At 47.6% G+C, this 57,671-nt stretch carries 30 protein-coding genes and 7 pseudogenes (2 of these 37 only partly in view); 18 read left to right on the top strand and 19 right to left on the bottom strand.

Annotated features, from left to right (window positions below):
* Both MHB62_RS02065 and MHB62_RS02060 read left to right on the top strand, forming a co-directional pair.
* On the top strand, positions 1-413 hold the 3' portion of the coding sequence (locus tag MHB62_RS02065; RefSeq protein WP_014475783.1) for a YitT family protein. The gene continues 235 nt to the left of window position 1, outside the view; the window shows 413 of its 648 coding nt (coding positions 236-648); its start codon lies off the left edge, out of view; its stop codon occupies positions 411-413.
* Between the two features lie 104 nt (positions 414-517).
* Complete coding sequence (locus tag MHB62_RS02060) at positions 518-1,192, top strand: 4'-phosphopantetheinyl transferase (protein ID WP_015715234.1); 675 nt, start codon at positions 518-520, stop codon at positions 1,190-1,192.
* Here the strand turns inward: MHB62_RS02060 and MHB62_RS02055 are convergent.
* Positions 1,187-2,520: pseudogene (locus MHB62_RS02055) on the bottom strand (PLP-dependent aminotransferase family protein). The gene MHB62_RS02060 and the pseudogene MHB62_RS02055 overlap by 6 nt on opposite strands.
* A 91-nt stretch (positions 2,521-2,611) precedes the next feature.
* On the opposite strand from MHB62_RS02055, the gene MHB62_RS02050 reads away from it, so the two are divergent.
* Both MHB62_RS02050 and MHB62_RS02045 read left to right on the top strand, forming a co-directional pair.
* Positions 2,612-3,550, top strand: coding sequence for a DMT family transporter (locus MHB62_RS02050; RefSeq protein WP_032722906.1), 939 nt, complete (start codon positions 2,612-2,614; stop codon positions 3,548-3,550).
* A gap of 53 nt (positions 3,551-3,603) precedes the next feature.
* The gene (locus MHB62_RS02045; protein ID WP_029726576.1) at positions 3,604-4,161 is read left to right on the top strand and encodes a YcxB family protein; all 558 of its coding nucleotides are present in this window, start codon (positions 3,604-3,606) and stop codon (positions 4,159-4,161) included.
* Between the two features lie 14 nt (positions 4,162-4,175).
* Here the strand turns inward: MHB62_RS02045 and MHB62_RS02040 are convergent, their stop codons facing one another.
* The 8 genes and pseudogenes from MHB62_RS02040 to hxlR all read right to left on the bottom strand — a co-directional run bounded on the left by MHB62_RS02040 (position 4,176) and on the right by hxlR (position 32,584).
* Positions 4,176-5,402, bottom strand: a complete 1,227-nt coding sequence (locus MHB62_RS02040) for an MFS transporter (protein WP_029726577.1) — start codon at positions 5,400-5,402, stop codon at positions 4,176-4,178.
* A 100-nt stretch (positions 5,403-5,502) separates the two neighbouring features.
* Entirely contained in the window at positions 5,503-6,231 is a 729-nt protein-coding gene (srfAD, locus tag MHB62_RS02035; RefSeq protein WP_029726578.1) for a surfactin biosynthesis thioesterase SrfAD, read from the bottom strand.
* A 28-nt stretch (positions 6,232-6,259) separates the two neighbouring features.
* Complete coding sequence (gene srfAC / locus MHB62_RS02030) at positions 6,260-10,087, bottom strand: surfactin non-ribosomal peptide synthetase SrfAC (RefSeq protein WP_032722905.1); 3,828 nt, start codon at positions 10,085-10,087, stop codon at positions 6,260-6,262.
* 36 nt (positions 10,088-10,123) lie between these two features.
* Positions 10,124-17,653 (bottom strand): annotated as a pseudogene (srfAB, locus tag MHB62_RS02025) (surfactin non-ribosomal peptide synthetase SrfAB); the annotation flags it as partial.
* A complete protein-coding gene (comS, locus tag MHB62_RS02020) occupies positions 17,599-17,739 on the bottom strand; it encodes a competence protein ComS (RefSeq protein WP_010886404.1) in 141 nt (46 codons plus the stop codon). The pseudogene srfAB (MHB62_RS02025) and the gene comS, both read right to left, overlap by 55 nt.
* A 43-nt stretch (positions 17,740-17,782) precedes the next feature.
* Positions 17,783-20,872 (bottom strand): annotated as a pseudogene (gene srfAB, locus MHB62_RS02015) (surfactin non-ribosomal peptide synthetase SrfAB); the annotation flags it as partial.
* Positions 20,873-20,884: 12 nt separating this feature from the next.
* Positions 20,885-31,648 carry a surfactin non-ribosomal peptide synthetase SrfAA gene (gene srfAA / locus MHB62_RS02010; RefSeq protein ID WP_160215003.1) on the bottom strand — a complete coding sequence of 3,588 codons (10,764 nt, stop codon included), beginning with the start codon at positions 31,646-31,648 and terminating at the stop codon, positions 20,885-20,887.
* Between the two features lie 573 nt (positions 31,649-32,221).
* Positions 32,222-32,584, bottom strand: coding sequence for a transcriptional activator HxlR (gene hxlR / locus MHB62_RS02005; protein ID WP_003246265.1), 363 nt, complete (start codon positions 32,582-32,584; stop codon positions 32,222-32,224).
* A gap of 232 nt (positions 32,585-32,816) precedes the next feature.
* Between hxlR and hxlA the strand changes: the two genes are divergently transcribed.
* The 5 genes from hxlA to nin all read left to right on the top strand — a co-directional run bounded on the left by hxlA (position 32,817) and on the right by nin (position 36,886).
* Positions 32,817-33,449, top strand: coding sequence for a 3-hexulose-6-phosphate synthase (gene hxlA, locus MHB62_RS02000; RefSeq protein WP_032722903.1), 633 nt, complete (start codon positions 32,817-32,819; stop codon positions 33,447-33,449).
* A gap of 5 nt (positions 33,450-33,454) precedes the next feature.
* On the top strand, positions 33,455-34,012 hold the full coding sequence (gene hxlB / locus MHB62_RS01995) for a 6-phospho-3-hexuloisomerase (protein ID WP_003234605.1): 558 nt from the start codon (positions 33,455-33,457) through the stop codon (positions 34,010-34,012).
* Between the two features lie 110 nt (positions 34,013-34,122).
* Positions 34,123-35,844 (top strand): methyl-accepting chemotaxis protein TlpC, encoded by a 1,722-nt coding sequence (gene tlpC, locus MHB62_RS01990; RefSeq protein ID WP_029727077.1) that lies wholly within the window; start codon positions 34,123-34,125, stop codon positions 35,842-35,844.
* Positions 35,845-36,011: 167 nt separating this feature from the next.
* Positions 36,012-36,461 carry a DNA-entry nuclease gene (nucA, locus tag MHB62_RS01985; protein ID WP_003234608.1) on the top strand — a complete coding sequence of 150 codons (450 nt, stop codon included), beginning with the start codon at positions 36,012-36,014 and terminating at the stop codon, positions 36,459-36,461.
* 26 nt (positions 36,462-36,487) lie between these two features.
* Positions 36,488-36,886, top strand: coding sequence for a DNA-entry nuclease inhibitor (gene nin / locus MHB62_RS01980; protein ID WP_032722902.1), 399 nt, complete (start codon positions 36,488-36,490; stop codon positions 36,884-36,886).
* A gap of 36 nt (positions 36,887-36,922) precedes the next feature.
* Here nin and bglC read toward each other — a convergent pair whose 3' ends face one another.
* The 4 genes and pseudogenes from bglC to MHB62_RS01960 all read right to left on the bottom strand — a co-directional run bounded on the left by bglC (position 36,923) and on the right by MHB62_RS01960 (position 39,471).
* Positions 36,923-38,356, bottom strand: coding sequence for a 6-phospho-beta-glucosidase (bglC, locus tag MHB62_RS01975; protein ID WP_032722901.1), 1,434 nt, complete (start codon positions 38,354-38,356; stop codon positions 36,923-36,925).
* Positions 38,357-38,508: 152 nt separating this feature from the next.
* Entirely contained in the window at positions 38,509-38,841 is a 333-nt protein-coding gene (locus MHB62_RS01970; protein ID WP_015252849.1) for a YckD family protein, read from the bottom strand.
* An 81-nt stretch (positions 38,842-38,922) separates the two neighbouring features.
* Positions 38,923-39,243 (bottom strand): annotated as a pseudogene (locus MHB62_RS01965) (RDD family protein); the annotation flags it as partial.
* Positions 39,244-39,278: 35 nt separating this feature from the next.
* A pseudogene (locus MHB62_RS01960) lies at positions 39,279-39,471 on the bottom strand (hypothetical protein).
* 161 nt (positions 39,472-39,632) lie between these two features.
* On the opposite strand from MHB62_RS01960, the gene MHB62_RS01955 reads away from it, so the two are divergent.
* Both MHB62_RS01955 and MHB62_RS01950 read left to right on the top strand, forming a co-directional pair.
* Positions 39,633-40,496, top strand: a complete 864-nt coding sequence (locus MHB62_RS01955) for a transporter substrate-binding domain-containing protein (RefSeq protein WP_029727074.1) — start codon at positions 39,633-39,635, stop codon at positions 40,494-40,496.
* A gap of 9 nt (positions 40,497-40,505) precedes the next feature.
* Positions 40,506-41,186: an amino acid ABC transporter permease gene (locus tag MHB62_RS01950; RefSeq protein WP_003234624.1), complete on the top strand. Its 681-nt coding sequence runs from the start codon at positions 40,506-40,508 to the stop codon at positions 41,184-41,186.
* Positions 41,187-41,234: 48 nt separating this feature from the next.
* Here the strand turns inward: MHB62_RS01950 and zinU are convergent, their stop codons facing one another.
* The 5 genes and pseudogenes from zinU to MHB62_RS01925 form a co-directional block, all read right to left on the bottom strand.
* Positions 41,235-42,428, bottom strand: a complete 1,194-nt coding sequence (gene zinU / locus MHB62_RS01945) for a zinc metallochaperone ZinU (protein ID WP_003234625.1) — start codon at positions 42,426-42,428, stop codon at positions 41,235-41,237.
* Positions 42,429-42,455: 27 nt separating this feature from the next.
* A pseudogene (locus MHB62_RS01940) lies at positions 42,456-42,629 on the bottom strand (hypothetical protein).
* A 237-nt stretch (positions 42,630-42,866) separates the two neighbouring features.
* Positions 42,867-43,440: pseudogene (locus tag MHB62_RS01935) on the bottom strand (L,D-transpeptidase).
* A complete protein-coding gene (gene folE2 / locus MHB62_RS01930) occupies positions 43,437-44,351 on the bottom strand; it encodes a GTP cyclohydrolase FolE2 (protein WP_032722899.1) in 915 nt (304 codons plus the stop codon). Before folE2 ends, MHB62_RS01935 begins: the two are co-directional and overlap by 4 nt.
* Positions 44,352-44,467: 116 nt before the next feature.
* Entirely contained in the window at positions 44,468-45,673 is a 1,206-nt protein-coding gene (locus tag MHB62_RS01925; RefSeq protein ID WP_032722897.1) for an MFS transporter, read from the bottom strand.
* 179 nt (positions 45,674-45,852) lie between these two features.
* Between MHB62_RS01925 and nasB the strand changes: the two genes are divergently transcribed.
* From nasB to cobA, 5 genes are all read left to right on the top strand, one after another.
* Positions 45,853-48,168: an assimilatory nitrate reductase electron transfer subunit NasB gene (nasB, locus tag MHB62_RS01920; RefSeq protein WP_032722896.1), complete on the top strand. Its 2,316-nt coding sequence runs from the start codon at positions 45,853-45,855 to the stop codon at positions 48,166-48,168.
* Positions 48,169-48,174: 6 nt separating this feature from the next.
* Positions 48,175-50,307, top strand: coding sequence for an assimilatory nitrate reductase catalytic subunit (nasC, locus tag MHB62_RS01915; RefSeq protein WP_019712387.1), 2,133 nt, complete (start codon positions 48,175-48,177; stop codon positions 50,305-50,307).
* 120 nt (positions 50,308-50,427) lie between these two features.
* A complete protein-coding gene (nasD, locus tag MHB62_RS01910; RefSeq protein ID WP_019712386.1) occupies positions 50,428-52,845 on the top strand; it encodes an NADPH-nitrite reductase in 2,418 nt (805 codons plus the stop codon).
* 31 nt (positions 52,846-52,876) lie between these two features.
* Positions 52,877-53,197: a nitrite reductase small subunit NirD gene (gene nirD, locus MHB62_RS01905; protein ID WP_003246252.1), complete on the top strand. Its 321-nt coding sequence runs from the start codon at positions 52,877-52,879 to the stop codon at positions 53,195-53,197.
* A gap of 60 nt (positions 53,198-53,257) precedes the next feature.
* Positions 53,258-54,709, top strand: a complete 1,452-nt coding sequence (cobA, locus tag MHB62_RS01900) for a uroporphyrinogen-III C-methyltransferase (protein WP_080015511.1) — start codon at positions 53,258-53,260, stop codon at positions 54,707-54,709.
* A gap of 31 nt (positions 54,710-54,740) precedes the next feature.
* Here the strand turns inward: cobA and ffoR are convergent, their stop codons facing one another.
* On the bottom strand, positions 54,741-55,751 hold the full coding sequence (gene ffoR / locus MHB62_RS01895; protein WP_019712384.1) for a ferredoxin--NADP(+) reductase: 1,011 nt from the start codon (positions 55,749-55,751) through the stop codon (positions 54,741-54,743).
* Positions 55,752-55,907: 156 nt separating this feature from the next.
* On the opposite strand from ffoR, the gene MHB62_RS01890 reads away from it, so the two are divergent.
* Positions 55,908-56,762, top strand: a complete 855-nt coding sequence (locus MHB62_RS01890; RefSeq protein WP_019712511.1) for an alpha/beta fold hydrolase — start codon at positions 55,908-55,910, stop codon at positions 56,760-56,762.
* 99 nt (positions 56,763-56,861) lie between these two features.
* On the top strand, positions 56,862-57,671 hold the 5' portion of the coding sequence (locus MHB62_RS01885; protein ID WP_080015519.1) for a permease. 75 nt of this gene lie beyond the right edge of the window; 810 of the gene's 885 nt are visible here — the first part of the coding sequence; it begins with the start codon at positions 56,862-56,864; its stop codon lies beyond the right edge, outside the window.

The raw sequence follows: 57,671 nt of genomic DNA, 5'->3' as shown, positions 1-57,671 counted from the left end.
CCCTCCTGAATATGGTGCTCATTGGTGTATTTATAGATTTTTTCAATTTCATTCTGCCTGCCCCCTCGACCTACACAGGCTCGATCATCGTCTTCTCTCTAGGCGTGGTGCTGATCGGTTACGGCGTCGGTGTTTATGTATCAGCAGGCCTTGGCGCGGGGCCGCGTGATTCACTGATGATGCTGATTACCGAAAAAACCGGCTGGAATGTGCAATGGGTGCGGAACGGCATGGAAATAACCATTTTGTTTGCGGCATGGGGCATGGGTGGGCCGATCGGTTTTGGCACCATTTTGACCGCCATCCTCACCGGACTTATTTTGCGCTTTTCATTGCCCCAGTCAATCCAGCTGCTGAATTATGCTGTGGCAAGGCGGACAGCCGCTGTGAAAGCATCTCCGCCTGTACACTAAAACAAAGCCGCCTTGGCTTTGTTTTTTTATTTTCTCCTCTATATGAGTCTTGTGGAAGTATGATAGGATGGTTTTGACAATCTTTTGCAGACGGAGGATCTAGAATGAAGATTTACGGAATTTATATGGACCGCCCGCTTTCACAGGAAGAAAATGAACGGTTCATGACTTTCATATCACCTGAAAAACGGGAGAAATGCCGGAGATTTTATCATAAAGAAGATGCTCACCGCACCCTGCTGGGAGATGTGCTCGTTCGCTCAGTCATAAGCAGGCAGTATCAGTTGGACAAATCCGATATCCGCTTTAGCACGCAGGAATACGGGAAGCCGTGCATCCCTGATCTTCCCGACGCTCATTTCAACATTTCTCACTCCGGCCGCTGGGTCATTGGTGCGTTTGATTCACAGCCGATCGGCATAGATATCGAAAAAACGAAACCGATCAGCCTTGAGATCGCCAAGCGCTTCTTTTCAAAAACAGAGTACAGCGACCTTTTAGCAAAAGACAAGGACGAGCAGACAGACTATTTTTATCATCTATGGTCAATGAAAGAAAGCTTTATCAAACAGGAAGGCAAAGGCTTATCGCTTCCGCTTGATTCCTTTTCAGTGCGCCTGCATCAGGACGGACAAGTATCCATTGAGCTTCCGGACAGCCATTCCCCATGCTATATCAAAACGTATGAGGTCGATCCCGGCTACAAAATGGCTGTATGCGCCGCACACCCTGATTTCCCCGAGGATATCACAATGGTCTCGTACGAAGAGCTTTTATAAATGGCTCATCAACAACTTGACACCTCGCTCAATATCTTCCGTTTTCACATTGGAAATATTGATTTTTAATAGATTTTCTTTCTGATAATCTGATAAATAATGACGGTCTATCGCCTCAAGGATCACCCCTTGTTTTTTCAGTCTATGAATCACTCTTGAGGCGGGCAGATCCTGAGGAAGCACCAGATGGGTGTGCATACAGGGTGCCTGCCAGCTGGAGAACGTAAAGCGGCCGCTTCCCAGCTGCCTGTGTGTTTGAATGGCTTGATGTAGCCTCAGCGACCGCTCTTTATAAGAATCTCTGATTTTCTCCTTATGCCTGCCGTACATACCGCTTTTCAGGTAAATCTCCAATGCCGCTTGAGAAATCATCGAACAGTCGATGTCGTTCAGTTTTTTGTACACATAGAACTTGTCAGTCAGCGCTTCGGGCAAAACAGCCGCCCCCACGCGAAGGCCGGGGAACATCATTTCGAGAAGCTTTTCAAATAGATGACATGTGAGGACAGATCATATGCGTACAGCGGATCTGCCTTTTTATTTTCCTCCAGATCACCGAGGTAATCATCCTCAACGAGGTAGACATCATACGCTTCTGCCAGTCTCACAAGCTCCTGTTTATCACGCTCTGACAAAGAGCAGCCAAGCGGGTTATGGAAGCGGGGCATCGTATAAAAAAATTTAATCGATTCTGTTTGAAATAACCGCTCAACCTCGGCTATATCAAGCCCTTCTTCCGTTCGTTTCACCCCGATAGCGGGAATCCCAAGCGTCTCAAGCTGTTCGACCATCAAATGGTAGCCCGGCTGTTCAATGGCAATCTTCTCTTTCCCATTTGGGAACGGCATGGCACAAAGCAAGGATAACGCCTGCTGGACACCTGATGTAATGAAAATATGCCGTTCATCCGCAAATACCTGTTGAGTGGCCAAGAGCTTTCGGAGTACGCGGATGAGTGATGGAAGCCCCTTTGGCGTCCCATAAATAAACAAATCGTTTTTGTATGTATCAATCGCTTTGTTGATACAGTGCTGAAAATCAAGATACGGAAACACATCTGGATCCGGCGCAGATGTGGCAAAGTCGATGGGGCCAGGCTGCCCGCTTTTTGATTTCCCTGTCTTTTTCACAATATAATAGCCGCTTTTCGGAACAGAATAGATAAGGTGGCGCTTTTCCAGCTCCTGCAGCGCGCGGATCACTGTGCTTTTGCTGACTTGGTAGCGGGCGGACAGCTGACGGATAGATGGAAGCCTGTCTCCTTCTTGATAGGCGGTGCTTTGCATCATCTCCTCTATCCTCATTAATAGACTCATATATTTCTCCATGCCTTCTCCCCCTGTTTTGTACCGGTACAGTTCATTGTTTTTCTCATTGTACCGTTCTGACCGCGGCCATACAATAAAGGGACTTCCCATTATGGTTAAACATCAGCAAGCCCCCGCTTATATAGCGGCTATTTTATATTCGTTCATTATCGGTTTATCCTTTCTATTCGTAAAAATCGCACTGCAAACAGCAGAGCCGTTTGATATTTTGGCGCATCGGTTCACCATTGCGTTTGCTGCGGCCACTATATCGATCTTATTCGGCTGGGTAAAGCTATCAATCCGCATAAAGGACGTCATTGCCATTTTGCCGCTCGCCCTGCTGTATCCCGCGTTATTTTTCAGCTTTCAGGCATTCGGCCTTGTGTACTCGTCCTCCTCTGAAGCGGGAATTATTCAGGCAGCCATTCCGATTTTCACGATGGTCTTTGCCGCTTATGTTTTAAAGGAACGCCCAACGTGGACGCAAAAGGGATTCACAGTTTTATCCGTTGCCGGCGTCATGTTTATTTTTGTGATGAAAGGCGTTGACGTGGAATCAGCCAGCTTAAAAGGGTCTTTGCTGATCCTATTGTCCGCTTTGTCTTCAGCGATGTACAATACTGCTGCCAGAAAAATGACGCAGCGGTTCAAGCTGACCGAGCTCACCTACATCATGTCAGCCATCGGCTTTGTCGTCTTCAACGCCATCGCCCTTGTGCGTCACGGAGCGGCGGGAACAGTCGGCACTTATTTTCTGCCGTTCTGGGAGCCCGGCTTCGTTCTCGCCATTGTGTATTTGGGCGTGCTGTCTTCACTTGTCACTTCATTTCTGTCTAACTATACGCTGTCGCGAATTGAGGCGTTTAAAATGAGTGCTTTTAATCATGTATCTACCATTGTGACGATGATTGCAGGAGTTGTGATTCTCAACGAAAGCCTGGCCTGGTATCATCTTGCCGGGGCTGTTTGTATTATGATTGGCGTGGTGGGGAGCAATATCAATCTGGAGAAAAAAACAAAGCGCCCTGGTATGCCTGCAAAAAAATGAGAAATTATGCTAGACTGAAAGGAAAAACATGGTTAGAGGTGTAGGTTTACCGTATGATTCAATATGCTAATGAAAGTATCAATCTTCCAGGAGAAATCGCTTTTAAGGATGTAAGAGAAATCTTTTTTTATCAAATCGCAAAAATATCATGCTTTTACTTTCTGTTGTTTTGCGCCATATTTGCTGCAGTTAACTTCATTAACGGATGGCCCCGTATCGTTTATGGCAGTGACGCGCTTAACTTGTTTATGAACAGTATGTTGATTATCGTGATGTCAGTTCTGTTTACACTGCTGCTCCTCCTTCTTCTATATGTGAAGTTTTCCAGAGCATACAAGAAGAACGAACGGATGAAATCTAAAAGAACATATACTCTGAACCAAGAAGGAATTCGTATATGTTCTAAAAAATATGACCTCATTTACAATTGGGATGAAATCACAGCTGTTTTCGAATATAAAAATATCTTCAGGGTCAATACATCAAGTGGCCAATATATTGCGATCCCAAAACGTTTTTTTCATTCCAAAGAGGAAATGAACAGATTCAAGGAGATTATCCTTAAAAATACCGAAACAAAAAAACTCAAATTTAAAAAGGATCAGCATTGACAGTGCTGATCCTTTTATATTGAATGGTGGGTTTCTTTTGCCTTCTGTTTATCTAAAAACGGCACCAGCTCTATTACAGCCGATAAACCCACAAACACGATGCACACAGCGACAATCAGCAAATAACCATGAGTCATGTCAAAAAACAAACCGCCCGCATACACGCTAAGAGCTCCGGCAACCTGATGGATAAAGAAATTGATGCCTAACAGCGATCCGATCAATCCTGTTTGATAGCTTTCCGAAATTGACGCTGCGGTCAGCGGGATCACGCCTGTGTAACTGAGCCCGAATAACAGGATAAACCCGAAGTACCAAAGGTCGCTGTGATGAATTCCGAGAATGGGAATGAGCAGGCAAATGAGGCTGAGCAGCCGAATGAAAAATAAGATGGATAGCATGACGCTTCTGCTGCCGAGGAGATCGGACAGCCAGCCTGCCAATAATCCGCCAATGATGATAAACGCCCCAAACGCGGCCATCATTCCGTTGATATGAGAGACATGCGCATCCTTCAGTATCGGGACGAGGTGAGCATCAATAATTCCCATTGTAAATCCGCAAGTAAACACGCCGAAGTACAGGATATGAATGAGGCGGGATTGCTTCATCACGTTCCAAAACCCCCGCCAATCATAAGATTTTTTCACAGACTCCGCTTGCGCATGTGGCGGGTGCTTCATCCCAAAGACGAGGAGCGGCAGCAGAACAGCCGCCATGACGATTCCCAAAATGGTATAGGTGCTCTGCCAGCCGGCATGATACGGAGCCGCAGCCCAAATGGGTGAGAGAAGCAGCAGGCCCGCAGAGTTGGCATTGGTCAAAATAGCAAGCGCCAGACCTTTGTGTATGTCAAACCAACGGCTGATGAAGTACTGGGTCGTCACGCCGACCGCGCAGGAATACCCGATTCCGCCAAGCACACCGTAAATGGCGGAAAACACATGAACATTCGGTGAATAAGGAAGCACCAAAAAGCTTGCGCTGATGCAGACAGCTCCAAGCGCCATAATTTTTCTGACACTGAAACGGTCGATAAAAAAACCGACAAAAAACTGGACGATGCCGGTTGTGATCATAAAAATGCTGACAGAAACCGAAATCAGCGACCTGTCGGCATGGAAGGCATCTGCCATTGGCAGCATAAAAAATTGAAAGGAATTTCTGAATGAGTTCATTCCGATGGCGAAAACAAACGTAAACAGCAATACAAACCATTTCATCCTGGGAGACGTGCGCATGTTTCGACCTGCCTTTATTTGAGTATTTCGACTATTATACCATACAAAAATTGGCATTCAACACAAAAAAAGCGGAACAGCCGAAGCTGTCCGCTTTTGATCACGGTTGAATGATCGGATGCTGATTCAAGATCGCAAAAATCCGTTCTGCGACTTCTTCCGTTTGTGACAGCAGGAACATGTGCCCGCCGTCAAATTGATGGAATGTGATGTCGTTTGCCCACTTCTTCCACCCTTCCGCATCTCGTATGCATTTTTTATCATCAAGCCCGTTAAAGACATGAACAGGCGACTGGATCTGGGCCAGATCGTAAAGCTCAAATTGTTCAAGAGCCCGGTAATCTGATCGGAAAGAAGGCAGGAAAAAGGACATGACCTCCTTATTTTCAACAAGCTCTGCGGGCATTCCGCCTAATTGGATAATATGATCGAGAAACTGATCATCAGGCAGATGGGACACTTTCTTCCGCTGAATATGAGGCGGCTGGATTGCAGAAATGATAACCGCCTGCGGAAAGATGCCTTCACGCTCAAGCTTTTGCGCCAGCCTGAAGGTGATCATTCCGCCCATACTGTGTCCGAACAGCACAAACGGCCGATCAGGGCGAAGGTTCAGTTCTTGCTTGTACAAATCCGTCAGCTCTTCGAGATCCTCAATGGCTGACGTTTGATTCGTGCCGTGTCCCGGCGGCTCGGCAGCGAGCATCTCGCACTCCCCCTGCAAAAAAGCATGGAGAGGGCGAAACGACGCCGAATAGCCGCCGGCAAACGGAAAACAGATGAGCTGTGTTTTTTCTGACGCATCAAATGATTTGAAGAGTTGGCTCATTGGCTGTCTCCTCCTTTCATCACTTCATTTATGAAACCGTTACGGTTTGTGTATTAAGAAATTCGAGCAAAATCCCGGCATTCCTATCTAGCGTTTCGCCCTGCAGCATTTCTGCGTGTGTTCCGAAGCCTCTTTTCACACGGTAAGCACCTGTTGTAGCTTCTTCCCATGATGCAAGCCATTCCGGCATGTCAAAATCAGCGCCGGAAGTCAACAGATCAATATCTGCTTTCACCTGGCCTGTGCTGATCAGGTTGACGTAGTATGAGTAAAAGGCATGTGTTTTTTGCTTGAGGCCTTGTTTGACAGCTTCGCTGTTGAGCGCTTCATTGTCCCGATTGACATTCATCAACGCTTCGACATCACTTTCAACCGTGCGTCCGTCCAGATCACTGACACCTTGTTTTTTATAGGAATCCACCATGATGATCCGCTGAACAATACGGCCTTGTTCCTCAAGCTTTTTCGCAGCTTCAAACGCCAGGCTGCATCCCGCTGAATATCCAAACAATGTTAAAGGCCCTTCCGGCTGCAGCTTCTGGATCAAATCCGCATAGCGGTCAAGCCGGTCTTCCTCCTCAATAAAATCAAAGGCGCATAGCTTGTATGACGGCAAGCGGCTGGACAGATTTTGGTACATAAGACCATAGCCCAAGACCGGCGGGAAGGCGAAAATGATCTGCTCCTGATCCTGATTCATTATCGTTACATCCTGCAAGCCATCGGGACCCCCGTTTTTCACATACGCTGAAATGCCGGCGATCGTCGGCGCTTCAAACAAAAGCTTTACTGGAAGATCAATCCCAAGCTCTTTCTTAATGCGGGAAGCGGCGGTCATTGCCTTTAAGGAATGCCCTCCGAGCGCAAAGAAATCGTCATGAATGCCAATTTGCTTTCTGCCGAAAACCTCAGACCATATTTGTGCGATTGTTTCTTCCATCTCGTTCCGCGGTCCGATCCATTCTTCCGCCAGCTGATCCTGATCAGGTTTTGGGAGCAGCCGTTTATTGACTTTCCCGTTCGTCGTTAAAGGAAGCTCATCCAAGAAGGTAAAGGTTTGCGGCACCATGTAAGCAGGAAGCTGTTTTTTCAGGTGCGCCTTCACGTCCTCAGCTGAAAGCTGCGTCCGGTTCACGAGGTAGGCATTGATTGATGCATCGCCAGACTCAGGGCGGTCCGCCACAACGACCGCATCTTTCACACCTGGGTATTCCTGCAGCTGCTTTTCGATTTCTTCAAGCTCAATCCGGTGTCCACGTATTTTGACCTGGTCGTCAATACGGCCGGCGTATTCAATCGTTCCATCCGGCAGCCAGCGCGCTAAATCCCCTGTGCGGTAAAGCGTTTCTCCCGGCTTGAACGGGTTCTTAATAAACTTTTCCTTCGTGAGGTCAGCACGATTTACATATCCTTTTGACACGCCCATTCCACTGATGCACAGTTCACCGATCGCCCCGAATGGCTGGAGCTGGCTTTGCTCGTTCAGAATATAAACACTGGCATTGCTGATCGGCTTTCCGATCGGCAATGAGGAGATGGAATCCGGTATATCATGCACGACGTGAGCAGTCGCAAACACTGTTCCCTCAGTCGGCCCGTAGCAGTTAATCAGCTTGCCCGGCCCCATGACCCGCAGCGCTTTTCTGACATGAGGCACTGACGCGCGCTCTCCGCCGAATAATATACAGCGTAGTCCCTTCATCCAATCCTCTCCCGCATCCGTGAGAAGATTAAATAGTGCGGTTGTCGCAAACATGACATTGACATTCTCTTGCAGGATCAGATCTGTGAGCCGTTCTGTATCAAGCAGCGTATGTTCATCTGCGATAATGAGCCGTGCCGCATTCAGCATAGAAGCATAGAAATCAAAGGTAAATGCGTCAAAGGCGTAATTGGAAACAGATAAGAATGTATCTTTCTCAGAGAATGCCATGTAGTCTACATGCTTGACCAATCCTTGAATATTGGCATGAGTGGTGATATTGCCCTTTGGCTTTCCGGTTGTGCCGGACGTGTACATGATATATGCCGGATCATTAGGATCAATCGCGGTTGCAGGATCGCTTGCCTGTTCTTCAAACCGTGTTTGATCATCAATGAAGAGCGTTGTGCCTGTATACGGCAGCTCAGCCGCTTGTTCTTTCATCTCCTGATGCGTCAGAAGACAGGCTGCCGCACTGTCAGCCAGCATATACGAGATTCGGTCCTCTGGCAGCTTCGGATCAACCGGCAGATAGGCTGCTCCCGCCTTTAATACACCGAGAATGCCGATCACCAGTTCAAGTGAGCGCTTCGTGTACAGCGCTACAACAGAGCCTTTGCCCGCACCGTGTTTTTGCAGCCGGCGTGCAAGGCGGTTCGCTTCCTCATCTAATTCGCGATAAGACAGGGTCTGGCCGGAATACGTAAGCGCCGGCGCATCCGGATTGACGTTCACTGCTTCCTTGAACCAATCCGTCAGAGGCTTTGTTTCATGAGCTTGAGCCGGCGGGTTTAAGCCGGTTAGCAAAAATTCTCTCTCCCTGTCGTCAACGAGGTTGATCGTGCTGACAGGCTGATCAGGATTCTGGATGAGCTGCTGAATTGCTGTGAGAAGCTGAGATTTCAAGCGCAGGATAAACGCCTCATCAAACACATTCTCATTATAGGCAAGCTTAATCAGCATCTCATCTCCAGGGGAAGCCATCAGGTTGAGATCATAATTCGACTTCTCAAAAACATGAACATCCACCATATCAAAGCCGTTTTCACTGCTTTCTTCATTTTTCGCATCCTGAAGCGGATAGTTCTCAAAAACAATGATGTGGTCAATCAGTTTCGGCTGATCGGCCTGGCTTTGGATGTCATAAAGCGGCACATATTGGTGCGGCTCAGACTGCAGCGATTGCTCCTGCAGCTGCTTGAGCAAGCCGTTAAATGTGATACCCTCAGACAGCTTCACACGTCTCGGGACAACGTTGATAAACAGCCCGACCATATGTTCAACGCCTTTGATTTCCGCGGGACGCCCTGAAACAACTGTACCGAAGGCCAAATCGCCAGACTGCTGATAGCGGCTGATCAATACGCTCCAGACTGCCTGCAGCGCCGTACTTAAAGTGGTATGCTGCGATTTTGCAAGCTCAGTAAAAGCCTTTGTTTCCGCCTCCGACAGTGAAAAGAGCAGCTCTTTCGGCTCATAGCCGTCCTTCTGTTTCTTCCTTTGCTCCGCAAACGTCGTTTGTCCTTCAAAGTCCTCCAAGTACTCGCGCCAGTAGCGGAGCGATGCTTGTTTATCCTGCTTTTCAAGCCACTTGATGTAGTCTTTATACGGTTTGACGGGCGGCAGGCTGTACGGCTTTTGTTCGCGCAGAGCATTGTATACCTTAAATAGATCCTGTACGACGATGCCGAAGCACCATCCGTCCAAAATAATGTGGTGGTAGCTCCACACCCATTCAAAGCTTTCTTCAGCTTTCTTGAAAATGGCTGCCCGCATCGGAATATCCCGCGTCAAATCAAAACCCCTGATCTTATCCTGTTCTTTGTACTCATTGATTTTGGCTGTTTGCTCGCTGTCCGTTAAGTGTGTCAGATCGATTTCTTCTATTTGGAACTGCCGTTTTTTCAATACGACTTGGACAGGTCTTTTTACTTTTTCGTGAATGAACACGGTACGAAATACATCGTACCGGTCCATGATCACATTCATGCTTTCTTCAAGACATTTGATATTCAAGCTGCCTTTTACTTTCATCGTGATTTGTTCAAGGTAAAAGCTTTGGCCGGGATTCAGGATGGCATGAAAAAGCATCCCTTCCTGCATCGGCGATAGGTAATACATATCTTGAACCTGATCCTTGCTAAATTGACTCATATGTTTCGCTCCCGCCTTCTGTAATTCCCTTGCGTTTTATTTTAAATTCTCCTCAAGCATGTCAAAGATATCTCCCATCTCGTCCATTTCAAGGTCTTCGGCGCTGAAGTCGCTTGGTGTGAATTCCTTGTCTTCTTTTTCCGTGCAATGGCGGATTAGCATCAGGAGGTTTTCTTTAAACCGTTCCATTTGCTCCTCGACTGTAGCTCTTTCAAACTCCTTCTCATTGTAGGAGCAGGAAAGCACAAACTGGCCGTTTCTGATCATGCCGCTGAAGCTTAAAGCGTACAGCGCCTCTGATTCTCCGCTTACTTGGCGCCCCATATCGAAAGCGGATGGTTCAAAGAAATCGGTTTTGACTTCACTGTCGAATTGGCCCAAATAGTTGAAGCTGATCTCCGGTGTGAAGCCCTTTGTTTCCGCTGTTTCTGTGAAATAACGAAGAATGCCGTAGCCAACACCTTTGTCGGGAATGCGGCGCAGGTTTTCTTTGACTGTTTTGATCACAGCCGAGGCATCTGCGTCAGATATGTCGAGCACAACAGGGTATTGTGCCGTAAACCAGCCGACCGTTCTGGAGATATTCACATTCGGGATAATGTCCTCCCGGCCGTGTCCCTCAAGGTTAATGCCGATTTTGGCACCCTTTGTCCATTCTTTCATTGTCAAACCGAGCGCACTGAGAAGAATATCGTTGATTTCAGTTCCATATGGCTGATGAACATCTGTTAAAAGATGCTTAGTGTCTTCTTCCGTTAATTCACATAGGACGGATGATGTATCCTTGACGATCCGCTGCTCTGTTTCACAATCCTTCGGTAAAGGAGAAACCTGTTCAGCGGCAATTTGCGACCAGTATTCAGCCTGCTGTAAAAGATGCGCTGATTGGCTGAATGCCGCCAGTTCTTCCGCCCAGTCCTTGAAGGAGTTTGTTTTTTGCGGGAAGACAAGGCTCTCTTCTTTCTCAGCCTGCATGTAGCCTGAAGCAAAGTCTTCAAGCAAAATCCGCCATGACACACCGTCGACCACGAGATGGTGTACAGCAATGAGCAGGTGATCCCCAGCTTCTGTGCGATATTGCTCCGCCTTTAAAAGCGGCCCGGTTCTCAGATCGAGACTGCTTTGCAGCTTGTTCGCGAGAATCTTAATCTGGCTTCTCAGCATCTCTTCATCAGAGCCGTACAGATCCACGATTTCGAAGCTGACCTTGCTCTCACCGATCGGTTTATACGCCTGAACGATGTCCCCGTTTTCCTCACGATAGACCATGCGGAGCGCGTCATGATGCTCGATCAGCGCCTGCAATGTTTTCTCCACCCGTTCAGGATCAAAGCCCTTCTTGGCGTGAAGCATCACAGATTGGTTCCAGTGGTGCTTGTTCGTGAAGTTCTTTTCAAAGAACCAGCGCTGGATCGGCGTCAGGATGACTTCGCCCTCTACCGGGCCTTGGTCTGCCTGTTTGCCTTCGGCACGCTCTACATATTGGGTCAGCTCTTCGATCGTCGGATGCTGGAAGAGATCTTTCATTTCCAGCTTCCAGCCGTGCTGGTTCAAGCGGCTCGCCATTTGAATTCCTTTGATGGAATCTCCGCCAAGCGAGAAGAAATTGTCGGTGACACCGACTTCAGACATTCCAAGCACGTCCTGCCAGATGCCGGCAAGCAGCTCTTCCATGTCGGTCGTCGGCGCTTTGTATTCTCCGCTTCCCGCTTCAATGTCCGGCTCAGGCAAGGCTTTGCGGTCCACTTTGCCGTTTGCCGTAACCGGAAGCTCGTTCAGCGTCACCCAGAACGCCGGGATCATGTAATCCGGCAGGGTTTCCTTCAGTGCTGATTTCAGTGCTTCTATGTCAGCTGATTCCGGGGTGACATACGCCGCGATCGCTGTGTTGCCACCTTTATCTTTGACAGCTGTCACCGCCGCATCCTGCACCTCAGAAAGCTGGGCGAGCTGGACTTCGATTTCTGAGAGCTCGATCCGGTAGCCGCGGACCTTGACCTGCTGGTCGATCCGGCCGATGTATTCGATGCCGCCGCCTGTCCACTTCACCAAATCGCCGGTGCGGTACATGCGCTCACCCGGCACAAACGGATCAGCGACAAACCGCTTCGCGGTTTCGTCTTCTCGATTCAGATAGCCTCGTGCCAGTCCGCGCCCCGCCACGCAAAGCTCTCCGGCTACGCCTTCCGGCTGCACCTGATTGCCCTCGCCGAGAATGTATACTCTCGTATTGGCAATGGCCCTTCCGATGGAAAGCGAGCCTTCCTCCGGATGGATTTCTGCGCTTGTGGCAACGACCGTATTTTCTGTCGGCCCGTAGTTATTGACGAGTGTGTACGGCTTTTTCACTGCGCGCTTCAGCTTGTCTCCTCCGGTCAAGAGGACGCGAAGTGATGTGTTCTCAAGCTCCATGAACTGTTCCGCAAGCTGTGTCGGCAGGAACGTGATCGTTACGCCGTTCGTTTCAAAATAATCGTTCAGGCGGACGATATCGAGGCGGATCGCTTCATCAATGACGTGAAGCTCAGCGCCGATCGTCCAAGTCGGGAACATCTCCCAAATGGAAGCGTCGAACCCAAAGCCCGCGTACTTCGCACTGCGGTCCTCCGCTGTCATGCTGAACGCGTCGTGGTGCCAGAAGCACAGGTTCACAAGCGCATGGTGCTCGACCATGACACCCTTCGGCTGTCCGGTCGTTCCAGACGTGTAAATCATGTACGCCAAGTTCTCCGCGGTTACAGCGGTTTCTGGATTTCCCTCGTCGTTTTCATCAAGCGGCAGGCTTAGAATCGTGCGGCTTCCGTCGAGAAGAATGACATCTCCCGTAAAGCTGTCCGGCACTGAAATGCCTTCCTGTTTCAAGAGAAGCTTCGCGCCGCTGTCCTGTAAAATATACTCAATCCGCTGATCCGGGTAGTCAGGATCAATCGGCACAAACGCCGCTCCGGCTTTCAAGACGCCGAGCACCGCGGCGGACATTTCAAGCGACGGCTTCGTGAGAATGCCGACGCGGTCATCCGGACTGATGCCGCAGTCCATCAGAATCCGCGCGAGACGATTCGCCTTCGCATTCAGCTCGCCGTACGTCCAAGACTGGCCGTTGTATGTGACAGCCGGGCGGTCTTTGTGGCGCTGGACAGTCTCTTCGAATAGCTGATGAACCGTTTTGTCTGTCGGCACAGGCAGCGCTTTACCCTTCCATGCCTCAAGAAGCGCTTGCTTTTCTGTCTCGGTGACCAGTGACAGGCTGGAAAGCGGCTGGTTCGGGTTATCCGCAACAGCCTTTAGTAGCCGCAGAACGTATTCGCTCCATTTTTCAGCTGTTTCTTTTGCGAACAGATCTGTCGCATATTCGAGCTGCAAGCCAATGCCATTTTCATCAGTAAATCCGCCCAGTGTCAGATCAAACTTAGAAGTTCCCTGATGAGCCTCATAAGGTGAAATGCTCAGATTTTGCAATGTAAGCTGTTCTTTATCAGGGTTTTCTGTCGTCACCATCACATTAAACAATGGGTTTCGGCTCATATCCCGAGGGAGATCAAGCTGATTAACCAGATCTTCAAACGGATACTCCTGATGCTCAAGCGCTGACAAGTTCGTCTGCTTTGCTTGCTCCAAAAGCTCCGCAAATGTTTGCTGTTCTTTCGCTTCCATTCTCAGGGCAAGTGTATTGACGAACATTCCCGGCATGTCCTGAACATCAGCATTCGTCCGGCCGGCAGTAACGGAGCCGATGACGATATCCCGCTGTCCGGAAATTTTGCTTAAAAAGACGTGGAAAACAGCATGGAGCACCATGTGCAAGGTCGTTCCGGTTTCCGCAAGCAGTTTTTCTACCGCCTTTGCCGTCTCACTTCCCGTACGGAAACGGATCGTATCTCCATTAAAGCTTTGCACAGGCGGACGGGCATAATCAAGCGGGAGATCAAGCTCAGGCAGCTCGCCTGAAAGAACTGACATCCAGTACGCCTCATGCTCCTTCATCCGTTCTTTTTGCTCAGCTTCATTTTGCCAAACGGCGAAATCTTTATAATGAAGCGCCGGCTCCGGAAGCTGCTCTCCTTTGTAAAGCAGCGCCAATTCTTTTACAAAGATGCCTCTTGAGACGCCGTCTGCGATGATATGATGCATATCTAAAAGCAACAAATGTTTTTTCGCTTCTATTCGAAGCAAAGCTGCGCGAATGAGCGGTGCGTCGTTTAAGTCGAATGGCCGGATAAATTCCTTAATCTTTTGGTCCGCTTCGTCTTCTTTGGCTTCAAACACATGAAGATCAACCTCCGCCTTCTCAATGATGCGCTGAACAGGCTCACCATTAGCTTCCATAAATGACGTCCGCAATGATTCGTGACGGTTCACGAGCTGATTGAGTGAGTCGCGCAGGCGCGAAATATCAAGCTCTCCTTCCATTAGAAGAACAGATGGCATGTTGTAGCTTATCGTCTGGCGGTCAAGCTGATTGAGCACGTACATCCGTTTCTGTGCGGATGACAATGGATACATATCCTGCTTGTCAGCCGGCTTGAGTACTTGATGACCGCCTGAAACGGCAGACGCCTCCATATAAGCCGCCAGCTGTCGAACAGTCGGCTGCTCGAACAGTGCTTTAAGCGGTACGCTTTTCTCCAATTCCGCCTGAATGTTGGCAATCAGCATCATCCCTTTTAATGAATGGCCGCCTAAATCGAAAAAATTGTCGTCAATGCCGATGGCTTCTATGCCAAGCGTTTTCTGCCAAATGCGGCATAAGCTTTCTTCAAGCGCTGTCTCCGGTACGGCCAAGGCCTTGCCTCCGGATTGTGCCGCGTTCGGCTTCGGCAAAGCGTTTCTGTCGGTTTTTCCGTTTGCCGTCAGCGGAATCGCGTCAACCTGCACAAAGAAAGCAGGAATCATATGAGACGGCAGTGTTAGGGAAAGCTGGTATCGGAGCTCTGCTTTTTCAATAGCTTGATCCGACGTATAATACGCGCAAAGCTCTTGAAGACCGCCCTCGGAAACCGCTAGTACAACCGCTTCTTGAATTCCACTGAGGCTGAGCATGACCGTTTCAATTTCTTTCGGCTCAATGCGGTAGCCGCGGATTTTCACCTGATCATCAGCCCGGCCGATAAATGCAAGCGTACCGTCAGAAAGTCTTCGTACGACATCTCCGGTTTTGTACATGAGGCTTCCCGGCGAATATGGATTTTCTACAAATCTCTCGGCTGTCAGCTGAGGCCTGTTGAGATACCCTCTCGCAAGCCCCTGTCCCGTGATATAGAGCTGTCCGCTCGCTCCCGGCGGCACAAGCTTCAATGCTTCATTTAAGACAAGCGCGCCGGCATTCGCAATCGGCCGTCCGATTGTCGGGCGTTTCGCAAATGCATCCGGCTCAGACAGATCAACCCGCCCGGCGATGGCGCCGATCGTTGCTTCTGTCGGGCCGTAGTGATTGATAAATTCGGTATGTCCATACATCTTACGGAAGGCGAGAACATCAGTCGGGATGATTTTTTCTCCTCCCAAGACGATCAAGCGCAAGGATTCAAAGTTCGCATCTTTTGCAAAACTGGCGGTGTTCACTATTGTATGGAACAGAGACGGTGTCAGTTTGATATAAGTGATCCCATGCTCCTTGATATAGTGCGCTATTTCATCCGGCGCCGTATAGGTTTCCTTCTGGACGATATGGAGCTCGCCCCCGCCCAGAAGTACGGGGAACATGCTCGTATAGCCAAGGTCAAATGCGTAAGATGAAAGCAATACAGTCTTATCATTTTCCGTCAGGCTCGCCTCTTCACTAAACCAAGAGACATAGTTTGTCAGATTGCGATGCTCAATCTGCACGCCCTTCGGCTTTCCGGTCGTACCGGACGTATAAATGACGTATGCAAGATTGCGAGACCCTGAAATGGATGATGGGCGCTCCTTGCTTTCATTTCTCCATTTACCGTCATCAAGGCTGACGATTGTCCCTTCATATTGCCCAATAGCCGTCATGTTTCTTTCATTCACGACCGCAAATTTTGCTCCGCTGTCCTCTAATGAATAACGGATTCGTTCTTCAGGTGTATCAGGATCAATCGGAAGGAAAGCTGCCCCCGCCTTCATGACACCGAGAATCGATACCATGACTTCAGCTGACCGGTCCATAACAATCGCGACGATGTCTTCATTTCCGGCCCCTTGGGCACGAAGATGATGCGCCAGCTGGTTCGCCTGTTCATCAAGCTCGCGATAGGTCAGCAGATTTCCGCCAGCCTTCACCGCAGGATGGTCAGGTGTTTGCTGGGCCTGTTTTTCAAAAAGAGCGGCAAAGGTTGCTTCGGTAATTTGAGTCATATGTCTTTCTTCTAGCAAAGCAGCTGTTTCTGCAGATGAAAGCAGATCTACATCAGACAGCCGAACGTTTGGATTAGCCGCGGCCGCTTTGATGATATTGACAAAGTGGCGGCTCCAGCGGCGGATCGTCTCGTCCTTAAACAAGGCAGTCGCATAGTCAAAGCTTAGGCCGATATCCTCTTCACGCTCGACCGCTTCCAAGGAAAGATCAAATTTCGCAACATGATGAAGCATGGAATACGAGGAAATCTTCAAATCTCCTAATCTTAATGAAGGAATCTCCATATTTTGCATGTTGAACATCACGCTGAACAGCGGACTTCTGCTTGTATCCCTTGTAAGCGGAAGCTTTTCAATCAGCTCCTCAAGCGGATAGCTCTGGTGCTCGAATGCTTGAAGGCTGGCTGTTTTGACCTCTTCAAGAAATTGCGCGAAGGTTTTATCTCCCGCAGGTGCCGTTCTGAGTGCCACCGTGTTGACAAACATACCCGGCACACCTTGCAGATCAGGATGTGTTCTGCCAGCTGTCGGCGAGCCGACAATGATATCCTCCTGTGACGCGTACTTGGAAAGGAGTACATTGAACGCCGCCAGCAAAAACATGTACATTGTCGTATCTGTTTCTGCCATGAGCGATTTGATTTGAGCCGTGATTTGCTTATCAAGCCCAAACATCACGCGCTCTCCCGCAAAGCTCCGTTCAGAAGGCCGCTCGAAATCCGCGGGAAGATCCAGTATTGGCAGTTCGCCTTTAAAGACATCGAGCCAGTATTCCTCATCTTTTTGATAATCAGTTTGTTCTTTGTGCCAAACTGCGTAATCTTTATAGTGAATTTGTGGCAGTTCCAGATCTGCGCCTTGATATATTTTGGCAAGATCACCGATTAGAATGCCTGTTGAACTTCCGTCAGTAATAATATGATGCATATCAATGAGCAGCAGATGGCGTTTTTCTTCCAGCTGGACAAGCTTCGAACGGACGAGTGGCGCGCGGTTTAATTCAAACGGCTGAACAAATGCTTTGATTATCTCTTCCGCGTCTTCTTCCCGTCCCTTGGCAGCCTCCAGCTGGAACGATATGTTTTTATGAACGGTTTGCACAACCTCTCCGTCGATCATGTCAAACGATGTACGGAGGATTTCGTGCCGGTTGATTAATTGCTGAATCGCGTTTTCAAGCCGGTCTTTATCTACTTCTCCCTCCAGCAGAAGTACAGCGGGGACGTTGTAGCTTGTGTTTGCTTGTCCAAGCTGATTGAGGATATACATTCTCCGCTGGGCCGGGGATACAGGATAATGCTGCTGATAAGATGCTTGCCTGATCGGTTCAAACGTCTGCTCCTCCTTGCTTTCGTTCTCTTCCAAATACAGTGCCAGTTCTTGAATAGTCGGCTTTTCAAAAAGCACTTTTATCGGAACTTCCTTATGAAAATGCTCTTGAATTTTCGCCGTCATCATCATCGCTTTCAAAGAATGACCGCCGATCATAAAGAAGTTATCGGTAACGCCTGCTCTGACGCCGAGTATTCCTTCCCAGATCTCCGCTAATTTCTTTTCACTCTCTGTTTCTGGTGCTGCGTATTCCGGCTGCACGGCTTCTGATTGCGGTGCAGGCAGTTCTTTTTTGTTGATTTTCCCGTTTGGCGTGAGCGGCAGGCTGTCCATTTGAATCAGGTGGGCAGGGACCATATAGTCAGGCAAAGACTGAGACAGTGTTTTTCTCAGCTCACTCACAGCCACTTCACGATCCGCCGTGAAGTACGCGCAAATTTCATTTTCATCTGCTTTGTTCTTGCGGATGATCACCGCAGCCTCTGTCACATGCTCAGCCATGTTCAGTTTTGTTTCAATTTCGCCAAGCTCAATTCGGAAGCCGCGCACCTTCACTTGGTTGTCGATTCTGCCTAAAAATTCGATATTGCCGTCCGGCAGCCATCTTGCCAAGTCACCAGTGCGGTAAATTCTCTCACCCGGTCTGAACGGGTCTTCGAGAAATTGCTTCTCCGTCAGCTCAGGGAGATTGACATATCCTCGCGCTACACCGATTCCGCCTACGCAAAGCTCACCAGGCGCGCCGATTGGCTGCAGGCATTGCTGCTCATCCATAATATAGGCAGTGGAATTTCCGATCGGCTTCCCGATTGGGATAGAGCCGCCATACTCGCGGTCGATCAGAAAACTGGTTGAAAACGTCGTGTTTTCTGTCGGGCCGTATCCGTTCCACAATGAAAGCGACGGCGATGCCTGTTTTACTTTGCTGACAATATGCGGGACAAGGGCGTCTCCGCCGATGATTAAATGGCGCAGTGTGCCGAACATACCCGCATCCTTTGCAGCAAGCTGGTTGAATAAAGGTGATGTCAGCCACATGGTTGTGATGCTTTGCTCACGCAGGAATGCAGCAAATTGTTTCGCATCAAGCAGTGTCTCTTTTTTGACCGGATAAAGCGCTGCGCCATTCAGCAGTGCGCCGAATACCTCAAACGTTCCGGCATCAAAGCTGACTGCCCCTGTTTGCGCCATGCGGTCCTCTTCAGTAACAGGAACGTACCCGGCATTTTTGACGAGGCGCAGAATGCTTTTATGTTCGATCATGACGCCTTTCGGTTTGCCCGTTGAACCGGATGTGTACATGATGTACGCCAAATCAGACGGGGCGGATGGCAGGTTGAGATTGTCAGCTTCGCCATCTTCAATGCCTATGTCCAGTGTAAGAACTGGCACCTGCAGCTGATGTGCCTGCCCTGTATAAGAATTTCCGGTCAAAACCATTCGAACGGAGCTGTCCTCTGCCATGAAACGAAGACGATCCCCCGGAAGCGCTGGATCAAGCGGCACATATGCAGCGCCTGCTTTTAACACAGCCAGCATGCCGACAACGGTTTCTACTGAGCGGTCGTTCATAATCGCTGCTGTTTCCCCTTTTTGAAGGCCTTGTTCGACAAGCTTTCTCGCCAGACGGTTAGCCGCTGCATTCAGCTCACGGTACGTCAGCTCGGTTCCTTCATATACGACGGCAGTGCTCGCCGGCGTCCGTTTCGCTTGCTCTTCAAACACTTGGTGAACAGCCATTCCTTCAGGGAGTTCGGCTTTCGTGCTGTTAAACACCTCGACAATTTGACGCTGCTCTTCGTCTCCCACAAGCCCGTACTCACGCACAAAAGCGGCCGGCTGATCGACAGCTGCTTCCATCATGCGGGTAAGGTGCTCCGCTGTCCGTTCGATAAAAGCGGAATCAAAGGCGGCTCCGTTATATTTAATTTTGACGGTCCATGTTTTGCCTGGATACACAATCAGGTTGAAATCGAAGCTCGTTTGTTCAAATGCGCTTTCTACCTTAATCGAAAACCCGAGGCGGTCTTCCATGCTGCCGTTTTCAAGCTCTTGATCAAGCGGATAATTTTCAAACGCGACCAGATGGTTTAAGAGATTGCCATCAAGGGCTGAGCGTTTTTGAATCTCATAGAGCGGCACGTAATCGTAACGCTCTGCCTCTACTGCATGCTGCTGAACAGCTGTGAAAATATCAGCGAATGCAGCATCTCGTTCAACTTTCACCCGCACCGGAATGGTGTTGATAAACAGCCCCGCCATCGTTTCAATTCCGTTGATTTCAGACGGCCTTCCTGAGACGACCGTTCCGAAGACAACATCATCCGTAAAGTTGTATTTGCTGAGAACAATGCCCCAAACGGCCTGAAATAGGTTAGGCCCTGTCACTTGATGGAGATTTGCGGTTTGCTGAATACGGGCAACCAATGTTTCGTCCCATGTAAAGGAATATTCTTTATTGACGTATTCGTCTTTTTTCACAGGCAGGCGGCCCGGGAGCACGCTTGGCTGTTCAAAACCCGCCAAGCGCTCGCTCCAGTAGCTCTCCGCTTCTTCATTGTCCTGTTTTCCAAGCCACTTGATGTAATCGGAATAAGGCTTGCCTTGACCGTTTGCCGGTGTCCTGCCTGCTCTGAGCGCTTCATAGTTTTGGAACAGGCTTTTCATGAGGACGCCCATGCTCCAGCCGTCCATCATAATATGATGATTGCTCCAGACAAGATACAGCTGATCTGCAGCAAGGCGGAAAACCGCCACCTTGAACAATATGTCTTTTGCCAGGTTAAAGCCTTGGCGCTGAACGTCTTGTTTGTAACGCTCAATGTGCTCCTTCTGGCGATTCTCGTCTGCATGACTGATATCCTCATAATGCACCTTTGTTTTGCGTTCCGCTAACACGACCTGACGCGGTTTTTGCAGCTGCTGATGCACAAATACCGTACGGAGAATATCGTATGACCGAATCAGTTCATTGACGCTTTTCTCAAAGATTTCAAGATCAAAAGCGCCGTGAATCCCAAGCTCTAATTGTGTGAAGTACGAGGAAGAATGCGGATCAAGCATCGCATGATACAGCATTCCCTCCTGCATTGGTGTCAGTGCGTACACCTTTTGAATCGATTTTTTGCTCATATGCCACCTCTATTAGAAAATTTCCATTAATTTATCCAGCTCATCCAGCGTCAAATCGTCGTCACCAAGATCACTCGGGGTCAGTTCCGTACCGTCTTGAGATAGGCAATGTTCAATGATTCTAAGAAGATGCGCTTTAAAGCTGTCACTGAATGTTTGTACTGTTTTTTCATGAAATTCAAGAGAATGATAGGCCAGTGACATCGTCAGTTTTCCGTTTTCGATATATCCGACAACATCCAGCGCATTCGGTTTTTCTGTTTCAGGGCTTAATGACTGTCCTGATGGCAGCTCTGATCTCGTAAACAAACCTGCATCCGACATTTCGTCAAACTGACCTAAATAGTTGAAGCTGACATCCGGCTGAATCGAGAACGCCACATCTTCTTTATGTTCCGATGCCGTCAGATAGCGCAAAATGCCGTATCCGACTCCCTTATTCGGCACATGTCTGATATCTTCTTTCATTTGCTTCAGCTGGTAGCCCAGATCATCCGCATGCTTCATATCGAGCACCATTGGGTACATACTTGTAAACCAGCCGACTGTGCGGGAAATGGTCAGGTCTTCTATGATTTCTTCACGTCCGTGCCCCTCTAAATGAACATTTACTCGATCCTGACCCGTCCACTCCTTCATTGCCAATCCGAATGCCGTCAGCAAAATATCATTCATTTCTGTGTGATATGCCTCATGCACCTTTGTGGTGAGCTGTTCTGTCTCTTCAGCAGTCAGCGAGAATTCAATTGTCTTTGTATGTTTCATTCGCTGATCACCAGATTCGCGGTCTTTCGGAAGCTTTGCCGCGACAGCTTGTTCTTCAAGCTGTCTCCAATACTCTTTTTCTTTCAAAAAGGCTTTGGAGTTCGCGAAGTCTTGCAATCTCTCTGCATACTCTGCAAATGAATGTGTTTTCTGCGGGAGAACCGGTTCATTGCCTTGCTCAAGCTGTGTATATACTGCGGCGAAATCCTCCAGTAGAATCCGCCACGAGACGCCGTCAACCACTAAGTGGTGAATGGCGAGAAGCAAGTGGTCTCCGTCTTCCGCTTGGAACAAGCCTGCTTTTAACAAGCCGCCTTCCTGCAAGTCGATGCTGCTTTGCAAACGCTCTGCTTCTCTCTCTATACGGTCTTCGTAATCTGCAGCTTGGCCCTCAATCTGGATGACCTCCAATTGAGCGGAAGCAGCTTCAAGACCTCTGTTGTATTGAATGACGTCTTCCTGTCCCTCACGATAGACCATACGGAGCGCGTCATGATGCTCGATCAGCGCCTGCAATGTTTTCTCCACCCGTTCAGGGTCAAAGCCCTTCGCGGCGTGAAGCATCACCGATTGGTTCCAGTGGTGCTTGTTCGTGAAGTTCTTTTCAAAGAACCAGCGCTGGATCGGCGTCAGGATGACTTCGCCCTCTACCGGGCCTTGGTCTGCCTGTTTGCCTTCGGCACGCTCTACATATTGGGTAAGCTCTTCGATCGTCGGATGCTGGAAGAGATCTTTCATTTCCAGCTTCCAGCCGTGCTGATTCAAGCGGCTCGCCATTTGAATTCCTTTGATGGAATCTCCGCCAAGCGAGAAGAAATTGTCGGTGACACCGACTTCAGACATTCCAAGCACGTCCTGCCAGATGCCGGCAAGCAGCTCTTCCATGTCGGTCGTCGGCGCTTTGTATTCTCCGCTTCCCGCTTCGATGTCCGGCTCAGGCAAGGCTTTGCGGTCGACTTTGCCGTTTGCCGTGACCGGAAGCTCGCTCAGTGTCACCCAGAACGCCGGGATCATATAATCCGGCAGGGTTTCCTTCAGTGCTGATTTCAGCGCTTCTATATCAGCTGTTTCCGGGGTGACATACGCCGCGATCGCTGTATTGCCGCCTTTATCTTTGACAGCTGTTACCGCCGCATCCTGCACCTCAGAAAGCTGGGCGAGCTGGACTTCAATTTCTGAGAGCTCGATCCGGTAGCCGCGGACCTTGACCTGCTGGTCGATCCGGCCGATGTATTCGATGCCGCCGTTCACCCACTTCACCAAGTCGCCGGTGCGGTACATGCGTTCACCCGGCACAAACGGATCAGCGACAAACCGCTTCGCGGTTTCGTCTTCTCGATTCAGATAGCCTCGCGCTAATCCGCGTCCCGCCACACAAAGCTCTCCGGCTACGCCTTCCGGCTGCACCTGATTGCCCTCTCCGAGAATGTATACTCTCGTATTGGCAATGGCCCTTCCGATGGAAAGCGAGCCTTCCTCCGGATGGATTTCTGCGCTTGTGGCAACGACCGTATTTTCTGTCGGCCCGTAGTTGTTGACGAGTGTGTACGGCTTTTTCACTGCGCGCTTCAGCTTGTCTCCTCCGGTCAAGAGGACGCGAAGTGATGTGTTCTCAAGCTCCATGAACTGTTCCGCAAGCTGTGTCGGCAGGAACGTGATCGTTACGCCGTTCGTTTCAAAATAATCGTTCAGGCGGACGATATCGAGGCGGATCGCTTCATCAATGACGTGAAGCTCGGCACCGATCGTCCAGGTCGGGAACATCTCCCAAATGGAAGCGTCGAACCCAAAGCCCGCGTACTTCGCACTGCGGTCCTCCGCTGTCATGCTGAACGCGTCGTGGTGCCAGAAGCACAGGTTCACAAGCGCATGGTGCTCGACCATGACACCCTTCGGCTGTCCGGTCGTTCCAGACGTGTAAATCATGTACGCCAAGTTCTCCGCGGTTACAGCGGTTTCTGGATTTCCCTCGTCGTTTTCATCAAGCGGCAGGCTTAGAATCGTGCGGCTTCCGTCGAGAAGAATGACATCTCCCGTAAAGCTGTCCGGCACTGAAATGCCTTCCTGTTTCAAGAGAAGCTTCGCGCCGCTGTCCTGTAAAATATACTCAATCCGCTGATCCGGGTAGTCAGGATCAATCGGCACAAACGCCGCTCCGGCTTTCAAGACGCCGAGCACCGCGGCGGACATTTCAAGCGACGGCTTCGTGAGAATGCCGACGCGGTCATCCGGGCTGATGCCGCAGTCCATCAGAATCCGCGCGAGACGATTCGCCTTCGCATTCAGCTCACCGTACGTCCAAGACTGGCCGTTGTATGTGACAGCCGGGCGGTCTTTGTGGCGCTGGACAGTCTCTTCGAATAGCTGATGAATCGTTTTGTCTGTCGGCACAGACAGCGCTTTGCCCTTCCATGCCTCAAGAAGAGCTTGCTTTTCTGTCTCAGTGACCAGTGACAGGCTGGAAAGCGGCTGGTTCGGGTTCCCAGTAACTGCATCTAAAAGCTCCATCCAATATTGCTTCCATCGTTCAATCGTTTCCTGCTTAAACAGAGCTGTATTGTATTCGAGTACGAATGTAAGCCCTCCGTCGGTTTCGTCAGCCGTCAGCGTGAGGTCAAACTTGGCTGTTTTCCGTTCAAACGGATGCGGCTCAAGCTGAATCCCTTTCATTGTTAAATCCTTTATATTCGCATTTTGCATTGAAAAAACTGCATCGAATAACGGATTTCTGCTTGTGTCACGCTGAACCTGAACATTTCCGATCAAATCCTCAAGTGGGTAATCCTGCGCATCAAAAGCGCTGAGTGCCGTTTCTTTCACTTCGTTAAGATAGTTGGCAAACGTCTTTTCACCCTTCGGATACGTGCGCAGCGCCAATGTATTGACGAACATTCCGATGACGCGGCTGACGTCCGCTTGAGATCGTCCGGCCACAGGTGAACCGACGATGATATCGTCTTGCCCGCTCAGTTTTGATAAAAATGCACTGTATGAAGCCAGAAGCACCATGTAAAGCGTGGAATCCGTTTCTTTTGCAAGCCTGCGCAGAGCATCAGCTTTGCCTGCTTCTAATGAAAATGCAATGCGGTCTCCCTCAAATGTTTGAACAGCAGGCCGACTGTAATCAGTCGGAAGCGTCAGCACCGGCAGCTCTCCGTCCAGCTCCTTCAGCCAATGCTCTTCTTGCTTCTTGTAAAGCTCAGACTGAATGAACTGCTGCTGCCACACGGCATAATCCTTATATTGAATACGGAGCGGCTCAAGGGTTTCTCCGTCGTACAGCTTTGAAAGCTCCTCAATCAGCACACCGACAGATGCACCATCAGAAATAATATGATGCATATCGAACAGCAGCACATGCTCAGTGTCTGAATGCTTGATAAGCCCTATTCTGAACAGTGGAAGTTGGTCGATTTTGAAAGGCTTAATAAACTCAGAAACGATCCGCTCTGTCTCTTCTTCCGGTGCTTCGAAATAGGCTATCTCGCACTCAGCCTCTTCCCAGATCCGCTGCACCGTTTCTCCATCTTTTATTTCAAACGTGGTTCTCAAGGCTTCATGACGCTGCATTAACTGCTGCATGACGCTGTTAAGCCTTTCAACATCAAGCTCACCTGTCAGGCGCAGAACCGCCGGCATGTTATAGCTCGTTTGCGCATCCTCAAGCTGCTGAAGCACGTACATCCGTTTTTGCGGTGAAGAAACAGGATACGTATCTTGTTTCTCTGCCGGGCTGATACTTGCGGCTGTCCCTTTTTCAGCAGAGGCAATCACCTGTGCCAAGCCCTCAACCGTCGGTGATTGGAAGAGATCCTTGAGTGACAGCTCAACGCCCAGTTCCTGATGAACCAAGGCAAGCATCTTCATGCCTGCTAATGAATGTCCGCCAATGTCAAAGAAGTGGTCATAAGCGCCGACTTGTTCAGCCTGAAGCACCTGTGCCCAAATGTCTGCGACTTTTTGTTCCATTTCATTGCGTGGCGCAACATATGAAACACCTCTTGAAACGTTGGCATCAGGAATCGGCAGCGCTCTCCGGTCAATTTTTCCGTTCCCTGTCAGCGGCAGCTCGTCCATTTGGATAAACACCGCAGGAACCATATATGCCGGCAAGTCCTTCGCAGCATGCTCTCTCATCTCTTGTGATGAGATGTCTCCTTCTCCGACATAGTAAGCACACAACAGTTTATCTCCCGCTCCTTGATCAACGGCAAGCACAACACTTTCCTGAACACGATCATGGGTTTGCAGCTGATGTTCGATTTCTCCAAGCTCGATGCGCTGTCCGCGAATCTTCACCTGATGGTCGATTCGCCCGATAAATTCGATGTCGCCATTCGGCAGCCATCTCGCAAGGTCTCCCGTTTTATACATGCGTTCGCCGGATGTAAACGGATGGGGAACAAATTTCTCCTCAGTCAGTTCTGGACGGTTGTAATAGCCTTTCACGAGTCCTTCGCCGCTGACGCAAAGCTCTCCGGCAATCCCGGCAGGCTGCACGTGTCCCGTACGGTCAAGAATGTATACTTCCGTATTGCTAACCGGTTTTCCAATCGGAACAGACAGCGTGTGCTCCTCCAATTCATCAACCGGATGATACGTCGCGAAAACCGTGCTTTCAGACGGTCCATACATGTGAAGAAGCTTGCCCTTTCCAACCGTTTGCAAAGCTTTTCTGACATGCTCAACCGAAGCCCGTTCCCCGCCAAACATAATTTTGCGAAGCGTTGACAAGCATGCCGGATTCAAGTCCACAAGCAAGTGGAACAAAGCGGTTGTAATCATGAGAATACTGATGTTCTCCCGTTCAATGACGCGGGACAGGCGAGCCATGTCCAAAACGGTTTCCTTCGGTATCAGCACCAGCTTGGCTCCGTTTAACAAAGAGCCGAACATATCGAACATAAACGCGTCAAACACGTAATTGGAAAGACCGAGAATCGTATCCTGTTCTGTAATGCTGAGATAATTCGTTTCCTTCACCGTGCGGAGAATATTGGCATGTGTCACGATATTCCCCTTAGGTGTTCCAGTCGTTCCGGAAGTATACGTCAGGTTGGCCATTGCTTCAGAATCAAGAGGCAGTGCGAGATTGCGCGCATCGGCATGATAGCTTTCTTCCTCATCGGCTAGCACGATAACGCCCTTAAATTCCGCTTCTTCCGCCAAAGCCTTTAATTTCCTCTGAGTGAGAAGCACCTTTGCTCCGCTGTCACGGAAGAAATGCTGCATCCGCTGAATCGGATGTTCCGGATCGATCGGAACATAAGCCGAACCTGATTTTAATACTGCCAAGATCGACACAATCATATCCATTGACCGCTCGCATAAGACAGCCGCAGTTCTGCCTTCGCCAGCTCCAAGAGAAAGAATGCCGCGGGCTAAACGATTGGCCCGTTCATTCAGTTCACGATAAGTGAGTGATTCGCCTTCATATTGAAGCGCAGTGTGGTCTGGCGTATTCGCCGCTTGCTCCTCAAACAGCTGAACAATTGTTTTGTCTTTCGGATAAGGTGTTCTGCCCGGGTTAAACTGCTGAATTTGCGAAGCAGCCTCCTCTTCAGAAAGAAGCTTATACTCAGAAATCGGCTTCTCTGGATCAGCCGCAGCATCTTCAAGCAAACGCGCAAAATGCGTAAGCAGCCTGTCTGCCGTGCTTTGTTTAAACAGCTTTGTGCTGTAATCCAAATCAAGCTCAATGCCTTCATCGGTTTCTCTCGCCTGCACCGTCAAATCAAATTTGGCAATCTTGAAATTGGTCTCATGAACAGACAAGGACAGATCGCCGACAGCCGGAATGCCTGCTGTCGCATTTTGAAGGCTGAACATCGTGTCAAACAGCGGATGCCTGCTAACATCACGCGGGATGTTCAAATCTTCAACAAGCCACTCAAACGGATAGTCCTGATGAGAAAAGGCATTCAGCACCCGTTTGCGGACACGCGAGATCAATTGGGTAAACGTCTCATCTTGCTTCACCTCACTGCGAATCGCAAGCGTATTGACAAACATCCCGATAATGCCCTCTGTATCGGAGTGATTTCTGCCCGCTGACGGTGTCCCGACAATGATGTCATCCTGCCCCGTATACTTTGACAAAAGCGTATAGTAAGCGGACAGCATCACCATATATAAAGTGGCGCCGTTTTGTTCAGCCAAACGATTGAGGCGATCCTTTACCCCCGCATCCAGCTTGATTGACACCCGATCCCCTTCAAAGCTTTGAACAGGCGGTCTTGGGTAATCGGACAGAAGCTGAAGCACCGGGAGCTCGCCTGCAAAGACTTCCTTCCAATAAGCCTGGTCCTTCTTGTACCCTTCAGCAGCCTGTCTGCTTTGCCATACAGCGTAGTCCTTATACTGGAGACGAAGTTCAGGAAGCTGTTCGCCTTTATAAATGCGTGCTAACTCCTCCAGCATAATGCCAATGGATACACCATCAGAAATCAAATGGTGCATGTCAAACAGCAGCATATGACGGTTCTCTTCAAGCCCCAGCAAACCGATTCTGAACAGCGGAGCTTTCGCTAAATCAAATTTCCGAACGAATGAAGCCATAATTGCCTCATCTGAGCGGCCGCCTCTTTCAATCATTTCGATGTTGAAATCAACGCTATCGTGAATGTTCTGTCTCGGCGTGCTGTTTTCAAGAACAAATGATGTTCTCAATGACTCGTGGCGTCGGATTAACCCCTGAAATGCGCGCTCCAGCTTTTGAATATCTAAAGGCCCTTCCAGAATTGCTGCTGCCGGCATGTTGTAGCCGACTCCCGCATCCTCGAACTGGCTGACGATATATGTTCGCTGCTGTGCCAATGAAAGCGGATAATGCTCCTGTTTTTCAGCAGGTTCAATCACCGCAAAAGCTTTGCTTTCTCTGTGATCAGCTTCCTCTGCAAGAGCCGCAATCGTCGGATGCTCAAACAAATATTGAAGCGGAATCTCGACGCCTGCTTCCTTATGAATCTTTGTTAAAAGGGTCATGGCCTTCAATGAATGCCCGCCCGTTTCAAAGAAATTGTCAAAGACCCCCGCCTTCTCCACGTTCAGCACGTCCTGCCAAATGGCTGCGATTGCTTTTTCAGTCTCATTTCGCGGCGCTGTATAGGCAGTGCCGCTGACAGCCTTCACCTCTAGCGCAAACAGCTTGCGGCGGTCGACTTTGCCGCTTGGCGTAAGCGGAATTTCTGTCACTTCTGTAAAGTAAGCCGGCACCATATAGTCAGGAAGCTGTCTGGCCGCATGCTCCCTTAAGCCGGCTGGCGCAAATTCGCTTCCAGGCTTCTGCACAACATATGCGCAAACCTCAAGATTTCCCTGTTCGTCAGGGCGTGCCAAAACAACGGCTTTTGCAACGTCTGGCGCCTGCTGAATCACGGCTTCAATTTCCCCAAGCTCAATCCGGTATCCGCGGACTTTGACCTGGTCATCCTCTCTGCCTAAATATTCGATTGTTCCATCTGGAAGCCAGCGCACCACGTCCCCGGTCCGGTACATGCGATCGCCCGGCACGAATGGATCTTGTAAAAACTTCTCTTCCGTTAATTCAGGCAAATGCAAATAGCCTCGGCCCACACCGTCTCCCGCGATATAAAGCTCACCCGCCACGCCTTCAGGCTGCAGCCGGCCTTTTTGATCCAAAATATATAAGCGGTTATTCCCCAGCGCTTTCCCGATCGGCACATACGCTGATTGAACTGCATTCTCAGGGATAACCGGATGAACAGACGCGTCAACGCACGTTTCAGTCGGCCCGTACACATTAGTCAAACGCGGCGCTGTGCCGGCTTCTTTAAACAGCTTCAGCAGCTTGTCCGCAACAACAGATGACAGGCCTTCTCCTCCGATCAGCATGTGCTTCAGTTTTAGGCCTTCAAAATCGCCCGCTGCTGCCAGCATTTGCAAATGAGCCGGTGTTCCATCCGTCGCCTCAATGCTGTTTCTCCGATAATATGTAGCAAGGGCGGTCCCGTTCGTCACTGTTTTCTTCGGTACGATATAAAGGGTTTGTCCCAAAAGAAGCGACGCGAAGATCTGCTTCACTGACGCATCAAAGTGGAACGGCGCAAGCAATGCCATCCGCAGGGTTTGGCTGCCGCTTTGGTAAATCGTCTGCTGCAGAGATTCAACCAAATGATGAACCTGGCGATGCTCGATCATAACGCCTTTCGGACGTCCGGTTGTTCCCGATGTGTAAATAATGTAGGCAAGATTCCGCGCGTTTACATCAGCCTCCGTCATATCGTCTGCACCTTCCGCAATTGCCTGATCTAAGTCAATCAGCTCAGCATCGGCTTCAGGCGCTGCAACCTTCGATTCAGTCAGGATGAAGTCCGCCCCGCAGTCCTCCAAAATATATTGAATCCGCTCTGCAGGAAAACCCGGATCAATCGGCACATAGGCTCCGCCGGCTTTTAAAATTCCCATGATAGCTGTAATCATCCGTTCAGAACGTTCAATCAAAACCGCGACAGGACTGTCCGGGCCAACCCCTTTCTGTTTCAGCACATTGGCGATGCGTGCAGATTGCTCATGTAACGTTCGATAGGACAATGTACGATCTTCGAATACAACCGCTGGATGATCTGAAAGCTGCTCAGCCTTTTCTTGGAACAGTTCCGGGATCGTCATGTCCTTACGGTAGCTCACAGATTTACCGCCCGCCCTCGCAAGCAGCTTCTCTTTCTCCGCATCAGAAATCATCGTTAATTCATCAATTGTATGTTCTGGATGCGTTAACGCGTTCTCCAGCATTGTAATCATGCGCTCACAAATCATGTTGATTTCTTCACGTGAAAATAAATCAGTGCGGTAATCAAAATCTATGGTGAGTTTCCCAGTATCCCATCGATCCTTCACATGGATCGAGACATCATTTAATCCGCTGCCGCTGAAAATCGGCTCAGTCAAAAAGGCAAGGTCCTCTTCTTTTTGCCACTGCATCACCTGATATTCAAGAGAAACAGTAAACAGCTTGGTCAGAGAGCTCTTTGTTTCACGCAAATCGTTGATCAGGAGATTATACGGGTACTTTTGGTGGCGGAGTGTCTTCATGAGATCCTTCATCCGGTCTTTGACAAATTCTAAAAACGCCTGCCCGCCGTCAATGTTTGTCCGAAGCGGAACCGTAGAAACAAACATGCCAAGCATCTGCTTCTCTTTCGCATTTGTCCGGTTGCCCATAAAGGTTCCCGTCACAACATCATTTTGGCCGCTGACCCTGTACAAATAGGCGGCGAGCAACGATTGAAATACCGAAAGAACACTGACTTTATTCGCCTCACAAAACGACAGAATCTGCTGATGTAGCGCTTCAGGCACATCTTTAGAGAACCTCTCAGCATCTAAACTTCCCCCTGCGGATGCATTCCGTTTCAAGGAAACAAGTTCAGGCACCGATTCAAATTGTTTGTTCCAAAACGCCTTGTCCTTTTCAAACCGCTTCGATTGAGCATAGTCCTGTTCAGATAAAACATGATCGATAAATGAATGCGAGATTCCTTCTTTTGCCTCTGAGCCGCTGGCTAATTCTAAATAAATGTGCATGATCGCATTCCCGAGAATATTCATGGAGATACCATCAGAAATCACGTGATGAACATTTGCGTAAAACCATACTTCATTTTCCTTTATGGTGAACAAGGAAAAACGGAATAAATCACAATCGTACAACGGCAAAGGTTTTTTCGTTTCCTCCCGGCTCCATTGTGAAATAAACTCTATCGCATTCGGATCTTCAGTAGTGTCAGTATGTTTTATATCAACAGGCCGATACTCGCTAATATATTGTACAGGCTCCCCGTTTTCATCTAGCCGCAACCGAAGGCGCATGGCGTCATTTCTGCGAATAAACTCTTGAATCGCCTGCTCAACAAGCACATAATCAATCGCATCAGCTGAAACCAGCTTACCAATCCCCGCAAGATTTGAAATGCTCGTGTGAGGATAAAATTTTTCTGTGTACCAAATTCGTTTTTGTGCATCCGTTAAAGGATAAAAAGTTATTTCCATATTGTCATACCTCCCCTAATCTTTATAAGCAGTGAACATGTGCAACGCATTTTCTCTTTCTTATCCATATCAGCTTTTAATTCTTATGAACTAACAGCCGAAATAGCCCAAAGTACTACACTTAAAAAGCAGTGCTTCCAATCAAAAAACAGATGGCCGCTATTAAAGCAGGCTGCCGTCAGTCAGCATTGCGGCGTTTAACATAAGCGGATAAAGACCGCAAGACCCCACCCTAATAAGAAACCAATTTTGGCTATTTATTCATTGTTTTCAATATTTTTTATCTTTCTACCGTTTACTTTAAATGAAAAAAATGTTTTTATCACCGAAAAATGGGTGAAAAGTTTCATGCGGGATGCCGAAAGATTCCAGTTTATTTACAGGGATATTTTTGCGGGATGCCGCAATCATTTCCACTAAACATTATTTACAGAAAAATAAAAATTTTTAAACCAAACTGCTGCGTTCAATCTTTTTTTATTGCTGAATGCAATTTACAATCTTTACATGACTATGTGTACCGCGCAAAAACCGAAAAAAAGGCAAAAAAAAGACACCCTTGCGAAGAGCGTCTTACAACGATTCTTTCATGACATTTTTGTCGATATCAATCAATTCCATATAACCTTTCCCCCACTCATACATGGCTTCAAGAATAGGCATGAGGCTTTCTCCGTGCGGGGTCAGAGAATATTCAACCTTCGGCGGGACAACTGGATACACTTCCCTGTGAACAATCATATCCTGCTCAAGCTCTCTCAGCTGATTCACGAGGATCTTCTGCGTAATATCAGGAATCAATGTTTTTAATTCATTGAACCGTTTTGTGCCTTCTTTTCCTAAATGCCATAAAATGAGCATTTTCCATTTACCGCCAATCACTGCAAGCGTTAATTCCTTCTCACAATTAAACCTTTTGTCGTCCATCCGGCTCAATAGAATCCCCCCCTTAGTAACCTTTTTGTATGTTAGATACGTATCATCACTTACTTACTTTTTTGCAGACTCTTTTTTCATTATACTCACTCATAAAATCAAGCGAAAGAAATCTGATTGTCTCTCCTCACAGTATCCTCCAAGTAACTTGTTGACTTCAAAGTGCCTACTTCTCATCAAAAGAAGGAACCTATAGAATGAAAAATAATTCGAAAAAGGGAGTGGATCAACAATGGAATTACAGCTTGCATTAGACCTCGTCAACATCCCGGAAGCCATTGAGCTCGTCAAAGAGGTAGAACAATACATCGACGTAGTTGAAATCGGAACACCGATCGTCATCAATGAAGGCCTAAGAGCCGTTAAAGAAATAAAAGAAGCATTTCCTCAATTGAAGGTTCTTGCAGACCTGAAAATCATGGATGCCGGAGGCTACGAAATTATGAAAGCGTCGGAAGCAGGCGCTGACATCATCACCGTTTTAGGGGCTACAGACGATGCAACGATTAAAGGCGCAGTAGAAGAAGCCAAAAAACAAAAGAAGAAAATCTTAGTGGACATGATTAACGTGAAAGATATCGAATCCCGTGCGAAAGAAATTGACGCACTCGGTGTTGACTACATCTGCGTCCACACTGGCTATGATCTTCAAGCAGAGGGCAAAAACTCTTTCGAAGAATTAACGACAATCAAAAATACCGTAAAAAACGCAAAAACCGCAATCGCGGGCGGCATCAAACTTGATACACTGCCAGAAGTGATCAAGCAAAACCCTGACCTTGTCATTGTTGGGGGCGGAATTACAAGCGCAGCTGATAAGGCGGAAACAGCTTCAAAAATGAAGCAGCTGATTGTCCAAGGATAACTCCTATGAAAACGACTGAATACGTAGCGGAAATTCTCAATGAGTTACACCGTTCAGCAGCTTATATTTCTAATGAAGAGGCTGACCAGCTTGCCGATCACATTCTTTCATCCCACCAAATTTTCACTGCGGGTGCGGGGCGGTCTGGCCTGATGGCAAAATCCTTCGCGATGAGACTGATGCACATGGGCTTCAACGCCCATATTGTAGGTGAGATTCTCACTCCGCCGCTCGCCGAAGGAGATCTAGTTATTATCGGCTCAGGATCAGGCGAGACAAAAAGCTTGATTCATACCGCAGCAAAAGCAAAAAGCTTACACGGAATTGTTGCCGCTTTAACCATCAATCCGGAATCAAGCATCGGAAAACAAGCGGACCTCATCATCAGAATGCCTGGTTCTCCTAAAGACCAGTCTAACGGAAGCTATAAAACCATTCAGCCAATGGGATCATTATTTGAACAAACTTTGCTGCTCTTCTATGATGCAGTGATTTTAAAACTCATGGAGAAAAAAGGACTCGATTCTGAAACTATGTTCACTCACCACGCAAACCTTGAATAGCATCACACAACCGGCCTGAAGATCAGGCCGGTTTTATTTTTTCTAAAATAAAACTTTAAACCCGAAAACCCGATAAGTAATATGACCTACAAATCGTAAAGGGAGGAATTATGTTGATAAAACGATTTAAGATGAAGCTAGGAACTAAAATTCTTTGCCTCGTTTTCGTGGTGATTCTTTTGTTTTCGGCATCAGTTGGCACTGTGATGCTTAAGGAAATTACAGAAAACATGAAACAAATGGCAACTGAAAAAGCGAAAGGTGATCTTGCTTTAAGCAGCACTTATATTGATGATGTCATGTCAGGCGACTGGCAGGTGAAAAACAATAAGCTCTATAAAGGGCAAACACAAATCAATGGAAATGAAGATATTGTTGATCTGCTTGGCGAAAAAACAGGTGATACCATTACCATTTTCCAAGGCGATACTCGTGTTGCAACCAATGTCATGAAGAATGGCGAAAGAGCTGTCGGCACCCAGGCTTCTTCTGAAGTTATTGCCGCTGTTTTAAAGAAAGGAAAGCGTTTTTACGGACAAGCAGATGTAGCAGGTTCTTCTTATCAGACTGCATACATGCCGTTAAAAGATCAAAATGGGAACATCATCGGCATGCTGTATACCGGAGCTAATCAAAGTATTTTAGCATCACTTACACAATCACTTTTCACTCAATTCGCTATCGTTCTTGTTATCGTCATTATGGTATCAGTCATCCTTGTCTTGGTTTTCACCAGAAAAATCAACAAGCGGCTGAACGCTTTAAAAAGCGCCTTTGAAAGTGCCGGAAACGGAGATATGACAATAGAGGTGTCAGACAAAACCGGTGACGAGCTTTCAGAACTAAGCGTCTATTATAATAAGATGAGAATGAAGCTGAACGATACCATACAAACCGTACAACAATCAGCCCTTCAGCTTGCGTCAGCCTCTCAGCAGCTCTCAGCCGGAGCAGAGGAAACAAATCAAGCTTCAGAAAAAATCACAGAAGCTGTACAGCAGATTGCAAATGGAGCCCAAGATCAGATCACCCGAATTGAAAGTAGTGAAAGCTCATTAAAACAAGCTTCAGCAGACATCCGGGATATTTCTGCAAATACTGCCGCTATCGCTGACAAAGGGCAGCTCGCTCAATCAAAAGCAGACATTGGACAAAAGGAAATTGCAAATGTACAGGCGCAAATGGATGCGATTCACCAGTCAATTCAGAAAAGCGGAGAAATCATACACCAGTTAGACGGCCGCTCTAAACAAATTGAGCAAATTTTATCGGTCATCACCCAAATTGCCGATCAGACAAACCTGCTTGCGCTGAATGCAGCGATTGAAGCTGCCAGAGCCGGTGAACAAGGAAAAGGCTTTGCTGTTGTTGCTGATGAAGTACGGAAATTAGCGGAAGAGTCTCAACAGTCTGCGGGGCAGATTTCAAAACTGATCATAGAAATACAAAAGGATATGAACCGGTCTGCAAGATCTGTTGAGCATGTGAAAACAGAAGCTGCAGAAGGAGTCACCATGATCCAGCGCACCAGAGATGCATTTAAGGAAATTGCAGCTGCAACAGGTGAAATCAGCGCCGAGATTAGTGATTTATCAGCATCTGTAACAAACATTTCAGCCAGTGCACATCATATAAATGATTCCTTTGCAGCCAATACGGCCGACATTAAAGAATCTACTAAAAATACCCGGCAAGCGGCTGCATTAACAGAGGAGCAATTTGCTGCAATGGAGGAGATTACCGCAGCTTCTGAAACACTTTCTCAATTAGCTGAGGAGCTTACCGGTATCATAAGCCAATTTAAAATGATTAATCAAGCCGAAAACGGCTGATGACTTACTATCATTATTGTAAATTGGCAATCGTATTTTGCTGAAAACAAATATTTCGATCTGCTAAAATTACGATTTCTGCAATAAACTGAGCGTAAAACATAAAATTTAAACCTTTACACCAAATGCTTTCTGGATTACTCTTGTGTCAGTTTTAAAAGCGGGAGGTGAACATCACGACGGACATCATAAAAACGATACTTCTCGTCATCGTCATCATAGCAGCTGCAGCTGTCGGCCTGATAAAAGGAGACTTTTTTTCAACTGATCAAAAAACGTCTCAAACGAAAGAATATGATGAAACAATCGCCTTCCCATCTGACCGGTATCCCGAAACTGCCAAGCATATTAAGGATGCGATAAATGAGGGACACTCAGAGGTGTGCACTATTGACAGAGACGGAGCTGAGGAACGCCGCGAGCAATCATTAAAGGACGTACCTTCCAAAAAGGGGTATGACAGAGATGAATGGCCAATGGCCATGTGCAAAGAAGGCGGTGAGGGAGCTTCTGTAGAATACATTTCTCCCGCTGACAACCGCGGAGCAGGCTCTTGGGTCGGGCATCAGCTTACCGATTACCCAGACGGCACAAAGGTTTTATTCACAATTCAGTAAACAGTACATAGAGGAGGAACAGCACATTGATCAAATCATGGAAGCCGCAAGAACTTTCGATTTCATATCATCAATTTACTGTATTTCAAAAGGATTCTACACCTCCTGTAATGGATTGGACTGACGAAGCGATTGAAAAAGGATATGCTGCGGCAAACGGAGCCATTTCCTTTGAGGCACAGCGAAATACAAAGGCCTTTATTCTTTTGCGCCTGAACAGTTCAGAAACAGTAAACTCCTACGAAAAAAAAGTGACTGTTCCTTTTCATGTCACAGAAAACGGAATTCATATTGAAAGCATCATGTCTAAAAGACTGTCCTTTGATCTGCCTAAAGGAGACTATCAATTGACATGCTGGACTGTGCCGGCTGAAATGTCAGATTTGCACGCCGACACTTATATTATTGATGCTGTTTCTGTGTAATGAAAAACCCCTGAGAGAATAACTCTCAGGGACTCTTTATAAACTTTCTCCGTTCGTCTTGATGACATCTTGATACCAATAAAAGCTTTTTTTCTTCAAGCGTTTTAAATCGTATGTGCTTTCTTCATCACGATTGACATATACAAATCCGTATCTTTTTTGGTAGCCGTTCAGCCAGCTTAACAGATCAGTAAACGACCAGCTGCAATAGCCGATTAAATCGACACCGTCACTGATGGCTTGTCTGCATTGCTCAAGATGCGAACGCAAATAATCAATTCGATAATCATCCTGTACAGTGCCGTCCTCAACTTTATCAAATTCACCCAAACCGTTCTCTGTTATAAACACTGGAAGCTGATAGCGGCTTGTAATTCGGCGAAGACCGATACGCAGCCCAATTGGGTCAATTGTCCAATCCCAGTTGCTCGTTGTCAGATGCGGATTTTTTTTCGTTTTGAACACTCCGGGTATCCCCGTCTCCTGATTGGTTCCCTTTTGGCCTGTCGTATTCATTTTCCCTTCTGACACACCATCAAGCGGATTTCGTTCATAGGTGATCGTCTGATAATAATTGACACCTACAAAATCAGGCTTCCCTTTGGCGAGCAGGTCCATATCTCCTGCTTCAATTGTCGGCGCCCATCCCTGTTTTTCCAAGTAGCGGAATGGAATTTGCGGGTAGGTTCCCCAGCAATACATGTCAAGCCACCAATTGTTCATAAATTCTTCGGCGTTTTCAAATGCCAGTATATCCTCTGGATGGCTTGATAAAGGGTAAGCCGGAGAATAAGCAAAGCTAGGACCTATTTTGCCTTCAGGCACATATTCTCTAAATGATTCGATGGCTTTTGCATTAGCCAGAAACGCAATATGGTTTGCTTCGTAAAATCGTTTTCTGTCTTTCACTCCAGGCGGATGCATGGCTGTAATAAATCCGTGATTAAAATTGTAGTTCTGTTCATTTAACGTAACCCAATATTTCACCCTGTCTCCAAAACGTTTATAAAGAGTAATACAGTAGTGATTAAAATCCTCTATGATGTTTCTGGATTCAAACCCGCCGTATTCGTCCATAAGCGCTTGAGGCAAATCCCAGTGATATAAAGTCAGAACCGGCTCGATGTGATGAGAAAGCAATTCATCAATCAGACTATCGTAAAACGCTAGACCTGCTTCATTGATCTCTCCTTTTCCTTTTGGAAAAACCCGTGGCCAGCTGACGGAAAATCGATATGCTTTTAACCCCATCTCAGCCATCAGAGCGACATCTTCTTTAAATCGGTGATAATGGTCAACCGCAATGTCGCCATTGGTTCCTTTAAACGTTTTGCCCGGTATTTTCGTAAACACATCCCAAACAGAAGGGCCTTTGCCATCTTCATTCCAAGCGCCTTCAATCTGGTACGCTGCAGAAGCAGAGCCCCACAAAAAATGTTTCGGAAAAGATTCTGGATGCTGGTGGATCATAGTGTTTATCACTCCTGAATTATTGATAAACCTATCATAGGCTATGAAACGCGTTTCATATCAACTCGATGTTAGTCGCGGAACAGCTCAGCTAATATTGCCTACCTGTAAATAACGCAAAAGCACCCAATTCCAATTGGATGCTTACCATTTTAATGTCTTTTTTCAAATTTATGCGGATGAGGATGGTGCTTTGGAACAAAGCCGTTTTGTTTCATCATTTCAAAGTGTTTGTCCAAGTGATTTTTGATGTGTTCTCCTCTTTCTTTAGGCAGGATACCGTATTGTACATACTTTGAGATCACGTCTTTGCGCTTTTTAAGAATCTCTGCTTCCAGTTGTTCAATCTCTTTCTTTTGCTGATCTGTCAGTGTAACATTTGCGGGAGGCTGCTGCTGTTTTTCAGCGGCCTCAGCTGTACCGGTCAGAGAAATGACAGCCGCTGCAATGAACATTGTGATGATGTTGATGGTTATTCGTTTCATCCAGTTTATTCCTCCAATCCTATTTTTCATATGTTTTGCTGCCTTGTATTTTTTATGCATAAAAATAAAAAGAGCGAACCATTATTCGCTCTTTCTAATCTCTTCGTCAGCATTAAGTTCCTCTTCACCTGGTGTCGCATAAGTGACATATGTTCCCGCGATTAAATCATGCAGGGTCCGTTTGTCTTCTCGTACGGCAATCAGAATCAGGCTGGCGATCAAGCCGAGTCCGAAGGTTATACAGTAAACCAGGCCGGCTACAATAACCCGTAAAAACATTGTTAACAGACTGACCTGTGATCCGTCTTTTTTTACGATTCTGATTCCGCAGATCCTTTTTCCGATAAGGTAGCCGCGCCAAAACACCGGCAGCAAAATAGAGTACAGCAGTACAAACAGGCTGGTTTGTAAATATTCATTTGACTCCCCATTATGGTTTAAATGTTTCCATTTTCTTTCTCATCGAATATATCATATGCCTTAGGGGCATCAGCAAGACTTAATATTCTGAAGATCGTTTCATGCTTCTTGACCATTTCTTACGGTATTGGCATAGATGAATGACGGATCTGCTGCACCTTAACTTCACAAGCTCCTATCCATGCACGTCTGGCATTCATCCTTGGACAATTCCTTTTTTCATCACCTCTTCCCTTCATAGACGCTTTTAAACACCCACCCATGCCTTTTGTATACACAATTCGAACTTTTTGAAAACGCGATCAACATATTGCAACCCCTTATGTTCAATGCTATCTTTTTAGTTGATTAACAGATTGGGGGAAATATAGGTGAAATCATTCAAGCAATCCAAAGCCGTTATATTCAGTTTCACAATGGCTTTCTTTCTTATATTGGCAGCCTGTTCCGGCAAAAATGAAGCCGATTCCAAGGATACAGGCTGGGAGCAGATTAAGGATAAAGGGAAAATCGTAGTCGCTACATCAGGTACGCTCTATCCTACTTCTTATCACGATACTGACTCTGGCTCTGATAAGCTGACGGGCTATGAGGTTGAAGTTGTTCGTGAAGCGGCAAAACGCTTGGGGCTGAAGGTTGAGTTCAAGGAGATGGGCATTGACGGGATGCTGACAGCGGTGAACAGCGGACAGGTTGACGCAGCCGCGAATGACATCGATGTGACGAAGGACCGCGAGAAGAAGTTCGCATTTTCTACTCCATATAAATATTCATACGGCACGGCAATCGTCCGTAAAGACGATTTATCCGGGATTAAAACGCTTAAGGATTTAAAAGGGAAGAAAGCGGCTGGCGCGGCTACAACCGTCTACATGGAGGTCGCGAGAAAATACGGCGCCAAAGAAGTGATTTATGATAATGCGACGAATGAGCAATATTTAAAAGATGTTGCCAACGGACGCACTGACGTCATTTTAAACGACTATTACCTGCAGACACTTGCGCTCGCGGCATTCCCGGATCTCAACATTACAATTCATCCTGACATCAAGTACATGCCGAACAAACAGGCCCTTGTCATGAAAAAAAGCAATGCGGCACTTCAGAAAAAGATGAACGAAGCATTGAAAGAGATGAGCAAGGATGGCTCTTTGACTAAACTGTCGAAACAATTCTTCAATAAAGCAGATGTATCAAAAAAAATTGATGCCGACGTTCAGGACGTTGATTTGTAATCGGACGCCATGATCAATAGCATTCAATGGGAATATATTTTCAACACGAAGCTGGCTATTGAATCGTTCCCTTATGTCATAAAAGGCATTGGATATACACTGCTCATCTCTTTTGTAAGCATGTTTGCGGGAACTGTGATCGGCCTATTCATATCACTCGCCAGAATGTCTAAGCTTGCTTTGTTAAGATGGCCGGCGAAGCTCTATATCTCATTTATGCGGGGCGTTCCGATTTTGGTGATTTTGTTTATCCTTTATTTCGGGTTTCCTTATATCGGCATTGAATTTTCCGCTGTCACGGCTGCTTTAATCGGCTTTAGCCTAAACAGCGCCGCCTACATTGCGGAAATTAACCGTTCAGCCATTTCATCCGTCGAAAAAGGACAGTGGGAAGCCGCATCCTCGCTGGGTCTTTCCTATTGGCAGACGATGAGGGGCATCATTTTGCCGCAATCGATACGTATTGCGCTGCCTCCGCTTGCCAATGTATTGCTCGACTTAATCAAGGCGTCATCTCTCGCTGCGATGATTACAGTGCCGGAATTGCTCCAGCATGCGAAAATCATCGGGGGCAGAGAGTTTGATTATATGACCATGTATATTCTGACCGCTCTCATTTATTGGGCCATCTGCTCCATTGCCGCGGTCTTTCAGAATATCCTTGAGAAAAAATACGCTCATTATGTTTAAACAAACGTTTCATTAAAAAAAGCCGTTCCCCATGGGACGGCTTTTTTTCTATTGATTCAGCTTCCATTTAAACGGGTCCTCAAACAGCGACCAGTCGGAATCAAATTCATACTCAGTCAACAGGCATTGATCAAGCTCTTTCGTGATCGTTTCTTCATCCAGGTCAGTTCCGATAAAAACTAGCTGCGTTAGGCGGTCGCCGAACTCCGGGTCCCACTCCTCCAGGATTTCCGGCTCCTGCTGTTTGACTTGCTCCTGCTCAAGCTTCGGCAGCGCCGCCACCCAATAAGATACAGGCTCAATCGTAACCGACGGACCTGCTTGCGACATCAGCAAAGCGAGGTTGTTATGAGATGCGCACCAGACGATTCCTTTGGCACGTACCACGTTCTTTGGCATTTGATCCAACCAACGGTAAAATCGTGTAGAATGAAACGGCAAACGTCTCTTATATACAAATGAAGAGATACCGTATTCTTCTGTTTCCGGGGTGTGTTCCGCATGGCCTGCCGTCAGCTCTTGAATCCAGCCGGCCGATCCGCTCGCTTCCTCGAAGTTAAATAACCCTGTATGCAAAATCTCCTGTGGTTTTACATTTCCTTTGACGGAACGAATGAACCTGGCTCTTGGCTGCAGTTTACGAAGAACGTTTTCAAGCTGTTCGAGCTCTTGCTCGCTGACCAAATCACATTTATTTAAGATCAGTACATCGCAAAACTCAATTTGATCGATCAAGAGGTCGGCGATTTCTCTTTCATCCTTTTCCCCCAATGCTTCTTTGCGGTCCAGAAGGCTTTCGCCTGACTGATAATCATGCCAAAAACGGTTGGCATCAACAACCGTCACCATCGTATCCAGCTGACAGAATTTTGTAAGATCGATTCCCATCTCTTCATCGATATAAGAGAAAGTCTGGGCCACCGGGATCGGTTCGCTGATTCCTGTCGATTCAATGACGATATAATCAAACCGTCCGTCTTTTGCCAGCTTCTCAACTTCAATTAATAAGTCTTCGCGAAGCGTGCAGCAAATGCAGCCGTTTGACATTTCCACAAGCTTTTCATCTGTTCTGGAAAGGCCCCCTTCCTGCTTAACCAAGCCCGCGTCAATGTTCACCTCGCTCATATCGTTTACGATAACCGCTATTTTCAAGCCTTCGCGATTTTGCAGAATGCTGTTCAGCAATGTTGTTTTTCCCGCACCTAGATAACCGCTCAGTACGGTAACCGGAATTTTTTTCATAATAATGCCTCCATTAAAATAGAATGATTACGATTTAAATTGTATACTTTGCCGTATGTACAATGGTGTAGAGCAGCTTTTCGCGCTCATTTCTCGCTGCCGCCCGATTTATAAATCAGTAAAGGCTCCAACCGCGTTTAGTCCTTTTCCCCATCGCAAATCCCTGCCCCTTGCCGACATTCGGAAAACCGCAGCTTGCATAAAGCAATTGCTCCACTTGCGTTGCTGAACCGATGGAGAGCGCAAATATCTAATCAGAATGCGGCTTGTGTATCGTCTCCAGTTTTCAAGAGACGCTTCATGGGGATCAATGACAGCAAGATCCTTAGCCTTTACGCTTTTCACAGATACAGACAATGATAAGCCATTTATCACAAAACGTAATTGTTACGATTTAAATTGTATGGTCTTTTTTCCTTTTTGTCAACGGTTTTCAATTCAGCTGATCACCACTTTTGTATGTTCAGGGATATTTTCATATACCCATTTCGCATCTGGAATGGTCAGCCTGATACATCCGTGAGATGCTTTCGTTCCTAGTTTTTCTGCTTCCGTTTTGATGACTTTTTGATCCTTAGTCATTGGCACACTATGAAATAAAAATTCACCGTGATTTTTCCATGATACCCAGTATTCTGCGCCTTCCTGGTATCCTTCGGAGAAAAACCATTCTCCCCGTTCAGGCTCTACATAAAAGGTGCCCTTTGGCGTAGCATCATCTTTTGTTTGATCAAGACCAGAAGAGATCATCATTGTATAGATGGTGTTGCTTCCTTCCTTGATGTAAGCCTTCTGCTCCTTCACATTCACATCAATCCAGACATGCTTCTGTTTAATATCCGGGTATTCTCCGCCCGAAGGCTTTGTCCAATCAATGCTTGTTTTTGCTGTTTTTCGAACGTCCGTTATGTTTTCGACCGTTTTCTTTGTATTGATACTTGCGTGTTCTTCTGCATGATCGGAGCAGGCTGACTGGCATAAGAACTGCAATAATGAATAATGAGAGTTTCATATTTTATCCACTTCCATCGAAAAACGCAGCTTCGCGCAGGCATCGTGGAGATGGATCGATTCTTCATTGCGGCATTCAATCTCAAAGGCCGACACCCATTCAAGCTCAAACAAATCAGCAGCAATCAGCCGGACGAGATCCTCAACAAATCTCGGGTTTTCATAGGCCGTTTCTGTCACGGCTTTTTCATCAGGCCGCTTCAATACCGGATGCAGTCTCGCAGAAGCATTTGATTCTGCGGCGTGAAGCAAATCAGCTTTAACATCACTTGGCAGCGATGCGGCCGGGTGAATATCCGCCCAAATGCTGACCGTTCCCCTCTGATTATGGGCACTGTATTCGCTGATTTCCTTGGAGCAAGGGCACAGAGTCGTTACTTTTGCTGAGATGCCGGCACGCTGTTTAAACGGCTGATCTTTGCGATAGGTGACAGACATGAATATATCAGCATGCATCAAACCCGCTTTCTCAAGCTTCGGGCCTTTCCGTTCGAAAAACCACGGAAACCTCACTTCAACTGTGGCAGATGATGTGTCCATGTTTTCTGCAAGCTCTTTCGTAAATTGCTGAAGAGAGGAAAATGAGAGAACCCAACCATTTTGATGATAGACTTGCAGCAGCTCTGTTAACCGGCTCATGTTAATCCCTTTCTGATTTCTCGGCAAATTACAAGTCATTGTAAAGTTCGCAGCCGTTGTTTGCTCGGCAGGCATCATGGCAGAAGTGATTGTGACTGGATGGGACACATTAGCGACACCTACATGCTGAATGTCAAAAAAATAATCCTTCCTGATATTTTGCAGGTCCTTCATTTTCTCTTTTTCCACTGGTTTCTCGCCTTTGATCGGACTGACCGATCCAAAGTATTGAAGACGCTCCGTTTTTTTCGGGAGCAGCGTATGTTGATTCATTCAGAAAACTCCTCTCGCTAACAAATCGTAATAATTACTATTTATTTTGATCGGTTCACTGTTGAAAATCAAGAGAAAATAAAAAAGACACGCACAAACGCGTGTCCGTCAAAATCCTAAACATCCGCCGGGCTGCTTTCCGCGCTCCAGCTTTTCCGCCAGTAATAGCCTGCGGCAAGCACAAGTGCAAACGTCAGCAGCGCGATACAGGAAAACGTGATAAAACCGATAGCATATGTGCCTGTCATCTGTTTGAGAGATCCTAAGATGTTCGGCAGGAAAAACCCTCCGATTCCTCCGGCCGCACCGACGATTCCCGTCACCATGCCAATTTCTTTGCGAAAACGCTGCGGTACAAGCTGGAATACTGCGCCGTTTCCCATTCCGAGCCCCATCATTCCGACAAACAATAGAACAATAACCATTGAAAGAGATGGCAGGCTGCTGACTCCGGCCATACACAGTGCCACGATGACAAACAATACAGAAAGAACTTTCGTGCCGCCGACACGATCCGAAATCAAGCCCCCGACAGGCCGGAAAAAGCTCCCCGCCGCCACACATAATGTAACGAAGTCCCCTGCGTGAATTTTTGACAGCTGGTATTGATCAACAAAGAAAATAGATAAAAAGCTTGAGAGCCCGACAAATCCGCCAAATGTGACGCTGTACAGCAGGCAGAAAAACCATGTTTCCTTTTGCCCGAACACATGCAGATAGCTTTTGAGCGGCTGCGGAGCCGGCTGTGCAGGAGAATCCTTTGCCATGGATACAAAAAGAATAAAGACGATCAATAATGGAATTAGCGCAATTCCCATGACAATGTGCCAGCCGAACTGCTCTGCCAGACGAGGGCCAAACAGGGTTGCAAACAACGTGCCGCTGTTCCCCGCTCCGGCAATCCCCATCGCAAGTCCCTGCAAATGAGGCGGATACCAGCGGCTGGCCATAGGCAGCGCTACAGCAAAGCTTGCCCCCGCCACGCCAAGCAGAATCCCGATGGCATACAGCTCAGTCAGGGAACGGCCGCCGAATGTCCCCCAAAGCAGCGGAATCATCGTCACCAGCATCCCGATCACTGCCGTTTTTTTCGGTCCGATTCTGTCCGTTAAAATACCAAGAATGATACGAAACACAGATCCAGATAAAATCGGCACAGCTACGACAAGCCCTTTCTCAAAAGGAGACAGGCCAAAATCCTGAGAAATATAAACACCCAGCGCCCCAAGCATAACCCATATCATAAAACTGACATCAAAGTATAAAAAGGAACAGAGCAAAGTGAGTGGATGACCGCTAGTTTTCAGTTCCGACAGCTTCATAAGATTCCCCTTTCTAGACCCTCATTATTTTACATTTTCTGAATCAAGGATATAGGACCATTATTTTCTGGAAAAGACATGTGTAAGTTTTTGTGACACGTTTAATGCGTTAACAATGCATTGTGACATAATTTTTAATAGGAGAAAACTTACGAGCTTCGCCAAAGGAGGTCTGATACATGAAGAAACAAAGATTAGTGTTAGCGGGAAACGGCATGGCCGGAATCCGCTGTATTGAAGAAGTATTAAAGCTGAATCGCCACATGTTTGAGATTGTCATTTTCGGAAGCGAGCCGCATCCCAATTACAATCGCATTCTCTTATCCTCTGTATTGCAGGGTGAAGCGTCACTCGATGATATTACACTGAACAGCAAGGATTGGTACGACAAGCACGGGATCACGCTTTACACAGGCGAAACGGTTATTCAGATTGATACAGATCAGCAGCAGGTCATCACAGATCGGAAACGCACTCTGTCGTATGACAAATTAATAGTGGCAACAGGCTCCTCCCCTCATATTCTCCCTATCCCCGGGGCAGACAAAAAAGGTGTCTATGGATTTCGGACAATAGAAGACTGCCAAGCGCTGATGAACATGGCCCAGCACTTTCAAAAGGCTGCGGTAATCGGAGCCGGCTTATTAGGACTGGAAGCTGCAGTCGGTTTACAGCATCTCGGTATGGATGTCAGCGTCATTCACCACTCCGCCGGCATTATGCAAAAACAGCTCGATCAAACAGCGGCGCGGCTGCTGCAAACAGAGCTGGAACAAAAAGGCCTAACCTTTCTTTTGGAGAAAGACACCGTCTCCATTTCCGGCACCACGAAAGCAGACCGAATCCATTTTAAAGATGACTCTTCATTAAAAGCAGACTTGATTGTGATGGCGGCCGGCGTCAAACCGAATATTGAATTGGCTGTATCCGCTGGAATCAAAGTGAACCGCGGGATCATCGTGAATGACTTCATGCAGACAAGCGAACCGAATATCTACGCCGTTGGTGAATGCGCTGAGCATAACGGAACGGTGTACGGATTGGTGGCTCCGCTTTATGAGCAGGGAAAAGCGCTCGCCAGTCATATTTGCGGCGTTCCATGTGAGGAATATCAAGGCTCAGCACCATCAGCGGCGTTAAAAATAGCTGGAATCGATGTGTGGTCAGCAGGAAAGATCCAAGAGGATGAACGCACGACGAGCATCAAAATCTACGACGAACAAGCAGGAGTTTATAAAAAAGCGCTTTTTGTAGATGAAAAACTGGCCGGCGTTATTTTATTCGGAGACACCCGTGACAAGCAGCGGCTTCTCGACAGCCTCCTTAAACAACGAGACATCTCCATTGTCAAAAAGCAGATCATCGAACCGGAGACAAGCGGCCCTTTATTTGAATCCATGCCTTCCAGTGAAACGATTTGCCAATGCAACACAGTGACGAAAGGCGCGATTGAAGAAGCGGTGCACACGAATAGCTTAACAACTGTTGAGGAAGTCAAGCACTGCACCAAAGCCACTGGGTCCTGCGGAGGATGCAAACCGCTCGTTGAAGACCTTTTGAGGCACATGACCAACAGCGAATATACGAAGCCCGCCGGCACACCTTCGTTTTGCAGCTGTACTGATTTTACAGAAGACGACATCATCGCTGAGCTTCAGCGCAGGCCATTCACTAATCCGGCAGAAGTGATGAACCAGCTTGACTGGAAAACAAAAAACGGATGCAGTACTTGTGTTCCTGCGATTCAATACTATCTGGAAATGCTGTACCCTGGGTTTGTCCAGCCTGAGCCAGCCACTGAAGAGACATGCATCCTGATCCCGCAAATGTACGGCGGGCGGACAAACGCGGAGCAGCTAAGAACCATCGCCAACATCATTGAGGCATACAGCATTCCCGACGTATCCATCACTCACGGCCAAAGGCTGAAGCTTTCCGGGATCAAGCCTGCGGATCTCCCGAACATAAAAAAAGACCTGAAGATGCCCGTTTACACTAATGAACACCGACACGCGCTGCAAAGCATCAAAGCATGTACATGCGGGCAAAATCGATCAATTCAGCAGCTGGCAGCCCAAATCGAAAGACAACTTGAGATGCTTCCCTTACCCGCTCCCATTTCTATCAGCTTATCATGTGAAACAGACTGCACCGATGCCGCCCTGCAAGATGTCGGCGCAATTCGGAGACAAGCTGGCTGGGACATTCACATCGGCGGCGTCCGGGGAACTCATGCCCGTTCAGGAGCTTTGTTTTGCGTGACTGAGAACGAAGACAGCACTGCCGGCATGATCAAAGGACTGATCCAGTATTATCGGGAAACGGCTCATTACTTAGAAGGTGTTCATCAGTGGATAGACCGTCTCGGGATCGTTCATATCAGAGAAGTGCTATTCGAAGAAGACCTAAGGGCACAGCTGCTGGAAAGCCTCCAAACAGATCTGTCACTGATTCAAAACCCGACTGTAGAGACGGGTGCATATAAGAAAGGATGAGGCATTTTGACTGAACGACTGCTTAGATATTTCCGTGATAAACAGCAAGACGTCCAATCAGAAAAAACATATGACACTCAATGCCCGTTTTGCAGCATGCAGTGCAAAATGCAGCTCGTGGAACAAACCATCGTCACGCGCAAAAAGTACACTGCGATCGGGATTGATAATCCTACAACACAGGGTCGGCTATGCATGAAGGGCATGAACGCCCACCAGCATGCCCTGAACTCCTCCCGCATCACCCGGCCGCTGCTGAAGAAAAACGGCGAGTTTATGCCTGTTTCCTGGGAAGAAGCACTGAATTACATTAAAGACCAAGTGACAATGATCCAAGTAGAACACGGCCATGACGCTATGGCGGTATACGGAAGCGCCTCGATTACAAATGAAGAGGCGTATTTGTTAGGGAAATTCGCACGGGTGGGCTTACAGACAAAATACATCGACTACAACGGGAGGCTTTGTATGTCCGCCGCAGCAACCGCAGCCAACCAAACATTCGGAGCCGACAGAGGCTTAACGAATCCCTTATCTGACATTCCCCACACCCGTGTGATCATTCTGGCCGGCACAAATATCGCGGAGTGCCAGCCTACGATTATGCCGTATTTTGAAAAAGCGAAAGAAAACGGAGCTTACATCATTGCCATTGATCCGCGTGAAACAGCGACAACAAAAATTGCCGATCTTCATCTGAAAATCAAACCCGGCACAGACGCCGCCCTTGCCAACGGTCTCGTCAAAATCATCATTGACGAACAGCTTATAAACGAGGATTTCATTCAATCACGAACAAATGGATTCGAAGAGCTGAAGCAGCATACTGACTCGTTGAACCTGAATGACATCGCCGAACAGACGAGTGTCTCGCTGGTGGATATAAGAAAAGCTGCTGTGAAGTTTGCCAAGGAAACGTCCGGCATGCTGTTTACAGCCCGCGGGATTGAACAGCAAACCGATGGAACAGCGGCTGTGAAAGGCTTCTTAAACATGGTGCTGATCACAGGAAAAATCGGCAAACCTTACTCGGGCTACGGGGCGATCACCGGACAAGGCAACGGGCAAGGCGCCAGAGAGCATGGCCAAAAAGCCGATCAGCTTCCAGGCTACCGTTCTATCGAAAACGAAGAACACCGGGCGCATATTGCGAAAGTGTGGGGAATCCATCAGGATGAACTCCCGCGAAAAGGTGTCTCAGCCTATGAAATGATGGAAAAAATCAATGACGGCGACATCAAAGGACTGTTCCTCATGTGCTCCAACCCTGCTGTCTCCAGCCCAAATGCGAATCTCGTGAAAAAGGCTTTAAGGAAACTGACATTCTTTGTTGCAATCGATTTGTTTATTTCTGAGACTGCGAAATACGCAGATGTGATTTTACCTGCCTCCTCTTACTTAGAAGATGAAGGCACCATGACAAATGTAGAAGGACGCGTGACATTAAGAGAAGCAAGCCGGCCATGCCCCGGCGAAGCAAAGCATGATTGGCAGATCATTTGTGATCTCGCATCCGCTCTCGGCAAGGGCCGCTACTTTTCTTATACGTCAGCGGAGGATATTTTTAATGAATTGAGAGAAGCGAGCCGAGGCGGGATTGCCGATTATTCAGGCATCTCATACGGCAGGCTCAGACGTGAAGGCGGCATTCATTGGCCGTGTCCGGAATCTGATCATCCCGGAACTGGGCGCTTGTTTACAGAATCATTTGCTCATCCGGATCAAAAAGCGGCATTAAGTGTGATTCCAAACGAACCACCTGTTCCAAAAGAGAAGCCGACAGCCGATTATCCGCTTTATTTAACGACAGGCAGAGTCATGTCTCACTACTTAACAGGCGTCCAAACAAGAAAAAGCGCCGCCCTTGCCGCGAGACATTTTGAATCGTTTATGGAAATCCATCCGCAAACAGCAGCGACCTACAATATCGAGGACCGTGTACTGGTAAAAATAGAATCGCCGCGGGGAAGCATCACCGTCCGCAGCAAATTATCAGAACAAATCAGAAAAGATACTGTTTTTGTTCCCATCCATTGGGCAGACGCTCAAAATGTGAATGATTTAATCGGGGAAGCCTTAGATCCAGCCTGTAAAATGCCCGGTTTTAAGGTATGCGCCGTCCGAATCAGACCTATTTAAATTTTTCATAAAATTTTTAGAACTTTTCGTATATTTTGTTACATTTTATAACATGTATCTTAAATATTCCTTTTTGCTGTGCTACGCTGGAAAAAACATTGATAAGGAGCGGATCATCTGATGGGAAAAAAACAGCTAGTTCTTGTTGGTAATGGAATGGCCGGGGTAAGGGCCATTGAAGAGATACTGAGTATTGCTAAAGACGAGTTTCAGATCACAATTTTCGGTGCCGAACCGCATCCCAATTACAACCGAATCCTTTTGTCAAAAGTGCTTCAAGGCGATACAGATATTAAAGATATTACGTTAAACGATTGGGACTGGTACGAAGAAAACAACATTCAATTGTATACAAATGAAACAGTCATCAAAGTGGACACGGAAAACAAAACAGTCATCACAGATGCAGACAGAATCCAGCCTTACGATGAATTGATCCTGGCGACAGGCTCGGTCCCTTTTATCCTTCCGATTCCGGGCGCAGACAAAAAAGGCGTCACAGCTTTCCGGGACATAAAAGATACAGACACAATGCTCGCCGCGTCAAAACAATATAAAAAAGCTGCCGTCATCGGCGGAGGACTTCTTGGTTTGGAAGCAGCTCGCGGACTACTGAATCTTGGCATGGATGTGTCCGTCATCCACCTTGCCCCATTCCTGATGGAGCGCCAGCTTGATGCAACGGCAGGACGCCTGCTGCAAAACGAGTTAGAAAAACAAGGTATGACCTTTTTACTTGAAAAGCAAACAGAAGAAATTGTCGGTGACGACCGTGTCGAAGGCCTCCGATTCAAGGATGGCACAAGCATTGAAGCTGATTTAGTCGTCATGGCTGTCGGCATCCGCCCAAATACAACGCTCGGGGCCGAGAGCGGCATTCCGGTTAACCGCGGCATCATCGTCAACGATTATATGCAGACTGAAATCCCGCACATTTACGCGGTCGGCGAATGTGCCGAGCACCGAGGAATCGCCTACGGGCTTGTGGCGCCGCTGTATGAACAGGCAAAAGTGCTGGCAAAGCATATGTGCGGCATCGAAACAAAACCGTATGAGGGCTCCGTTCTCTCCACACAGTTAAAGGTATCAGGCGTCGAGGTCTTCTCTGCCGGTGATTTTAACGAATCAGAGGAGAAAAAAGCGATTAAAGTCTTCGATGAGCAGGACGGCATCTATAAAAAAATCGTCCTGAGAGGCAATCAAATTGTCGGTGCTGTTTTATTCGGCGACAGCAGCGAAGGCAATCGCCTGTTTTCTATGATTCAAAAAGAAGCCGATATCTCTGAAACCTCTAAAATATCAATCTTACAGCCCCTCAGCCAGGAAGCAGGCACAAGCATAACCGCAGCGATGAGCGACGATGAAATCATCTGCGGCTGTAACGGCGTGTCAAAAGGTGCGATTATTCAAGCCATACAGGAAAAGGGCTGCTCGTCAACGGACGAAATCAAAGCATGCACCGGCGCATCCCGCTCATGCGGAGGCTGTAAGCCGCTCGTAGAAGAAATCCTCCAGCATACGCTCGGATCAGACTTTGATGCGTCAGCGCAAAAAGAAGCCATTTGCGGCTGCACCACATTGTCGAGAGATGAAGTCGTAGAAGAAATCAAAGCCAAAGGGCTGTCACATACAAGAGAAGTCATGAATGTGCTCGGCTGGAAAACGCCAGAAGGCTGTTCTAAATGCCGGCCCGCTCTGAACTACTACTTAGGCATGATCAATCCAACCAAATACGAGGATGACCGGACATCCCGCTTTGTTAATGAACGAATGCACGCCAATATTCAAAAAGACGGAACATACTCAGTCGTTCCTCGGATGTACGGCGGCGTGACCAACTCCACAGATTTGCGCAAGATCGCCGATGTCGTTGACAAATATGAGATCCCGCTCGTGAAAATGACAGGCGGCCAGCGAATTGATCTTATCGGCGTGAAAAAAGAAGACCTTCCGAAGGTATGGGAAGATCTTGATATGCCATCGGGCTACGCGTACGGAAAAACGCTCCGCACAGTGAAAACATGTGTAGGCGAGCAATTCTGCCGCTTCGGCACACAAGACTCCATGGCACTGGGCATTGCGCTTGAGAAAAAATTCGAAGGGCTGAACACGCCTCACAAAGTCAAAATGGCCGTGTCTGCCTGCCCGCGAAACTGTGCGGAATCCGGCATTAAGGACCTTGGCGTTGTTGGCATCGACGGAGGCTGGGAGCTTTATGTCGGCGGAAACGGCGGAACCCATTTGCGTGCCGGCGATTTGCTGATGAAGGTGAAAACAAATGAAGAAGTCTTAGAATACGCGGGCACTTACCTGCAATATTACAGGGAAACCGCAAACTATCTGGAGCGTACGTCCGCATGGCTTGAGCGCGTCGGTTTATCCCATGTCCAATCCGTGTTAAACGATCCGGAAAAGCGGCAGGAGCTGAACGGCCGAATGAATGAAACACTCTCTGTCCACAAGGATCCGTGGAAAGACTTTTTAGAGGATAAACAAACTTCTAAAGAATTATTTGAAAATGTCGTGACCACATCATAATGACAAAAACTATCATTGAGGAGGAATGGACATGGTAAACAAAGACGTAACAAAAGTATGTATCGGAAAAATTGAAGAATTGCCTGAACAATTAGGCAAAACAGTGTATATTGAAGATAAGGAGCTCGCGGTTTTCAAGCTTTCAGACGGAAGCATCCGCGCCATTGAAAACCGCTGTCCGCATAAGGGCGGCGTCCTGGCAGAAGGCATCGTCAGCGGTCAATATGTTTTCTGCCCGATGCACGACTGGAAAATTTCCTTAGAAGACGGAATCGTCCAAGAACCTGACCACGGTTGCGTCAAAACATATGAAACGCTGATCGAAGGAGAACATGTTTATCTCGTATATTGATCAAAAGACCGGATCACTTTTCTAGTGGTCCTTCATTTTTTACAGTGACGGAAGGATGACATGATCATGAAGAACGGAATCGTATATTTCGTGGGAGCCGGACCCGGCGACCCAGGCCTGCTCACCATCAAAGGAAAACAGGCGCTCGAGGAAGCAGATGTGATTTTATATGACCGGCTCGCCAACCCGAAGCTGCTCGAATTTGCATCACCGGACTGCCAGTTTATTTATTGCGGAAAACTGCCAAACCGCCATTTTATGAAACAAAAAGAAATTAACGCCCTGCTGGTTGAAAAAGCATTAAATGGGTTAACCGTCGTTCGCTTGAAGGGCGGAGATCCGAGCGTATTCGGCAGAGTCGGCGAGGAAGCAGATGCTCTTCATGAGCACGGCATTCGCTATGAAATGGTGCCGGGAATCACCTCTGGAATTGCAGCGCCGCTATATGCGGGCATCCCCGTCACGCATCGGGATTTTGCATCGTCTTTTGCCATGATTACAGCGCATGATAAATCATTAAAAGGCACGCCGAACCTTGACTGGGAAGGGCTTGCCCGAAGCGTTCAAACCCTTGTTTTTTACATGGGTGTCAAGAACTTGTCTTATATTTGCCAGCAGCTTATTTCATACGGGAAATCGCCTTCTGTCCCTGTCATTGTCATCCAATGGGGAACGTGGGGCCGCCAGCGGAGTGTGAAAGGAACACTTGAGAACATTCAGCAAAAAGTGCAGGAACACCAGATTACAAACCCTGCGATTATCGTCATCGGAGACATCGTCAACTTTCAAACACACAGCTGGTTTGAAAGCAAACCGCTCATCGGACGGCATTTGATGGTTGTGACTCATGGCGAAGATGAAGACCCGCTTGCAGACAAGCTGCGCGATTCCGGCGCCGATGTCATCGAGTGGCCGAAATGGCGGACCGAAAACATGCCTGTCAATGAAGACATTCTTCGAAAAATTGGCACCTTTGAAGACGTTTTTTTCAAATCGCGCCGGGCAGTTTGTGAATTTTTCAGAGCACTGGCTTCTCAGAAAATCGACATCCGCCAGCTGACAGCCAAACTGAGTGCAGCATCTGAGCAAGCAAAGACAGAGCTTGAGAAACGGGGCTTTCTTGTCACCGCCATTCAGCCTGATTCAGAGAAACGTCTTGTTGTCGGGAGCCGCCATGCAGTGGAAAACATGCAAAAGCATGAATCCTGTTCGTTTTATATCACTCATGAAAACGTCATAGATGACCGGTTCACCCACATGATTCAGCGTACCATCAGTGAATCCCCGCTGCACATGGTCATTTGCCCGAACAAGCTGTCCGTTCAGCAATTGATCAATGGTGGCGAACAAATTGGCATTTCGCCGGAATTGTCAGCAAGCCGGCCCCCTATCGTCTGTATAGGCGATGACTCAGCTGCCGAAGCTTATGGATTCACAGCTGTACAAGAACAGGATGAATTGCTAGCTTTCATTCAGAATCAACAGACGCAGAAAAAGCTCCTTCACAGCTGATGGCTGGCAGCCCTTTCCCCCAAGGGCTGTTTTATTTATGTACCAATTTTTTATGATGGGTGGAATACATCGCCATATTCTCGGCCTTAGGGTCCAGATAAGCCTTGGCACTGTTGACTGCTGTCGGGCCTTCGGTAAAGCCGCCGGCAATTAATCTCAGCTTGCTTTCATAAAAAGCCGCATCGCCCGCCACAAACACGCCCGGAAGATTCGTTCGCATATGTCTGTCAGCTTTTACCCTTCCTTCTTCAATCTCCAGCCCCCACTCCATCATCGGCCCTAGATCAATTTTGAAGCCATGATTAATGATCAGCTCATCAACCTCTATATCTTCCCTTTGGCCTGATTCAGCATGACAAATCGTCACGCTTTTGATGCGCTCTTCATCGCCGCTCAGCTGCTCTAGACAATAAGGAGTAAGCACCCGCACCGATGATTGTTTCATTTTCGTCACGCTGCTTTCCATTCCTCCGAATTCCTCGCGGCGATGAACGACAGTCACAGACGCCGCAATCGGTTCAAGCTCATTAGCCCAATCAACCGCAGTATCTCCGCCGCCTGATATCACCACGCGCTTATCTTTAAACGCATCGAGCTTCTCCACTCCGTAATGAAGATTTTTGCCCGCATATCGGGCCGCATCCTCGCTGTCAAACTCATTGACCTCAAGTGTACCCATGCCGCAAGCCAAAATCACAGTTCTTGTATAGTGCTTTTCCCCTTCGGAACCCGTCAGTACAATGGTGCCGTCATCCAGGCGTTCAAACCCGGTCACACGCTGATTCAATACGATATCAGGATCAAACGTTGCCGCCTGCTCCTTCAGCTGCTCGATCAGCTGCTTTCCCGCAATCCCCGGTATGCCGCCGATATCGCGAATGATTTTCTCAGGAAAGAATAAAGACACCTTCCCTCCGAGCTTCGGCAAAAATTCGATTACCTTTGTTTTCAGCTCCCGCATCCCGCAGTAAAAAGCAGTAAACAGCCCGATCGGCCCCCCGCCTATTATCGTAACGTCATATACCTCTTGATTCTCAGCCATCCGTCCTGCCTCCCGTTCACATCTATATCAAATCATTTTAATTGAGAATGAATATCAATACAAAGTATATCATATTTCACGAGCCTGTGTTTATTCATTTCTTCACCTTGTGGTCAATTGCTGAAAACTCTATAATAGGACAAATGGGAGTAACAGATGAAAAGACAAGTCGAAACGATCACCTTTGATGGCAGTACACTAGAATATTCTGTGACAGGCAAGGGAACTCCGATCCTTGTCATGCATGGCGGGCATTCAAATTGTTACGAGGAATTCGGATACACAGCGTTGATTGAGCAAGGGTATTCCATCATTACGCCTTCAAGGCCCGGCTATGGACGAACGTCAAAAGAAATTGGAAAAAGTCTTGCCAACGCCTGCCGTTTCTATGTGAAATTATTAGATCATTTACAAATCAACAGTGTCCATGTGATCGCCATCTCAGCAGGAGGGCCGAGCGGCATATGCTTTGCCTCACATTATCCGGAAAGAGTAAATACATTGACCCTGCAATCCGCAGTCACCAAAGAGTGGCTCACCCCAAAAGACACTGAATATAAATTGGGGAGAATTCTCTTCCGCCCGCCGGTGGAAAAGTGGATATGGAAGCTGATTTCTTCTTTGAATAACGCTTTCCCGCGTTTGATGTTTCGAGCTATGAGCCCCCAATTCAGCACGCTTCCGTTTCAGCGAATCAAGTCCTTGATGGATGAAAAAGACATGGAAGCATTTCGGAAAATGAACAGCCGGCAACGCTCGGGTGAAGGATTTCTGATTGACTTGTCACAAACCGCCGCTGTCTCTTTAAAAGACCTGCAAGCCATCATATGTCCCGTGCTGATTATGCAAAGTGTTTATGATGGATTGGTTGACTTGTCACATGCACATCATGCAAAAGAGCACATTCGTGGCGCTGCTCTCTGTTTGCTTCACTCATGGGGACACCTGATTTGGCTCGGAAAAGAAGCTGCAGAAACAGACAGTATCCTACTCAGCTTTTTGGAATCCTAACCAAAGTGAAACGATCCTTTCCCCTCCTCCGTCAAACAAGCAGTGCCTTTTTTTCTGGTATCATAAGAAAGGCAGCTTAACATGAGCGGAGGTTTTATTGTGACAGCACAATCATCTTTTCTTCAGCTGAATTCTATTTTTATCAGCATTTTAATAGAAGCCATTCCGTTTATTCTGATTGGCGTCATACTTTCCGGAATCATTCAAATGTTTGTTTCTGAAGAAATGATTGCAAGAATCATGCCGAAAAACCGTTTTCTCGCCGTTTTATTCGGTGCGCTGGCCGGCGTTTTATTTCCCGCCTGCGAATGCGGCATCATCCCGATTACGAGGCGGCTTCTGTTAAAGGGAGTTCCTCTGCATGCGGGGGTTGCTTTCATGCTGACCGCGCCTATCATTAATCCTATCGTTTTATTTTCTACTTATATTGCGTTCGGGAATAGATGGAGCGTTGTCTTTTACAGAGGCGGACTGGCTCTCGCCGTTTCGCTGATCATCGGGGTCATCTTATCCTATCAATTTAAGGATAACCAGCTTTTAAAGCCTGATGAACCCGGGCACCACCATCATCATCACGGCACCGTGCTCCAAAAACTGGGCGGGACCTTGCGGCATGCCATTGATGAATTTTTCTCCGTGGGGAAATATTTAATCATCGGCGCCTTTATCGCAGCCGCTATGCAGACGTATGTCAAAACATCCACTCTGCTTGCGATCGGGCAGAATGATGTATCCTCTTCCCTCGTGATGATGGGTCTGGCGTTTGTCCTGTCGCTTTGTTCAGAAGTTGATGCGTTCATCGCGTCTTCCTTCAGCAGCACATTTTCATTAGGATCGTTAATCGCCTTTCTCGTCTTTGGCGCAATGGTGGATATTAAGAATCTATTGATCATGCTTGCGGCCTTCAAA

The sequence above is a fragment of the Bacillus sp. FSL K6-0255 genome (assembly GCF_045040725.1).
Lineage (GTDB): Bacteria > Bacillota > Bacilli > Bacillales > Bacillaceae > Bacillus > Bacillus subtilis.
Note: the sequence above shows the minus strand (reverse complement) of the source record. Positions and strands in the feature narration are given on the sequence as shown.

Excerpts from the sequence above, each read along its gene's own strand:
- MHB62_RS01890 (WP_019712511.1), top strand. The coding sequence starts at position 55,908 with ATGAAAAGACAAGTCGAAACGATCACCTTTGATGGCAGTACACTAGAA.
- srfAC (WP_032722905.1), bottom strand. The coding sequence starts at position 10,087 with ATGAGTCAATTTAGCAAGGATCAGGTTCAAGATATGTATTACCTATCG.
- folE2 (WP_032722899.1), bottom strand. The coding sequence starts at position 44,351 with ATGAATCAACATACGCTGCTCCCGAAAAAAACGGAGCGTCTTCAATAC.
- MHB62_RS02060 (WP_015715234.1), top strand. The coding sequence starts at position 518 with ATGAAGATTTACGGAATTTATATGGACCGCCCGCTTTCACAGGAAGAA.
- nasB (WP_032722896.1), top strand. The coding sequence starts at position 45,853 with ATGAAGAAACAAAGATTAGTGTTAGCGGGAAACGGCATGGCCGGAATC.
- zinU (WP_003234625.1), bottom strand. The coding sequence starts at position 42,428 with ATGAAAAAAATTCCGGTTACCGTACTGAGCGGTTATCTAGGTGCGGGA.
- ffoR (WP_019712384.1), bottom strand. The coding sequence starts at position 55,751 with ATGGCTGAGAATCAAGAGGTATATGACGTTACGATAATAGGCGGGGGG.
- srfAA (WP_160215003.1), bottom strand. The coding sequence starts at position 31,648 with ATGGAAATAACTTTTTATCCTTTAACGGATGCACAAAAACGAATTTGG.
- nirD (WP_003246252.1), top strand. The coding sequence starts at position 52,877 with ATGGTAAACAAAGACGTAACAAAAGTATGTATCGGAAAAATTGAAGAA.
- bglC (WP_032722901.1), bottom strand. The coding sequence starts at position 38,356 with ATGATCCACCAGCATCCAGAATCTTTTCCGAAACATTTTTTGTGGGGC.
- hxlB (WP_003234605.1), top strand. The coding sequence starts at position 33,455 with ATGAAAACGACTGAATACGTAGCGGAAATTCTCAATGAGTTACACCGT.
- MHB62_RS01925 (WP_032722897.1), bottom strand. The coding sequence starts at position 45,673 with ATGAAGCTGTCGGAACTGAAAACTAGCGGTCATCCACTCACTTTGCTC.
- MHB62_RS02050 (WP_032722906.1), top strand. The coding sequence starts at position 2,612 with ATGGTTAAACATCAGCAAGCCCCCGCTTATATAGCGGCTATTTTATAT.
- MHB62_RS01950 (WP_003234624.1), top strand. The coding sequence starts at position 40,506 with ATGATCAATAGCATTCAATGGGAATATATTTTCAACACGAAGCTGGCT.
- hxlA (WP_032722903.1), top strand. The coding sequence starts at position 32,817 with ATGGAATTACAGCTTGCATTAGACCTCGTCAACATCCCGGAAGCCATT.
- MHB62_RS02045 (WP_029726576.1), top strand. The coding sequence starts at position 3,604 with ATGATTCAATATGCTAATGAAAGTATCAATCTTCCAGGAGAAATCGCT.
- MHB62_RS01970 (WP_015252849.1), bottom strand. The coding sequence starts at position 38,841 with ATGAAACGAATAACCATCAACATCATCACAATGTTCATTGCAGCGGCT.
- MHB62_RS02040 (WP_029726577.1), bottom strand. The coding sequence starts at position 5,402 with ATGCGCACGTCTCCCAGGATGAAATGGTTTGTATTGCTGTTTACGTTT.
- tlpC (WP_029727077.1), top strand. The coding sequence starts at position 34,123 with ATGTTGATAAAACGATTTAAGATGAAGCTAGGAACTAAAATTCTTTGC.
- srfAD (WP_029726578.1), bottom strand. The coding sequence starts at position 6,231 with ATGAGCCAACTCTTCAAATCATTTGATGCGTCAGAAAAAACACAGCTC.
- nasD (WP_019712386.1), top strand. The coding sequence starts at position 50,428 with ATGGGAAAAAAACAGCTAGTTCTTGTTGGTAATGGAATGGCCGGGGTA.
- cobA (WP_080015511.1), top strand. The coding sequence starts at position 53,258 with ATGATCATGAAGAACGGAATCGTATATTTCGTGGGAGCCGGACCCGGC.